Raw genomic sequence first — 57,671 nt, 5'->3', positions numbered from 1 at the left:
GTTCGATGCCTGAGCAGCGCCGCGTCGTCGCGCTGCAGTTCCACGCCAGCGCGAACGAATGGCGGGAGCATGCGCGCGCGCTGCTCGCCGACGACGTGCCGCCCGAAAACATCGACTGGGTCGGCCCGGACGACCGCGGCCTGTTCGACACCGCGCCCGCCGACGTTCCGACACACACCTCGACCGCGCATTCCCCGTCCCCGTCGCCCCGGCGAACGCCGGGGCCCAGCGACGTTGCTCGTGCATCCCGCACCACCCCGCGCGTCCCACGCGACTTCGTCGACGCCCTCCCGTGGTTCCTCTCCCACAGCGACCCGCAGCGTTTCGCCCTCGCCTACCGCATGCTGTGGCGCATCGTGCACGGCGAACCCCGCCTGCTCGAACGCATCACCGACCCCGACGTCTTCCGCCTGCGCGACATGCACTCCGCCGTGCGCCGTGACCACCACAAGATGAAAGCCTTCGTCCGCTTCCGCGAAATCGACGCCGGCGACGGCGCCCCCGCCTTCATCGCCTGGTTCGAACCGACGCACTACATCGTCGACCTCGCGTCGACCTTCTTCGCCAAACGCTTCACCTCGATGCGCTGGTCCATCCTCACGCCCTACCGCAGCGTGCACTGGGACGGCGACGCCCTGAACTTCACCCCCGGCGCCTCGAAATCCGACGCCCCCGACGACGACCGCCTCGAAGCCCTGTGGCGCACCTACTACGTCAACATCTTCAACCCCGCGCGCCTCAAGACCGATGCTATGCAGCGCGAGATGCCGGTGAAGTACTGGAAGAACCTGCCCGAAGCACAGCTGATCGCCCCGCTGGTCCGCGACGCCTCGCGCCGCATGGACGCGATGGTCGACGCCGCTCCGACACAACCGCGCAAACGTTTTCCCGCACCGGCGCCGCTGCCGCAACCGATCGCCGCCGACGACCTCGACGCGCTGCGCATCGCCGCGCGCGCCTGCCGCGCGTGCCCGCTCTGGGAACCCGCGACGCAGACCGTGTTCGGTGAAGGTCCGGAGGATGCGGAAACGGTGCTGATCGGCGAGCAACCCGGCGACCAGGAAGACCTGGCCGGCCGCCCGTTCGTCGGCCCTGCCGGACAGGTGCTCGACCGCGCGCTCGGCGAACTCGGCCTGCCGCGCGAAGCGATGTACCTCACCAACGCGGTGAAGCATTTCAAGTTCGAACCGCGCGGCAGGATGCGGTTGCACAAGCGCGCGTCGGTGGCGGAGCAGAACGCGTGCCGGCACTGGCTCGACGCCGAGATCCGGCGCGTGAAGCCCAGGCGCATCGTCTGCCTCGGTGCGACGGCGGCGCAGGCCGTGTTCGGACGCGACTTCGCCCTGCTGCGCGAGCGCGGCCGGTGGATCGAGCTGGACGCGCACACGCGTGCGTTCGCGACGGTGCACCCGTCGTATCTGCTGCGGTTGCCGGCGCACGAGCAGGACGCGGGCTACGCCGCCTTCGTGCGGGACCTGGCGCTGTTGCGGGACGCCGCCTGACGCGCACCGCCGGGGCGCCGCCCCCCGCACGGAGGGTGGCGCCGCGCGATGCGCTCTTGCTACGATCCTCGGCGAGGTCCGTGCCGGCCATGGGGCGCCGCGCACGGTTCAGACTGCCTCGTCACCAGGGGATCACGATGTCGAAGACCGACTCCGGGCGCGACGCCAGTGCGTCGAATCCGCGCGCGCGCGGGCGCGCCACGCTGGCCGCCGCCGCGGCGCTGACCGCCGCCGACGCGCTGCTGGCCCAGCATGCGTCCGCGGCCACCTTCGAGGTCAATTCGCTCGCCGACGGCCCGGCCGATGCCTGCGACGCCACCTGCACGCTGCGCGACGCGATCACGCTCGCCAATGCCGATGCGGCGGCCGACACGATCGAGTTCAGCGCCGGGCTCACCGGCACCATCGTGCTGGCCTCCGAGATCCCGGTGCAGCAGCCGCTGACCATTGCCGGTCCCGGCGCCGCACAACTCGCGCTCAGCGGTGGCGATGCCAACCGCATCCTCAACATCGACACCGACACCCCCGGCGATGCCATCGGCATCTCGGGCCTGACGCTGCAGGACGGCCTTGCCACCGGCGACAACGGCGGCGCTATCCTGTCGTCCGACGTAAGCCTGACCCTGACCGATCTCGTCTTGTCCGGCAGCCACGCCGATGGTGCCGGCGGCGCGCTGGCGATGAACGACGGCACCCTCGTGATGTCGCGCTGCCGGATCGAGAACAATTCGGCCGGCTACATCGGCGGCGGCATCGGCTTCGACGGCTTCTCCGGCGGCAGCAGCACCGGCATCACGATCAGCGACTCGATCATCAGCGGCAACACATCGGTCGCGTCCGGCGGCGGCATCGCGCTCTACGACGTCTACACCGGGCCGGTGCGCGTGGAACGCAGCACCATCAGCGGCAACACCACCACCGGCGGTGGCGGCGGCAAGGGCGGCGGCGTTGCCGACGGCGGCGGCCTCTGGATCGAGGACGCCTACGACGCCACCACCGTGCATCTCGTTGATTCCACATTCAGCGGCAACACGGCGGCCGGTGCCGGTGGCGGCATCTCGTTCGGCGAAAACTTCTATGCGCTGAACGAGGTGGTCAACAGCACCATCGTCGGCAATACCGCGGAGGCCGGCGGCGGCATCAATTTTGCCGACATCGACAGCAAGACCGGCGACACCTTCGTGCTGCGCAACTCCACCGTGACCGGCAACACCGCAACGGCGACCGCCGGCGGCGTGCTGCGTGGCTACAGCAATCCCTACAGCAACACGAACACGGAGCTTGCGATCGTCAGTTCGGTGATCGCCGACAACACCGCGCCGACGGCGCCGGACATCGGTACCAGCGGCGAGGTGACGGGCGAGCTCACCATCGGCCACAGCCTGGTGCGCGACCTCGTCGACGTGGTCTATACCGAAGCGCCGGCCGGCAGCGTGCTGACCGGCGTCGATCCGCTGCTCGGACCGCTGGCAGACAACGGCGGGCCGACGCTCACGCGCCTGCCGCAGCCGGGAAGCCCGCTGCTCGATGCCGGCCTCGCCGGCGACCTCGTCACCGACCAGCGCGGCGAGACCCGCACCATCGACGTCGCCGGCATCGACAACGCCGCCGGCTCCGACGGCACCGACATCGGCGCGGTCGAAGCCTTCGTCAACAGCGCGCCCGTGCTGTCGGACGTGGCCGCGAGCAGCCCGATCGACGAAGGCGGCAGCACCACGCTGACCGGCACCATCACCGATGCCGACAGCGGCGACGGCTTCACGCTGACGGTCGACTGGGGCGACGGCACGAGCGAGGACTTCACCTACCCCGCCGGCACCACGGCGTTCAGCGAAACCCACGCCTATCCGGACGACAACCCGACCGGCACGCCGAGCGATGTCTATGCCATCGCGCTGTCGATCGACGACGGCGCCGGCGGCACGGACACCGCCGACACCAGCACCACGGTGCAGAACGTCGCGCCGACGCTGACCGCGGTCACCGCGTCCGGGCCGCTGCAGGCCGGCGACACCACCACGCTGGCGGGCAACATCGGCGACGTCGGCATCGAGGACAGCTTCACGCTGTCGGTGGACTGGGGCGACGGCAACAACAGCGTCTTCAACTATCCCGCCGGCACCACGGCGTTTTCCGAAACCCACACCTACGCCACCGAAGCGCCGGGCGGCAGCTACGACATCGCGCTGACGCTGCAGGACGACGACGGCGGCAGCGTCCCCGGCGCCGCGTCGGTGGCCGTGAGCAACGCACCGCCTCTGCTGTCCTCGCTCGCGACGAGCGGCACCATCGACGAAGGCGGCGTCGCGACGCTCACCGGCGAGATCGCCGACACCGGCGGCGAGGCGCTGACGTTGACCGTCGACTGGGGCGACGGCAGCAGCGACACCTACGACTACCCGGCCGGCACCACGTCCTTCAGCGAAACCCACGCCTATGCCGACGACAATCCAAGCGGCACGCCGTCGGACGTCTACGCAATCGAGGTCACGCTCGAGGACGACGGTGGCGGTTCGGCCAGCGGAACGACCGCGGTCACTGTTGACAACGTGGCGCCGACGCTGTCCGACGTGGCGATCTCGCCCGCGCAGCCCGATGCCGGCGTGCCGGCGACGCTGTCGGGCACGATCGCGGACGTCGGCGCGCAGGATAGCTTCGAGCTGGTGATCGACTGGGGCGACGGCCAGACCTCGACCCTGCCGCTCGCCGCCGGCGCCACGGAATTCTCGACCGCGCACACCTACGCCGACGCCGGCGACGTGCTGGTCGCGCTCACGCTGGAAGACGACGACACCGGCACGGCCAGCGACAGCCTGACCTTCATCGTGGCCGGTGGCGCAACGACGCCGCCGCCGGCGGTCCCCAACGTGATCCCGACACTCGGCGCCGGCGGGCTCGTGACGCTGGTGCTGCTGCTGGTGGCGGTCTCGAAGGTCGCGCTGCGCCGTCGCTGACGGCGCCGTCGCACCCGCGGCGCGGGGCCGCCCGCGCCGCACGACGCGCATGGACGCACTGTCGAGCCAGTTCACGCCCACATTCCCGGCCCTGCTGCGGCAGGCCGGCATGGCGCTGGCCGTGTCCACCTACCAGGCCGGCAAACTCGTGCTGCTGCGCGCGCACGACGACGGCCTCAATACGCACTTCATCGGCATGCGGCGGCCGATGGGCATCGCGGTCGGCGGCAACGATCGCCTCGCGATCGGCGACGCGACCCGCGTGCAGTTCTTCCGCAACGTGCCGGCCGTGGGCCGCAACATCGACGACGGGCGCTGCGACGCCGCCTACCTGCATCGCGCCACCCACGTCACCGGCGACATCGACGGCCACGAGATGGTGTTCGACGACGCCGGTACGCTGTGGCTGGTCAACACGCGCATGTCGTGCCTGTGCACGCTGTCGCCGGAATTCAGCGTGGTGCCGCGCTGGACGCCGCCCTTCATCACCGGCTACGACCTGCTCGACCGTTGCCACCTCAACGGCCTGGGCCTGCGCGACGGCGCACCGCGCTATGTCACGCTGCTCGGCGCGAGCGACAGCCCCGGCGGCTGGCGCGCGCACAAGGCCGATGGCGGCCAGCTCCTCGACATCACCGACGACAGCGTGCTCGCGCGCGGCCTGTGCATGCCGCACTCGCCGCGCTGGCACCGCGGCCAGGTGTGGTTCCTCGATTCGGGCGAAGGCGCGCTCAAGCGCATCGAGGCCGACGGCAGCATCGCCACGGTGTGCGAACTGCCGGGGTTCACGCGCGGACTCGACTTCGTCGGACGCTACGCGCTGGTGGGCCTGTCGAAGGTGCGCGAGACCGCCTCGTTCGCCGGCCTGCCGCTGACGCGCCGCGTCGGCGAGCGGCGCTGCGGCGTCTACCTCGTCGACATCGACGCCGGCAGCATCGCCGGCTTCCTGCACTTCACCGGCGACGTGCAGGAAATCTTCGACGTGAAACTGCTGCCGCACCGCCATCCGGCCCTGGTCGAAGCGGACGCGGCGCTGCTCGCGACCTCGTTCGAACTGCCGCAGGCGGCGGTAGCGCGCGTGGTGCAGACCGAACCGCTGCTCGAACGCATGACGGCGGCGGCGCGGCTGTTCGCTGCCGGGCGGCACGACGACGCCATTGCCGCCTACCGCGCCATCGTCGACGAATCACCCGGCCACCTTCCGGCGCGCCTGCAGCTCGGCCTCGCGCTGGTGCACACCGCGCGCTGGGACGCCGCGCGCGAAGTGCTTGCGGCGCTGGTCGCGCGCGATCCCGACCATGCCGATGCACACAACAGCCTCGGGCTCTGCCTTGCCCGGCTCGGCGAGCACGAGCACGCCCTCGCCTGCCTCGACCGCGCACTGGCCATCGATCGCGAATTCGCGCTGGCGCACGTCAACCGCGCGCTGCTGTTGCTCGCCACCGGCCGCCACGCCGACGGCTGGCGCGACTACGCGTGGCGCACGCAACTGCCGTCGTTCGCACCGCTGCGCTGCGCGCAACCGCAATGGCAGGGCGAGCCGATCGCGGCGCAGCGCCTGCTGGTGCATGGTGAACAGGGCCTGCGCGAACAGATCTTCGGCTGGCGCTTCCTTGCCGCCGCACGTGCGCGCTGCCGCGAGCTGATCTACGTCGGTGCGCCGCCGCTCGCCGCACTTGCGGCGCAGGTCGCCGGCGTCGACGAGAGCCGCGCCGCGGACGCGATTCCGCGCGACCGCTTCGACGTGTTTTCGCCGCTGCTCGACCTGCCCCGCTGCCTCGGCCTCGCCGACGGCGATGTCGGCCTCGTGGCGACACAGGCGCGCTACGTGCAGCCGCCGGCCCATCTCCGGCCGCGCACGCTGCGCGGCGCACGCCGCGTCGGCATCGCGTGGCGCGACGGTGCGGGTGTCCCGCTGCCGCTCGAAGCACTGGCGGCGGCGCTCGCCGTCGACGGCATCACGGCCTTCAGCGTGCAGCCCGCGCCGTCCGCTACGGAGCTCGATGTGTTGCGCACGGCCGGCATCGAGAACCTGGAGCCCGAGTTGCACGACCTCGCGCACACCGCCGCGATGCTCGACCGGTTCGACCTCGTGATCGGCGCCGACACCGCCACGGTGCATCTGGCGTGTGCGCTCGGCATCGCGACGTGGATCGTGCTCGACGAGGATCCTGCCTGGATGTTCGGCACCGTCGGCGAGCGCACGCCGTGGTATCCGACCGCGCGCCTGTTCCGCCGCGCCCGCGGCAAGGGTTGGGACACCGTCATCGAACGCGTGCGCGACGCGTTGCAGGCCTGGCGGTCGGCGACGCCCGCCCCGGACTGAACTGCGCCGCACACCCTGTCACGGCAAGCGCTGGAATGGGCAGAGCCACTGCCAGGTCTGCGCGAGCTGCTGTGCGGTGTAGGTGTGACCGCCGGCAAATTCCACGTAGCGCAATGTCGCCGCCTCGTCCCAGCCGGCGGCGAGGAAGCGCACGCGATCGTCGCGCACGTACGGCAACAGGCCGTCACCGGTGCCGACCTGCAGCGACAGCGGAATCGGACGCGACGCGCCGCCCAGCAACGCGCCGCAGGCCGGCTCCGAGAGACCGGCGCAGGCAAGCGCATCAAGCGCCCCGGCGGCCACCGCGTAGCCGGCGAAGTCCTGTTCGGTCAGCGCAGGGAAATACGGACCGAGCATCAGATCGTGCAGCACGTGTCCGCCTGCGGAAAATCCCCAGGCATGCCGACGCGAACGATCGACGTTGTAGCGCGCCTCCACATCGGCGATCGCCGCGGCGATCACGTCGTAGTCCGACACGCCTGGCGGCGCGATCCAGCCACCCGACGCGCCGGAGGCCACCGGCGCCACCGTGATGAACCCCGCGTCGTCGCCGATCGCGCCCCACGCCGTGCGCAATTGCTGCGCGGCCGTGTCCGCCGCCGCGGGACTGCCGGCCGCACCATGCAGCACCACGAGCAGCGGCGCGGGCCGTGCCGGATCGAGTTGCGACGGCACGTGCAGATGGATGCTGCGGTTGCCGATGCCCGGCACCGCGATGACACGCGTGGTCGCCCCGACAGCGCCGCCGCTGCCGTTCGACGCGTCGCGCACGATGGCAGTGTCGCCTTCGAGCCCGTCGGCGAACAGCGCGAACGGCGACGTGCACACATGGGCAGGCAGTCGAAGCGTCGTCGCGGCGAATGCCGGCGCCGACGACATGGCCAGCGCGACGGCAACCACTCCTGCGGCAATCCTGGGCATCGCGGCGATCCTTTCCCTCGACACCGAAACCTCGGCACGTCGACCACATGATCGCCCTGCACGCAGCCTCAGGCAAAACCGCGTTGCCGGCGGGCGCTGCCGCCCGACCGCCACACGCATGGCATGCGCCGCCCCGCGGCCGCCCGAACCTTCCTCTATCCTCGTGCCACCTGCCCGGCAGCACAACCCCCGCCCCATGCCCCGCCTGCTCCTCGTCGAAGACGAACTCGCCATCGCCGACACCGTGCTCTACGCCATGGCCGCCGACGGCATCGCGGCCGACCACGTCACGCTCGGCGCCACCGCGCTGGCGAAGCTGCGCGCCGATGCCTTCGACGTGGCCGTGTTCGACGTCGGCCTGCCCGACATGACCGGCTTCGAACTGTGCCGCGAGGTGCGCCGCTTCGCTTCGCTGCCGATTCTGTTCCTTACTGCCCGCGGCGGCGAGATCGATCGCGTGGTGGGACTGGAGATCGGCGCCGACGACTACGTGGTCAAACCGTTTTCGCCGCGCGAACTCGTGGCGCGCGTGCGCGCGATCCTGCGCCGCGTCGCACCCGAGCCCGCGTCGCAGTCCGCGCACATCGGTCCCTTCCAGCACGACCGCGCCGGCCTCGCCGTCCGCTACGCCGGCACGCCGCTCGCGCTCACGCGCTACGAATACCTGCTGCTGGCCGCCCTGCTCGCCCGCCCCGGCGCCGTGCTCTCGCGCGAGCGGCTGATGGACGACGTGTGGCGCGACGCGCCCGACACCACCGACCGCACCGTCGACGCCCACATCAAGACCCTGCGCGCCAAACTGCGCGCCGTGCGCGACGACCTCGACCCGATCCGCACCCACCGCGGCCTCGGCTACTCGCTGACGCTCGACGCCTGACGCGGGCGCACGCATGAACATCGGCCTGCGCGTGCTGCTCGGCTACTTCCTCATCGTCGGCCTCGCCGCGCTGCTGGTGACGCGCGTGTTCGTGCAGGAGGTAAAGCCCGGCGTGCGGCAAGCGATGGAGGACACCCTGGTCGACACCGCGCACGTGCTGGCGCGGCTGGCCACCGCGGATTTTCTCGCCGGCCGCATCGCCGACGGCGACTTCGCGCGCGATCTGCGCGCGATCGGTGCCGGACGCGTCGACGCCGAGATCTGGCAGCAACGCAAGCGCAGCATCGACTACCGCGTCTACATCACCGACGCAAAAGGTATCGTCGTGTTCGACTCGAGCGGACGCGACGTCGGCGCAGACTACTCGCGCTGGAACGACGTGTTCCTCACGCTGCGCGGACGCTACGGCGCGCGCTCGAGCCGCAGCGATCCGGCCGACGAAGCCTCCACCGTGATGTACGTCGCCGCGCCGATCAAGGACGGCGAACGCATCGTCGGCGCGCTCACCGTCGCCAAGCCCAACGCCGCGATGCAGCCCTTCATCGCGCGCAGCGAGGCGACGGTGCGGCGCTGGGGCCTGGTGCTGATGGGCGGCGCGTTCGTGATCGGACTCGCCATCACCGGCTGGCTGTCGCGCGCGCTCGCGCGGCTCACGGCGTATGCGCGTGCAGTCGCGGACGGACAGCGCGTGGCGGCACCGGGCGGCGCCGGCGAGATCGGCGAACTCTCGCGCGCGCTCGAACGCATGCGCGCGCAGCTCGACGGCCGCGACTACGCCGAACGCTACGTGCACACGCTCACGCACGAAATGAAAAGCCCGCTGGCGGCCATCCGCGGCGCGGCGGAATTGCTCGACGACCTCGGCATGCCGCCGGACGCACGCGCGCGCTTCACCGGCAACATCCGCACCCAGGCGGCACGGCTGACGGCCCTGATCGACCAGCTGCTGGCGCTCGCGGAGCTGGAACAGCGCCCGGCGCTGGCGCGTGTCGAGGACATCGACGCGCTGGCGCTGGTGCCCGACGTGATCGCGACGTTCGAGCCGCGTCTTGCGCACGAGGGAAAACGCATCGAGCTCGTCCCGCTGCCACGCGACGGCTCCGCAGCAACGCGCCCGCCGCTGCGCGGCGACGCCTTCCTGCTGCGGCAGGCGCTGACCAACCTGCTAGACAACGCGCTGGATTTCAGTCCCGCCGGCGCGCTGGTGACGCTTGAGCTGGAGCAGGCCGAGGTGTCGACGATATTCCGGGTGGTCGACACCGGCCACGGTATTCCCGAGTACGCGCGCGAGCGCGTGTTCGAGCGCTTCTACTCGCTGCCGCGACGCACGGACGGGCCGCGCAGCAGCGGGCTTGGTCTGTGCTTCGTGCGGGAGATTGCGGAACTGCATCATGGCGGCGTAACGCTCGACAACCGCGCCGACGGTGTCAGTGGCGCCGTTGCCACGCTAAGGGTCCCGCTGCGGTCGTAGTGCGCCTGCCTGGCGCCCAACCCCACCCCCCGTCGTCCCGGCGAAAGCCGGGACCCAGTGACGTTTTTCAAGCTTCGGAACCAATCGGAAAACAAGGAGCAGCGCCGCTGGGTCCCGGCGTTCGCCGGGACGACGGAGGTGGTCGCGCTCCCGGGCGGCATCGCGCAGTCGAGGAAGAAACACGCCCACACCGGTGCCACCACACGCTGCGCCAAAGCGAGCCCGCCGCACGCCACACCGTTGCACGCGCACGACCACGTGCAAGCCGCGGGCTGCATCGTCCGCCCACAGCACATAGAATCGGGAATTCATTCGCCCCGCGTTCAGGATTCCCATGCCGCAAGCCAAACCCGCCGCCGAGCGCATGCCGCGCCAGATCGGTTTCATCATCGGCAACGAGGCCTGCGAGCGTTTCAGCTTCTACGGCATGCGCAACATCCTGGTGCAGTTCCTCATCACGTCCACGCTGCTCTCGTACATCCTCGACGGCACCGAACGCGAGCTCGCCGCCAAGGACCTGATGCACAGCTTCATGATCGGCGTGTATTTCTTTCCCCTCATCGGCGGCTACGTCGCGGATCGGTTCTTCGGCAAGTACAACACCATCCTCTGGTTCAGCCTCGTCTACTGCGCCGGGCACGCCTGCCTTGCGATGTTCGAGGACAACCGCGCAGGCTTCTTCACGGGCCTCGGCCTCATCGCCTTCGGCGCCGGCGGCATCAAGCCGCTGGTCGCGTCGTTCATGGGCGATCAGTTCACGCAGGCGAACAAGCATCTGGCGAAGATCGTGTTCGACGCGTTCTACTGGATCATCAACTTCGGCTCGCTGTTTGCGTCGCTGCTGATGCCGCTGTTCCTCAAGAACTACGGCCCGTCGGTGGCGTTCGGCATTCCGGGCATCCTGATGTTCATCGCCACGCTGGTGTTCTGGCTCGGACGCAGGAACTATGTGCTGGTGCCCCCGGCCACCGTGGCGGACCCGAATTCGTTTTCCGCCGTGGTGCGCACCGCGCTGCTTGCGCAGCGCCCGGGCGAGGGTCGCATGGGCCTGTGGATCGCGATCGCGGGCATCGTGCTGGCGGTGGCGTCGTTTGCACTGATCCCGTCGATGGGTTTCGTCATCAGCGCGTGCATCGCGCTGGTGATGGTGCTGCTCGGCGTCGGCGGCGGTGCCTACCTGCAGCTCGATCGCGCGCGCGGCGTGCATCCGGACACCGCGGTGGAAGGCGCGCGCAGCGTGTTGCGCATCCTCGTGATCTTCGCGCTCACCACGCCGTTCTGGTCGCTGTTCGACCAGAAAGCGTCCACGTGGGTGATCCAGGGCACGCAAATGACCAAGCCGGACTGGTTCGTCGCCTCGCAGATGCAGGCGCTGAACCCGGCGCTCGTCATGATCCTGATCCCGTTCAACAACCTCGTGCTGTATCCGATGCTGCGCCGCATGGGGTACGAACCGACGGCATTGCGCCGCATGACCGTCGGCATCGTCTTCAGCGCACTCGCGTGGATCGTCGTCGGCGGCATCCAGGTGGCGATGGATACGGGCAACGCGATGTCGATCGTCTGGCAGGTGCTGCCGTACGCGCTGCTGACGTTCGGCGAAGTGCTGGTCTCGGCCACCGGCCTCGAATTCGCCTACAGCCAGGCGCCGCAGGCGATGAAGGGCGTGATCATGAGCTTCTGGAACCTCACCACTACCATCGGCAACCTGTGGGTGCTGCTGGCGAACGCCGCGGTGCGCAACGATGCGGTGACCGGATCGATCGCGACCACCGGTCTCAGTACCGCGGCCTTCCAGATGTTCTTCTTCGCGGCGTTCGCGCTGGTGGCGGCGCTGGCGTTCGGCTTGTATGCGAGACGCTATCGCGAGGTAGACAACTACCGAGCGGTGGAGATGTAGCGGTTTCGTGACTGCACGGCGTGCGCGCCATCACTGCGATGGCGCGCCACCGCACATGCACTGCACGCACCACCAGCAGCTGTCCCCGGAAACGTGGACCCCGTTTGCGGCCTCGCTGCGCAACATCAGTCCGACGCGGGTTTCGCCGGCTTCCGGTCGTGGTCCCTGGCGATGTCCGCCTCGCTCAAGCGCAGGAACCGCGCCGCGTTGTTGTAGAGGATGTCGCGCTTGTCTGCGGCAGACAGGAAGGTCGCGGTGTCGATCGCCTCGATGCTCTCGCCGATGAAATCCGGCCAGTACATCTGATCCGATCCGAACAGGATCCGCTTGACCAGGCCGGCGTCGACCATGCGTCGCAGTGCGGCGTGGAACTGCGCCCGCGGAAAGCTGCCGGCGTTGCACGCCACGTCCACGTACAGGTTGGGATGCGTGAACATCATCGCGATCATCTCGTCGACCATTGGCGAGCCGTAGTGCATCACGTAGATGCGCAGGCGCGGATGCTTGCGCAGCACGTCTTCGAGCAGGAACGGCGAGCCCAGGCTGGCGCGGTAGGTCTCGTAGCCCGGGATGCGCGCGGCCGCGGGCGGGCCTTCGCCCAGATGCACCGCCACCGGAATGTCGAGCTCCTCGGCCAGGGCAAAATAGGGTTCGTAGCGCGAGTCGTCGGGACGGTGGCCGCGGTACTGCATGTAACCCTCGCCGAGCACCGCCAGCTTGCCTTCCGCATGCAGCTTGCGAAGTTCGGCGATGCTCCTGTCCTGTCGGGTTCCGAACTCGACGCCCGGGATCAGTCGGTGTCCGCCCTCGGCCTTTCGCCAGTCGTCGACCCGTTCGACCGGACCCGAGGTCACCGCGCGCCGCACGTTGTGCTTGCGCAGCGCGGCCAGCGAACGGTCGCGCAGATCGGCGTCGTCCTTTGCGGCGAAGATCGGCCGCTTGCAGGTGGCGAAACTGCCGAAGTCGACCTCGGCGCGAGGATCGATCGTCGGAACCAGCACGTGCTGGTCGCCCGGACAGGCGGGCACGCCCGGCGGAAACTCGTCCATCGCATAGGCGTGGAGGTGCATGTCGATGACCGGGAGCCGCTCGCGCGCAACAACCGGCGCTGCAAGGAGCGCCATCAACAGCGCGAGGTGGATGGACTTCATGGAGTCACCTTCGAGCCGGGGGAGGTTTCTCGGCGTTGTGCGTTCAAGCTCAAAATCATTGGAGTCTACCGGTTGGCTTCGTGGGCTTTTTGCGACATTGCCCGGATGCCGGCATTTAACTGACGCTGATCCGTGCACGACACGTTGGCAGCCCGGGGTCAGTGGCAACCTGAGTCAGAGCGCAGTTCCGAGCCGGTGCCGTAAAAACTTGCGCTGGCCCCAGTTCCCGAATTGATGCCAAAATGGCTCGCCGGGCAATTCAAATACCTGTAAGTCACTCTGAGACCGTTTTTCTAATCTCGCGCCGACGACAACACCAGGGAGAGCGGTCAGCAGGGAACGGGCTAACTCGCCGACGAGCGCCGACAGGCAAGTTGTTGCCTATTGAATCCGACGGCGAAATTGTAGCCTTGGTCTTGGACTCGTTTCCTCCCGTTTTCCTTACCCGCGCCGTCGCGCGTATTCGCGGAGCCGCAGGTAATGGGCATTCTGCGCAAGTTGTGGCGCGGCATGCACAATTTCGTCGAGGCATTGAGCCAACTCCTGCGGTGCCCACTGTCCGTCGTCAATCACGGCATTTAGCAGCAGTAATGCCTCAGCAGGGAAACGTCTGCACAAACCCGACTCGCACAACAGATGCACGACATAGTGCGGATGATCGATCGGCTGCAGCCAGTCCTGCACCGCAACCAAGGCCGTCGGAAATTCGCCTCGGGCAGCGATAACTAGCCGAGCCAAGGACTCGGCGATACGCGGGGTGGCCAGCTCGCGGGACTTCGGCCAGATTCTTTGCCAAAACGGTTGAACACGGTTCTTCCAATAGTCCTCACACTGATCGGCCGCACCTTCAAGCGCCTGCGAAAGAGTTTGCGCGGACTCCTCTAGGCCCTCTTGCGGAAGCGCGCCAATCGCAGATCGGAATTCCTCTACGGTGTATCCCTCGGTCGGGCCCAACGCTGCGTAGGTAAGGAAAGTGGCAAATTGCTGGCGATGCTCGCCAAGATCGGCATAGTGATTCGCACTATCCAGGAACTGCGACTTGAAGGCTGTCAGCAATGGCTGGTACAGGCGCGGCGACCAGAGAAAGCCTTCCCACACCGCTTTCGCTTCGAGGGAATTGCTCCAATCGAACAAGGGCAAAAGGTGCTGTTTGGTCCAAAGGCGATCTACGCGGAAAAATGCGATCAGTCGCGAACCCAGCAACACTCGGCTGTGGCGGAAGCGCTCTATCTGCACATCGCACAGTGCGGTAAAGATCGACTTGAGGTCTGCTGGAAGCAGGTCGTTGTCGTTCGGATCCTGCTTGAACCACAGGTTGATCAGTGCCTGCGTGACATGCCCGATGGGATGGTTGATCGCCGAGCCGACAGGGTCATAGGTCTCGACTCCGTGTCGGACACGGCGGAAACCTGAGCCGGCTGCCATCGGCAGCGCCAGCACACGGCGGCACAGGTTCACGAGGATGCCCTCGTGCCGGCTAATGGACTTCGAGGCTGTCTCCATCCACCACGTGACAGCGTGGTCGATCTGCTGAATTACGGCATCGGGCAGTGTCTGCACAAGTGGTGCGGCGTATCGCCATGAGCGCAGCACCATGCCTTCTTCAGCCCAGGCCTGCAGAGCTTCGCGCCATCGACCGACGGGCCACACGTTATTCTGCGCGAGATCGCAGAGGGCAAAAAAACTGTGAAAAAAGCGCGAATGACAAACCTCACGCCAAGTGTCTTCGTGGAAGGGCCGCCGTTCTGGCATCGGCTTTTTGAGCCATTGCACCAGTTCCCTTCGCTTGCGGGGCGCAATGTCGACATCTCGGCTGTCCTCGAAGCCCGGGTCACCGGTGCCGCTCATCCAGTGCGAGAACTCGTCACGCTCATTGCTCGCCAACTGCCATTGTGGATAGGCAGTGGATATTTCCGCCAAGCGTGCCGCCGCAGGCGCACCCAAAACGAGGCCAGATTTATTGAGTTTGGCCAGATGCAGCCAGACAGCACGGTCCACCAGTCCTTGCCAGCGATCTACCTCCAAATCGTCCCGGTACATCTCGCGCGGAGGTCCCGCCAAGATGGCTGCTTCCAGATGCTCCTGTGCAGCCCCTCCCAGATGGTGCCCCTGCAGAACGAGGAGCCTGAACACCTCCCGTCTGGTATCGGTAGACCACAGCCACCTCGCACCGTCCGCTAGCAACCAATCCACCCACTGTTCGGGCGGGATGCAATCGTCGTGGCTCGCGGCAAACAGGGCCAAGCGTTTGAAGGAAGGGTATGGCAATTCGAACCAACCCTGGGCGACGCGTGTGGCTTGTGCGCTGCCATTCGCGCGAACAGCCAACCAGGCGTCGCGCACCAATTCGATCAGGCTCACCCAGTCGCGGAAACCTCGGTTCTGCCAGTGCGGCGTAATGGATGGCAGATCCCAATGCGAGCGGTCGCTACGTTCGTCGGCCTCGCCTAACTCGCGCAGCAGGTCCAGTGCGTCGCGCAGCAGTTGCTGGAAATCTTCCAGCAGGTGCGGCAAAGCAGACTTCCATGGATCATCAGTAAGATCACGCAGGGTCGAATGCACGTGATCGGCGTCCAGCACCAGCTCCCAGTCCACCAATTGCTTGATCCGCTGGGGCTCGTCCGTGCTCGCTTCATCGTCGCCCCAGCGAAACGGTTTCTTCAAAGCCACCTTGGGCGCGAGCAACTCGCGCAACTCCAGGCGAAGTATTGTGGTCAAGCCCTCACGTTTAAGACGACCGTGCCAGCGATACAGATCCGGATCGCGCCACGGGGATTTCACCCGTCCGCTGAGCAGTAGCCGCCACAAGACGCGCATCAGCGGGCTTGGAATGGCCTTGGGAGCCTGCGAGCGGATTTCATTCAGCTCGGCAGCCTTGCCGTCTCGCTCCAGTGAAGCCAGGCGATCCAGTTCGTGCTCGATCAGCCACGGCCAACGATCGTGCAACAAGCCGCCGTGCTGCGCGATCCAGATGACCAGCCTCGGATCGTCCAGGTGGCGCGCCAGCCAGCGGGCCAGATGGAACATCACGTCATCCCACTGGCTGCCGGTGATGCCCCCAGAAACCAGCAGCATCGGCGGCGCGCGGTCATAGGGCGCGGGGCGGCTAATCAGGCTGAAGCGCAGCTTGGCGTCTTCTTCTTCGTGAGGGGGAACGCGAAAGCGCGGCAGATCACAGTACTGAAAACGCTCCTCCGAGAATGCGTCCAGCAGCCAGTCCAGCGGTGGGACTGGATTGGCATCTGCAAAGCGTTTTGCTGGCAACCCCGATTTATCCGACAAGGCCCACAGCATCCGGCCGACGAAGTCGTCCTGCTGCGTGCTGTCTTGTGGTCGGGTCAGGGCATGTTTGACCACGATGGCTTCTTTTCCCTGCACGCCATCGCGGTAGGTGTCGGCCCAGGCGTGCAGAGTCTGGTGCAGCGCCGAGTGGTCGTGGCTGCCAGCCGCTACGCTGTAGAGGATGGGAACGACACCCTTGGCCTCCCACTCGATGGTTTTCCGGCGCTCTTGCCCCGGCTCGCAATCACCCAATGCCCACGCCTGCGGCGTAACTTCACCCAGCATCCGGTCAGCGGCCAGCGCGTCCATCATGTAACGCAATACCGGGTCGTTGATGCTGTAGCCCACAAAACAGACCACATAGTGACGGAACAACTCGCTCACGAAGCGCGCCGCCCATCGCTCAGTCAGGTAGGCCAAGCCGAAATCCCCGCTGGTGACCACCAGCCGGTTCAGGGCCGCGTCGTCTGTTTTCTCGGGCAGCAGGCCATGCAGATAGACCAGCCCGTCCCAGCGGCTGCTCTTTGGAATCGGCAACATCGGGGCCGCATAGACTTGAAACGCTTGGCCGGTTCGTTTGGCAGCTACGTGAAAGACGCGGTCGAAGTTGGTGGTGATCAGGCGCAGCGCACCCGCCCGGCAGCGCGCCAGGCGCAACAGAGCCGCATGTGTATCGGTGGCACCCTTACGACGCAGCTTTGGCTTTAGCGCCTCTGCAAACTTGCGACGAACAGCCAAGCGTTGCCCTGGGAAACGCCTTTCGAGCAGATCAAGTGTGGCGTCGAACTGCCCGCGCTCAAACGCCTCTCGCTCGATATCAGAAAATCCTGTGCCGTTCAGCTGATAAATTTGCTCCACTAGCCCCTTGAAATCTGGCAGGCCTGCGGGATATGAAACACCCGCGCCACAGAAAAAAACCACACGGCCCTCCTCGTGCGCTTGCAAGAGCGCATCCGGAATATCAGGGCCGTGCGTGATGAACTGCATTTCGGGGTCACTCCTAGTCCGAACGTTTGTGTATGCGAAACCCTCACATCTCGACGGGTCAAACACCTAATTGAGGAAAAGGGTCAGATCCAGTTAACCCGCAAGTGGATTTGATCGGACTTGACCTCGTTCCGCCGTTATCGGCGGGCGGGTTGCCGCTTATTGCAGCAGGCGGCGAAATGGTGAACCTTTCAATTCTGTCACAGCTGTTTTGGCTTAGGGTCTGGCTTGACATCACCGAAGTCGCTTATCCCAGTACCCAGCCCACGAAGCTTGGCGGACAATTCAGCGTCATCAACACTCCAAATTGTTCCATCAGCGAGGCGCGCGTGACGAACATAAGCAATTGATGTAAAAACCTCCTCATCACCATATGACAACGTACCATCCTTACCGATCTCCCCAACGGCAAGCGGACGCCAGTTTGCGCTGTCAACGCCGGTAACCGTCCATTTTGTGCCGATCTGCCGCCGATTGAATGGGTCGTACTTCAAAATTACGATCTCGAACGCAACTATCGGTTGTTCGCCAACATTCTTCCAAGAGAGATTCTGCAAAAAACGTGTCGATCGATCCGAATAGCGATTCGCGAACGAAAATTCGGACAGCTCGACAAAAGGGCACGTATTCAAGACAAGGGCTTTGCGATCTGGAAAATTACTATCTGCGAACGAGATGTTACACGCCGAAAGCAATACCACGAAGATGATTGAGCGAAACAGAAAGCTCTTCATATCGACTCCTTGAGATGAAAATTTAGCGACTACTGGACGCCGCCGCGACCGTCCGCATCACTGGCACGTAGCTCTATCGCCTAGACAAGAGAAGACGGCACAGAGGTCAGACTCATTCGCTGAGTCTGGAGCAGCGAATCAGCCGCCTCCTTCGATCGAAACCTACCCCAAGCCCGGCTCCCAATCGTTTGAATAAAAACTTGACGAGATCCCAGTTTCTATCAGACCTCAGCTTCTGGGTCTACAAAGCATGAGAATACAAGGAAGTCCTTCCGAGCGGCCCGGTTAAGCATCTAGTTAGATTGCTTCGCCGCAGCAACAACAGATCGCGATGCGAGCTCGATTACGGACCGCGGCGAAGAACCCTCTCCATCGCTCCCTTGCTGAGTGTATCCAGTTGGCTGGGGAGAGAAGATGCAGCTCGCTGCATGAACCATCACTGCGTCGCGCGCTCCGCTGTCAGCCGCACCCTCGACGAGTGCGCGATGGGTCACTAGCGCGTTCTGCCGGTGCTTGTTCACGACTGAATTGTGCTTGTGACTCATGAAGTTACGCGCCGACAGGATCAGCATGTACGTAATGACAAAGAAGACAAGAATCTTGCTAATCGCAAGCTGGATCGTGTCGTAGATTGTATCCGGGCGCAGGATTGGGATGCGATGGATAAACAACGACGCCACGGCGAATACGCCGAGAAGCCAAGCGATACGCACCGTGCGCTTCCTCCACTCTTCCGCGTTGTTTTCATGGGTCTCACTTTCCGCACGGAAGTGAGCCGCCTGCTGGGTGACTCCTTCTTCAGCCGCCACCTTGCGGATCTCGTCGAGGACACGACGGGCTTCCGCCTCGTGCTTCTCCATCGCTTCTGAAAAGGCCGTAGACCGGTCCTCAACTGACTGAAGCGTTGCTCGAGCCGCTGCATCAAGACGTTGAAAATCGGCCGCCCGATGGAGCGAATACGCGATGTAGGGATGAAGACCTTGGAATGTGCCCGGATATGCGCCTATCAGCTGGCTGACAATCTGTTGCCGTTGCTGCTTAGGGTTGCCACTCTCGGGGCTGAAGTCAACAATTTGTTGGAAGAGGTTGAAGACGTTGTTCGCGTGGTTCTTAATGTCGCTGAGAACTACGTCGGGGAAATCCTGAAGTGCTTCAACCGAAAGTCGACGAAACAGATCCACAAGTCTCTGCGCAGGGTCGATCGCTTCCCCGAAATGTAACTGCGCGCCTAGGTCATCAGTTCGCCTCAGCGTCTCGGTTTGAAACGACTGAACGCGAGCGAGAGAATCTTTTGCTTCTTGGTAAGTCTCATCGGTTCCAACAATCATGCAATAAACCCTCAAAGCAATCTAACGCGTGCACAGTCCGCGCATGACGCAGCCGCAAGGCCGAGGAAAAACATTCTCATCCGACATCTGCCATCGGAACAGCCCCCACAAATTGGTGTAGCGCCAGTGTATTCCCCAGCACGGCCTCCAATTGAATCGTTGCATTCGTTCGGGCGCGGCGCAAGCAGCGCCGCGCCCGTGTGACACCTTTCAACAAATCGGCTGCGGAATCAGCGCCACCTCGCTTCACACGCGGCGCACAATGCCTTCGTTGTGCCTTCGCCTTAGCGGCTGACACTCCCCCCACCGCACCCACGCGGCCAAGGAGTGCCATGAACCGTTCCCTGTTGTTGAAGATGCTCGCGATCGCCGGTCTGACGGTGGTGTTGCTGGTGCCGTTGATGTTGATCAACGGGGTGATTTCGGAGCGGACGTATTACCGCAACGAGGCGGTGACGCGGATCGCGGAGAGTTCGGCGGGGGAGCAGACGCTGTCCGGGGCGGTGGTGGTGGTGCCGTACGTGGATATCGTCGAGACCGTGGTGGAGGGCAAGAACGATGCGCCGGCGAAGGTGCGGCGCGAGCGCAGCGAGCACCAGTGGATCTTTTTCCCGGACAGTTATGCGGTGGACGGGCGGGTGAATCCGGCCACGCGCAAGCTCGGGTTGCACGAGGTGCGGGTGTACGAGCTGGAGGCGACGCTGCAGGCCGCGTTCACGCTGGCGATTCCGGCGACGCCGGCGAGCGTGACGGAGCGGCAGGTGGGCGTGCCGCGGTTGAGTTTCGGGATCAGTGATGTGCGCGGGTTGGTCGGTACGCCGCGGTTGCGCGTGGATGGCGCGGAGACGGTGTTGGAGCAGGGCAGCGGCATGGCCGACGGGCGCGGCGTGCATGCGGACCTGTCGGCCGTGGGCGCGGGCGTGACGCGCAAGGTGGCGGTGACGGCGGATCTGGTGGTGGCGGGCACGGAGCGGTTGAGCCTGGCGCCGATCGGGACGAGCAACCGGATTTCGCTGGCGTCGCCGTGGCCGCATCCGTTGTTTGCGGGGCGGTTTTTGCCGCGCAGTCGCGAGGTGCGGAGCAACGGGTTCGATGCGGCGTGGGAGGTGTCGGCGCTGGCGGCGGCGACGCAGCGGCAGTTCCTGGAAGGGGCGTCGCTGGAGTCGCTGGATGGGTTGTCGTTGACGTTGGTGGAGCCGGTGAATGTGTATTCGCAGGCGGATCGGGCGAGCAAGTACGGGGTGTTGTTCGTGTTGTTGACGTTTACGGCGTTTTTTCTGTTCGAGTTGATCAAGCAGTTGCGGATTCATCCGGTGCAGTATTTGTTGGTGGGGTTGGCGTTGGCGATTTTCTTTCTGTTGTTGTTGAGCCTGTCGGAGCACATTGCGTTTGTATGGGCGTATCTCGTGGCGGCGGGGGCGTGTATCGGGTTGTTGGGGTTCTATCTGTCGTTTGTGTTGCGGAGCAAGGCGCGTGGGATCGGGTTTGCTGCGGGGCTGACGCTGCTTTATGGCGCGCTGTATGGGTTGTTGGTGTCTGAGGACAATGCGTTGGTGATGGGGTCGTTGTTGTTGTTTGCGGTGCTGGCGTCGGTGATGGTGGTGACGCGGAGGATCGATTGGTATCAGGGGATGCCGGTGCGGGGTGTGGAGGGTGTGGGGCGGGATGGTTGAGTGGATGGCTTGACTGGTGTGCGGCTTGAAGCCCCTCTCCCGTCGGGAGAGGGGTTGGGGTGAGGGTTCGGGGGAGTGTCGAGGTTGGAAGCTTGCCTCGAATTTTGCAGGCGTACTGCGTGTTGTTGTGTACAGACAGGCAGTACGTTGATGGCTGCATCGAAGCGTTGAACGATTCGCTTCGGCCGGACCCTCATCCGGCGCTGCCGCGCCACCTTCTCCCGGAGGGAGAAGGGCTGCAGGCGCTGCCGCGGGTTGCAGTGCTTGGTGTGGTCGCGCGGCGTAATTGTTTTGCACGTACGTGAAGCCCCTCTCCCCGTGGGAGAGGGGTTGGGGAGAGGGTTCGGGGGAGTATCGAGACTGGAGGCTTGCCTCGATTTTTCCGAGCGTATTAGGTGCTGGTGAGTTGGGATGACGTAATACGTGTGTGGCTGGTGCGGAGCGTTGAACGCTTCGCTTCGGCCGAACACTCTTCCGGCGCTGCCGGTTCGGCCGGCGGTAGCCGCCTCACCCTTCTCCCACGGGGAGAAGGGCAGCAGGCGGTGTCGCGGATTGATGTGCGCGGTGCGATCGGGTTCGGCTTGAGCCTTGCACCCGATCGCGCAGCATCACGTCACGCGTGACGGTCTTCTGCGCGATGCTCCGACCTCACGTCGCGCGAACGCCTCACGCCTTCGGACACGGCGCTCCCGCATCCAGCCACTTCTCCACCGCCGCCGCGGTTTCATCCTGCGTCAGCGGCGGCACGGAGCGGTTGCCGCCCGGGGCCCAGCCCCATGCGACGAGCGGGTCCTCGGCGAAGTGGTGCAGCAGTTCCTTCGGCGATTTGCCGCCGTTGGTCTTCGGATCACGCAGGCGCAGGCAGATGTCGCGCGGGGTGACATCGACCCACACCATTTCCTTCGGCGCGAGGTGCCAGTTCGGGGCGCCGGGCGGTGCATTGGGGCCAGCGGCTTCGTGGGCGTTGGTGGTCTGGTGGCAGGTGCTGCATTGCAGGCCGGGGACGCCGAAGCCCTTGTCGCCGCCGTGCACGTTCTGCGCGTGCGGGCGGCTGTCGTCGTACTGGCGCGGGACGCCGTCGGCGACGTGGCAGTTCATGCAGCGCGGGTGCTGCACCACGGTGCGAATCGGTTCGAAGAGGTTGGCGTCGTCGGCCGCGGCGGTGGTCGGCAGCGGTGCGGCGCGCACGGTGCCGGACAGCAGCAGGAACAGGCCGGCGAGCAGCAACCATGCGACGGCGACGCGCGCCTGCCGTTGGTGCGCGCGCTGAAGTGCTTGCGGTCGACGTGCGTTCTGCATCTGTGTGGCAACACTCGCACTCGGCACAACCTGCGACGCACGCGCACGGTTCGATCGGATGGCATCGGTCATGGCGATCTCCTCAGGCGCGCAGGCTGGCGGGGTCGAGCGGCAGTTGCCGCACGCGGGTGCCGGTGGCATTGGCGATCGCGTTGACGAACGCGGGCGCGATCACCGCGGTGCCGGGTTCGCCGACGCCGGTGGGTTTTTCCTCCGACGGCACGATGAACACGTCGATTTTCGGCATCTCGTGGATGCGCAGCTGTTTGTAGTCGTGGAAGTTGCTCTGCTGCACGAGGCCGTCCTTGAACGTGATGGCGCCGTGCAGCGCGGCGGAGAGGCCGTAGCCGATGCCGCCTTCCATCTGGGCGCGGATCACGTCGGGATTGATCGCGATGCCGCAGTCCACCGCGCACACCACGCGGTCCACCTTCACGCTGCCGTCCTTGTGCACCGTCACTTCGGCCACCTGCGCGACATAGCTGCCGAAGGATTTGTGCACGGCGATGCCGCGGCCACGCCGTTCGCCGTCCTTGCCTTTCGCGAGCGGTTTGTCCCAGCCGGCCTTCTGCGCGACGAGGTCGAGCACGCCGCGTTCGCGCGGGTGTTTGTCCAGGCGCTCGCGACGGAATACGTACGGGTCCTTGCCGGCGGCGGCGGCGAGTTCGTCGACGAAGGCTTCCGCGGCGAAGCCCGTGTGCGTATGGCCGACGGAGCGCCACCACTGCGTGGTGACGGGGTTGTCGGCGATGTGCAGGTCGACGTGCAGCGCGGCCGCGTCGTACGGCAGGTCGCTGATGCCTTCGATCAGGCTTTCGTCGACGCCGTCCTTGATCATCATCGCTTCGAACGGCGAGCCCTTGGCGATGGACTGGCCGACGATGCGGTGCGTCCAGCCGACGATGTTGCCCTGCGCGTCGAGGCCGGCGCGGGCGACGTGCAGCGCGAGCGGGCGGTAGTAGCCGCCGGCGGTGTCGTCCTCGCGCGACCAGACGGTTTTCACCGGGACGTTGTGGCCGGCCTTGGCGGCGAGTTGCGCCACCTGCACGGCCTGCAGGATGTACTCGGATTTTGGATTCGCGCGACGGCCGAAGCTGCCGCCGGCGTAGAGCTGGTGGATCAGCACCTTGTCCGGCGTGGCGCCGAGTTGCGCGGCGACGGCGCCCTGGTCGGGTGTATGGAACTGTTCGCCGTTCCAGATTTCGCAGCCGCCGTTGGCCGTGAGCTGCACCACGCAGTTCAGCGGTTCCATCGAGGCGTGCGCGAGGTAGGGCACGCTGTATTCGGCGTCGACCGTTTTCGCCGCGCCCTCGATCGCCGCAGCCGCGTTGCCGCGCGAGACGGCGACGGCGCCGGGCGTGGCGGCGAGCTTGCGGTAGTCGGCGAGCAGGCTGTCGCTGCTGCCGCGCCAGGCACGGCTTTCGTCCCACTCGATCTTCAGCGCCTTGCGCGCCTTGAGCGCGGTCCACGTATCCTTCGCGAGCACGGCGACGCCGTCCTCGTAGGTCTTGTCCTTGCCCGGCACGGCGAACGCGGCGACGACGCCGGGGATCGCCCTGGCGGCGCTGTCGTCGAAGGACGCGACCTTGGCGCCGTAACGCGGCGCGCGCGCGATGACGGCGACGAGCATGCCGGGCAGGTGCACGTCCTGCGTGAACTGCGCGCTGCCATTGACCTTGGCGGCGCTGTCGCGGCGGCGGACGCTGTCCTTGCCGATCAGCACATACTGGTCCGGCGTCTTGAGCGTGGGGTTTTCGGGCACGGGCAGCTTCGCAGCCGCCTCGGCGAATTCGCCGAAGTGCGCGCTGCGGTTGCTGGCCTTGTGCGCGATCGTGCCGCTGGACACGGTGATGTCCTTCGCCGGCACCTGCCACTGCTCGGCCGCAGCAGCAACGAGCATGGCCCGTGCGGCCGCGCCGGCCATGCGCATCTGTTGCCACGCGCCGGCCATCGCGGTGCTGCCACCGGTGCCCTGCACGGCGCCTCCGAAGGCGAGGTTGCCGTACTTCGAGACATCCGCCGGTGCGCCTTCGACGCTGACGCGGCTCCAGTCCGCATCGAGTTCTTCGGCGATGAGCGTGGCAAGGCCGGTGAACGTGCCCTGCCCCATTTCGAGGTGCTTGGAGATCACGGTGACGCCGCCGTCGGCCGCGATGCGCAGGAAGGCGCTCGGCGGCACCTTGGGCATCGGCGGCGCGGCGGGGGCCTGCGCGAGCACATCGGCGGCGTCGCCCAGCAGCGGCGAGAGATAGATGCCGAGCGCGAGGCCGGCGCCGGCCTTCATGAAGCCGCGGCGGCTTTCGTTGACGAGCTGCACGGTGTGCAGCGGCAGGGTCTTGCGGTGCTTGGTCATGGCGGCGGCCTCAGGCGAGCGACGCGGCGGCGTCGTGGATCGCGGCGCGGATGCGCACGTAGGTGGCGCAGCGGCAGACGTTGCCGGCCATGGCGCGGTCGATGTCCTCGTCGGTGGGTTGCTTCACCACTTTCAGCAGGCCGACGGCGGACATGATCTGGCCAGACTGGCAGTAGCCGCACTGCACGACATCGAGCTTGCGCCACGCCTCTTGGACTGCCTTGCCGACGGCGTCGCCGTCGACGGCTTCGATGGTGGTGATTTGCTTGCCCGCGACGGCGGAAACAGGCAACACGCACGATCGCACCGCCTGGCCGTCGACGTGCACGGTGCAGGCGCCGCACGCCGCGATGCCGCAGCCGTACTTGGTGCCGGTGAGGTGTGCGGCGTCGCGCAACGCCCAGAGCAGCGGGGTGTCGTCGGGAACGTCGAGGGTGAGGGTCTTGCCGTTGACGTGCAGGGTGGTCATGCGCGGGCTCCCGTCTGCCGATGGGTCGTGGGTGCGTGCTGGTGTGTGCGGCCGTCCGGGCCGGTGCAGCGCTCCCCGCGCCTCGGTGGCTTGCGCGGGCGGTCCACTATAAACCTGCGGATTGTCCCGTTGTGCGTGTGTTGCACGATTCGTCGCCGATGAAGCGCGTGTCGACGCGCGGGCGTTCCGGCGGTGGGTGGGCGATGATGGGCACGCGGTTTGCTACGCCGTTCCGGATCGGTCACGCGCACCGCGCGTCGACCGTCCTTCCTGCCACACAGACCGGACGCCAACCATGCCGACCTCCCGCCGCAAGACTTCCGAAACCCATGCCTCCGTGCAGAAGTTCGCCGTGCGCATGGGCGAACGCCCGACGCTGGCCGATCGCCTGCTCGACCTCGTCGCGCGCATTCCCACGCCGCGCGAAAAAAAGGCCGACGATCCGGCGGTACGCGCCTCGCACATCGCACGTACCGCCGCCGCGAAATCCGCCGCCGCCGCGGGTGCGCTCGCGCTGCCGCCCGGTGCGCTCGGCTGGATCACGATCACGCCCGAGCTCTACGCCGTGTGGCGCCTGCAGGCGCAGATGGTGGCCGACATCGCCGGCGCCTACGGCAAGACGCACCTGCTCGGGCGCGAGCAGATGCTGTACTGCCTGTTCGGCCACACCGCGGCCGGCGCGTTCGAGGATCTGGTCGTGCGCGTCGGCGAACGCTGGCTGATCCGCCGCACACCGCTGTCGAGCCTGTACGCGGTGGGCAACAAGGTGGCGATGCTGATCGCGCAGCGCAGCGCCGGCCGCATGGTGACGCGCTGGGTGCCGGTGGTGGGCGCGCTGGGCGTGGCGGGGTTCGTCTACGTCGACACGGGCAAGGTCGCGGACACGGCGATGGAGCTGTTCGAGCACGACGTGGACGTGGAGGAGATCCTCGAAGCGGTGCCGGTGAAGACCACGCCGCGCACGCGAGTCCCGCAGAAAGCGGCGAAGGTGGCGCGCAAGGCGGCGCCGCGCGGCACCGCGGCGAACAAGAAGACGACGACGAAGGTCTCGAGCGGGCCGTCGAGCGGCACGGCGACGCCTGCCGCCAGGAAGGCCGCGAAGAAGCCCGCGGCGCGTGCGCCGCGCAAGGCCGTCTCGGCGGCGAAGTCGGCGCCGACCGCGTCCTGACCGACGGCCGTCGCGGACGGACCGCCGCTGCGCTAGGCTGGCCGCCACCGTCCCGCCGGAGCGTACGCCATGCCTGTCCGTGCCTCGTGGATCGCTGTTGCCGGGCTGCTGCTCGGCAGTGTCGCGTCATCGCCCGGTGCCGCGCAGGCGCAGGACTACGATCAGCCGTCGCAGCCGGTGAACCCCGATCCGCCCGCGGCCGCCGGCGACGCACCTGCCGTCGGCAAGATCTGGACAAGCACCGCCGAACCCGCCAGCGAAGACAATGCCGCGCGGCTGCGCGACGAACTCGCGGCGATGGGCGGCACCGCACCGGCGGTGATGCTCGGCGGCGTGCTGGTCAACCGCGAGGGCCGCACGCTGTACGTGTTCGACGCCGACAAGCGCGGCGCGAGCACCTGCTACCGCATGTGCGAAACCCTGTGGCCGCCGTTCCTCGCCGGCATCGACGACGAACCGCGCGACGGTTTCACCATCACCGAACGCATCGACGGCGGCAGGCAATGGGTGCACCGGAACCGTCCGCTTTACCTGTGGACACACGACAGCAAACCGGGCGACGTGACCGGCGACAAGGTCAACGGCGTGTGGCACGCGGTGCGGGAGTGATGCGGGGGTGCGTGGTTCGATGTTGCGGCTTGGGACGGGAAGGGTGTCGGTCGGTGTCAGCGATGATCGTCGGCGACGTCGCTTGATCGCGGCTGTGCGCATGTGCGTCGTGCCGATCGTTGCGCTGGCGCTGGTGCAGACGGCGGGTTCGGCCGAGCCTCGGGCCGACGGTGCGCATGGGGTCGTCGCTGCGTCGACAACGACGCAGGCCGCGGATCCGGCGCCTGCGCATCCGGAGCTGCGTGCGGTGTTCGAGGCGTTCGGCGGCAAGCCCGGCCTCGATGCGCTGATGGAGGATTTCATGGTGCTGCTGCTTGCGGACGAGCAGCTGAATCCGTTTTTCGCCTACGTCGACCAGGCGGCGGTGAAGAAACACCTCGCCGACCAGTTCTGCGTGATCCTCGGCGGCGACTGCACCTACACCGGCCGCGACATGCGCGAGGCGCATGCCTTGTTCGAGATCCGCGAGGCGGAGTTCAACCGGCTGGTGGAGCTGCTGCAGGCGGCGATGGAGCGGCGCGGGGTTCCGTTTGCGGCGCAGAATCGGTTGCTGGCGGTGCTGGCGCCGATGCAGCGGGATGTGGTGAACAAGTAGGCGGGCTGGTTGGTGCGATGGCGACTTGCCGGGGCTGTGCGAGCGTCGTGCGTCGAGTCACTCCCGGACCCTCTCCCCAACCCCTCTCCCACGGGGAGAGGGACTTGTCGCGGTTGGCGGTGCGTCTTCGCTCCTCGCCCTTCGCTTCTAGCCTTTCTCCCTTGAGGGGAGAAGGGTTGGGATGAGGGTGGCTCTTGCTCTGCTTGCCGCTTTCAATCGAAGGGCAGACGCAACTTGCCGGAATCGGGAAAACAGGACCGCCTTCGGTTCCCGCACCCTCACCCCAACCCCTCTCCCGGCGGGAGAGGGGCTTTGGGCGGAACCGGGCGCCGAGTCAGTCGCGCGTCGCGGCAACCATGGCCACCGGTTCCGCCACCTCGTTCGTCTCGCCCCAGCCGCCCAGCGCCTTGTACACGGCGACGACGCCGACGTTGACGCCGGCTTCGGCGAGTGCGAGCGCATCGTCCGCCGCAAGCTGCGTGCGCTGGGCGTCGAGCAGGGTCAGGAAATCCGACGTGCCTTCGCGGTAGCGGATCTCCGCAAGTTCCGTCGCGCGGCGTGCCGCGGCGACCTGTTCCTGCACGAGGCGCCACTGTGCCTGGCGGTTCGCGTAGGCAACGAGCGAATTCTCGGTGTCTTCCAGCGCGGCGAGCACGGTTCTCTCGTAGTTCGCCGCCACGCCGTCGGCATCCGCTTCCGCCGCACGCAGCCGCGCGCGCACGCTGCCGAGGTCGAACGCGGCCCACGAGACCGACGGCGTGACCGACCACGCCTTGCTTTCGCTGCGCACGAGGTCGCTCGCATCGCCGGCGAGAAAACCGATGAAGCCCTGCAGGCTGATGCGCGGGAACAGGTCGGCCGTCGCCACGCCGACGCGCGCCGTCGCCGCGGCGAGGCGACGCTCTGCTTGGCGTACGTCCGGGCGGCGCCGCAGCAGCTCGGTGCCGTCGCCGATCGGCAGCGCGCGCGCGAAGGTCGCGACGTCCGTCGGCGCGAGGTCCGCATCGAGCACACCCGGTCGCTCGCCCAGCAGCACCGCGAGGCGATGCCGCAGCACGGCGGCCTGGGTTTCGAGCGCCGGCACATTGGCTTCTACCGCCTTCACGCGCGCGAGGCTCGATTGCGTTTCGAGTTCCGTGCCGGCGCCGTACTCCCACAGTTGCTCGGTCAGCGTCTGTGTCTTGCGCAGGCTGTCGAGCGTGCTGCGCGCGACGTCGATGCGGCGCTGCACGCCGCGCAGTTCGAAGTAGTTGCGCGCCACTTCCGCGGCGAGGCTGACCTGCACGTCGGCGAGCGCGGCGCGTTCGGCATCGAGGTCGGCGCGCGCGGCTTCGGCGCCGCGCCGCAGGCGGCCGAACAGGTCGATTTCCCACGCGGCGTCGAAGCCGAGGCTGAGGCTTTCGGATTCGATGCGCTGCTCGCTCACGCCGGGCTGCGGCGCGATGCTGCGCGTGCCGCTGGCGCCCGCGGTGACGTGCGGCAGCGCATCGAGGCGGCGTTCGCCGAACACCGCACGCGCCGCGGCCACGCGCGAGGCGGCGATGCGCAGGTCCGGGCTCGCGTCGAGCGCGCGCGTGACGAGGCCGTCGAGCACGGGGTCGTCGAACTGCCGCCACCACGCCGCCACCGGCGACGCGCTGCTGAACGCAGCCACGTTGGCGGGCGTGCTGGCCTGCGACAGCGTCACCGGCGCGTCGATCGGCGCGCGGTAGTCGGGGCCGACCGCACAGGCCGCGAGCGCGGCCACGAGCGGCAACAGGATCAGGTTACGCATGGACGATGCCTCCATGGGATTCGGGCGTCTTCGGGGAATCGACCGCGGGCGTCGCGTCCGGCGATTGCCCGCGCGTCGCGAGCTTGCGCAGGGCGACGTAGAACACCGGCGTCAGCAGCAGGCCGAACAGCGTCACGCCGAGCATGCCGGCGAACACCGTGATGCCCATCGCGTGGCGCACTTCGGCGCCGGCGCCGCTCGCCAGCACCAGCGGGACGACACCCGCGATGAAGGCGATCGAGGTCATCACGATCGGGCGCAGGCGCAGGCGGCAGGCTTCGAGCGCGGCGTCGACGATGCTGCGGCCCTGCATCTCGAGCTCGCGCGCGAACTCCACGATCAGGATCGCGTTCTTGCACGCCAGGCCCATCAGCACCACGAGGCCGATCTGCACGAAGATGTTGTTGTCGCCGCCGGTGAGCCACACGCCGAACAGCGCCGAGAGCAGCGTCATCGGCACGATCAGGATCACCGCGATCGGCAGCGTCCAGCTCTCGTACAGCGCCGCCAGCACGAGGAAGGCGAGCAGCACCGCGAGCGGGAACACCACCAGCGCGGCCTTGCCCTGCGTCACCTGCTGGTACGAGAGATCGGTCCACTCGATCTGCATGCCCGGCGGCAGCACGGTCGGCGCGAGCGCACCGATGCCGGCCAGCGCTTCGGCCGACGACACGAGGCGCGGATCGGACTCGCCGATGATGTCGGCCGCGGGATAACCGTTGTAGCGGATCACGGGATCCGGTCCGTAGGTTTCGCGGATGTCGACCATGCTGCCGATCGGCACCATCTCGCCGCGGTCGTTGCGCGTGCGCAGGTTGGCGATGTCCTCGGCCTGGTCGCGGAACGAGGCTTCGCCCTGCGCGATCACGCGGAAGGTGCGGCCGAAGCGGGTGAAGTCGTTGACGTACGTGGACCCGAGGTAGGTCTGCAGCGTGCCGAACAGGTCGGTGAGCGCCACGCCCTGCGCCTTGGCCTTGGTGCGGTCGACCACGGCGTCGAGCTGCGGCACGTTGGCCTGGTACGAGCTGATCGGGAAGCCCATGCCCGGCGTCTGCGAGATCGCGCCCGAGATCGCCTGGCTCGCGCTCTGCAGCGCGCCGTAGCCCAAGCCCGCGCGGTCCTGCACGTAGAACGAGTAGCCCGAGCCCGCGCCGATGCCCATGATCGCCGGCGGCATGATCGCGAACGCCATGCCTTCCTCCAGCGCCGAGAACTTCATGTTGAGTTCGTTGGCGATCTCGGTGGCGCTGCGGGTGCGCTTGTCGAAGGGATCGAGGGTGAAGAACACCACGCCGCTGTTCGGGGTGTTGGTGAGCTGCAGCGCGTTGAGGCCGGGGAAGCCGACCGCGCCTTCGACGCCCTCGGTGGCGAGCGCGATCTCGGTGGCCTTGCGCGCGAGCGCTTCGGTGCGGTCGAGCGAGGCGCCTTCCGGCAGTTTCATCGCGCCGATCAGGTAGAGCTTGTCCTGCGTCGGGATGAAGCCGCCCGGTACGCCCTGGAACAGCAGCGCCGCGCCGCCGAGCAGCACGAGGTAGACCGCGAACACCGCGCCGCGGCGGCGCAGGCTGCGGCCGACAAAGCCCTGGTAGCCGTCCGAGCTCTTGTTGAAGAAGCGGTTGAACGGACGGAACAGCCAGCCGAAGCCGCGATCGATCAGGCGCGTCGGCAGGTCCTTCTTCGCGTCGTGCGATTTCAGCAGCACGGCGGCGAGCGCGGGCGACAGCGTCAGCGAGTTGATCGCGGAAATGACCGTCGAGATCGCGATGGTGACCGCGAACTGCTTGTAGAACTGGCCGGTGACGCCGGACAGGAACGCCATCGGCACGAACACCGCGCACAGCACCAGCGCGATCGCGATGATCGGGCCGGAGACTTCGCGCATCGCCTGGTGCGCGGCCGCGAGCGGGGCGAGGCCTTCCGAAATATTCCGCTCGACGTTCTCCACCACGACGATCGCGTCGTCCACCACGATGCCGATCGCGAGCACGAGGCCGAACAGCGTCAGGGTGTTGATCGAGAACCCCATCAGCAGCAGCACGGCGAAGGTGCCGACGATCGACACCGGCACCGCGAGCAGCGGGATGATCGACGCACGCCAGGTCTGCAGGAACAGGATCACCACCAGCACCACGAGCGCGACGGCTTCGAGCAGGGTGGTGATGACCGAGCTGATCGAGTCGCGCACGAAGATGGTCGGGTCGTAGACCACCGAGTATTCGACGCCGTCGGGGAAGCGCGTCGCGAGTTCGTCCATCTTGGCGCGGATCGCGTTCGACAGTTCGATGGCATTGGCGCCGGGCGATTCGAAGATCGGGATCGCGACGGCCTGGTCGTTGTCGAGCAGCGCGCGCAGCGAGTAGTCCGAGGCGCCGAGCTCGACGCGCGCGACGTCGCGCAGGTAGGTCACCTGGCCGCCGTCGCCGACCTTCAGCACGATGTCGCCGAACTGTTCCTCGGTGGTGAGGCGGCCCTGCGCGTTGATCGAGAGCAGGAAATCGCTCGGATCCGGCGTCGGCGGCGCGCCGAGCTGGCCGGCGGAGACCTGCACGTTCTGCTCGCGCACGGCGTTGACCACGTCGCTCGCGGTGAGGCCGCGCGCGGCCACCTTGTCGGGATCGAGCCACAGCCGCATCGCGTAGTCGCCGGCGCCGAACAGCAGCGCGTCGCCGACGCCCGGGATGCGCGCGAGTTCGTCGCGCACGTGCAGCACGGCGTAGTTGCGCAGGTAGAGCGCGTCGTACTGGCCGCTGGGCGAGCGCAGGTGCACCACGAGCGTGATCGAGGGCGACTGCTTGGTCGTGACGACACCCTGCCGGCGCACTTCCTCGGGCAGGCGTGCCTGCGCCTGCGCGACGCGGTTCTGCACCTTCACCTGCGCATCGTCCGGGTCGGTGCCGGGGCGGAAGGTGACGGTGAGCTGCAGCACGCCGTCGGAGCCCGCGACGGACTTCATGTACATCATGTTCTCGACGCCGGTGATGGCTTCCTCGAGCGGCGTCGCCACGGTGTCGGCGATTTCGCGCGGGTTGGCGCCGGGATAGACGGCGCGCACCTGCACGCTGGGCGGGACGACGTCGGGGTATTCGCTGACCGGCAGCAGCGGGATCGAGATCAGGCCGGCGACGAAGATGACGATGGAGAGGACGGCCGCGAAGATGGGGCGGTCGACGAAAAATCGTGAGAAGTCCATGGGTGTGACCTTCTTGTTCTGGTGTCGCGGGAATGTCGTTCGGGGCGTAGCGCGCTTCTTTGGAGCGAACGTCGCTGGGCCCCGGCTTGCGCCGGGGCGACGGTGTAGGAGGTTGTGGCTCCGTGCAGATGCGGCGGCGCGTGCCTGGCGGCGGCTAGGTCGTGTGCGTGTGCATGGCGTGCGCCGTCACTTCTGCTGCGGCGACAGCGCGGCGAGGTCGACCGACGGCGACGGCACGCCGTCGGTGGCCATCGCCACCGGCTGCGCGTCCACCGGCATGCCGGGGAAGAACACCTTCTGCACGCCGTTGACGATGACGCGATCGCCGGCGTTGAGTCCCTGCTCGACGATGCGCAGACCGTCGGCCACACGCCCGGGCACGATGTCGCGGCGCTGCGCGGTGTTGTTCTCGTCGAGCACGTAGACGTACTTGCGGTCCTGGTCGGTGAGCACGGCCTTGTCGTCGATCAGCACGGCGCGGAACTGGCCGCTGCCGAGCAGGCGCACGCGCGCGAACAGGCCGGGCGTGAACACGCGGTCGGTGTTGTCGAGCACGGCGCGGGCGCGGATGGTGCCGGTGTTGCGATCGACCTGGTTGTCGAGGAAGTCGACTTCACCCTTGTGCGGAAAGCCGTCCTCACCGACGAGGCCCACCTGCACCGGCAGGCGCGCGTCGCGCTCGCTCGGACGCTCGCCGTGGCGTGCCATCTCGGCGTAGCGCAGGAAGCTGCGTTCGTCGGTATCGAAGTGCACGTGCACCTTGTCGAGCGACACCAGCGTGGTGAGCACGTCCTCGCCGGTGACGAGATTGCCGGTGGTGATCAGCGCGCGGCCGGCGCGGCCGGCGATCGGCGCACGCACTTCGGTGAAGTCGAGATCGAGTTTTGCGGCATCCAGTGCGGCCTTCGCGGCCTGCACGTTGGCTTCGGCCTGCGCGGCGGCGGACTTGCGCTGGTCGAGCTGTTCGACCGAGATCGCCTGCAGTCCCGCGAGGCGTTCGGCACGCGCCGCTTCGCTCCGGCCGAGCGCGGCCTGGGTGCGGGCGCGCGCCAGTTCGGCCTGCGCCTGTGCGACGGCCGCCTTGTAGGTGCGCGGGTCGATGGTGAAGAGCACGTCGCCGGCCTTCACTTCCTGGCCTTCGGTGAAGTTCACCGATTCGATGTAGCCCGAGACGCGCGGACGCAACTCGACGTTCTGGATGGCCTCGATGCGGCCGCTGAAATCGTCCCACTGCGAGACGTCGCGCACCACGACCTCGGCCACGCTGACCTGCGGCGGCGGCGGCATCTGCGCGGCTTCGGGCGTGCAGCCGGCAAGGAAGGCGAGCGACATCGCGAGCACGGTCGCGGCAAGCAGCGGCGTGCGCGCAATGTTGCGACGACCGGCTTGCGCCATCTGCGCACCCTCGCCGTCGTCCCGGCGGACGCCGGGACCCAGCGACGCTGCTCGGGTCTGATTGGGCGCAGCGTCGATACCGGGCAACGCCACTGGGCCCCGGCCTGCGCCGGGGCGACGGTGGGAGGAGTTCGAAACGGTCGGAGCATTCATGACGAAAGCCTTTGCGGGTAGGAAGAAGAGGAGAAATCGCTGTAGAGGGTGGTGACCGGCGGTGGCGCGTGGTTCGCGCCGAAGTGCACCACCGGCCGCAGCGGCAGGCCGCCGCGCGCGAGCAGATCCACCGCCGTGCGGCCGACGGCGAGGGCCGTCGGCCATTCGGCGCAGGCGTGGCCCTCGTTCGCCGGGGTGCGCACCGGGTGGTCGACCGCGAGCATCTGAAGCCGCACGCCGACGCCGCGCGCTTCCGCGTGCAGCGCCTGCGCGAGCATCCGCTGCGCGGCGGCGGCGACGGACTCGTGCCCGTATCCGGCCCACGGCCGCTCCGAACACGGCGGCCCGATCAGCAGGTACTGCGCCGCCGGCTCGCGCCCCGCCAGCAGCGGCAACAGGTGCCGCGCCGCCGTCAGATGCGGCAGCAGGTTGTGTTCGAGCGTGCGGGCCAGCACGTCGGCCGGGCGATCGAGCAGGCGGCCGCGTTCCACCGGCCCGGCCAGGCTCGCGATCACCGCGCGCAGCGGCCGCTGCCGGCCGCGCAGCGTGGCGGCGAGCCACTGCGCTTCGTCCTCGCTGGCGACGGAGCCGGCCAGCACGTCGAGGCCCGGCTCGTCGGAAAAGTGCCCGGCGAGCTTCACCAGCTTGGCCGGATCGCGCCCGACGGCCAGCACCGGGCTGCCCGCCTCGAGCAGCGCACCGACGATGCCGGCGCCCACCTGCCCGGTGGCACCGAGCACCAGCACCTCCGGACGGACTGTCCCGTTCACGGGTTTATTTCTCCCGCGGACGGGACAATTGTCCCGCCGGTGGTCGTCGTGGGCGCCGCGGCGGGGGCGTCGGACGCGCCGCCGCCGCCTAGGCCGAATGTCTCGCGGAACGCGCGCACCACGGCGTCCGCCAGCGGATTTCCACGCGGCAGGTCGGGCGCGGACACGGTGTTTTCGACGCGTGGACGGGTGTTGCGACGGATGGGGAAAAGATCGGACGCCATGGGGAAGTTCGCGCTGTGGACCTGAGGTGCTGCAAGTTACGCCCCGAATCGGGACTTGATTAGTCGGCAAATGAGGGAATAATCATCCCGTCGGCGGGCCAATTGACCTGCCGAGCCTCCCGATGTCCCGACTTCCGCGGCGCAAGTTGTTGCACCGCATCATCTTTTTCGGACGACACGCCATGACCCACGATCTCAACGAGACCCTGATCTTCGTGAAGGTGGTCGAGCTCGGCAGCTTCATCGCCGCCGCCAATGCCCTCGGTCTGCCCAAGACCACCGTCAGCCGCAAGGTGCAGGAACTCGAACAGCGCCTCGGCGCGCAGCTGCTGCATCGAACGACGCGCCGCCTCGGCCTCACCGAAGCCGGCGCGGTCTACCACGAGCATTGCCAGCGCATCGCGCATGAGCTCGAGGAAGCCGAAAGCGCCGTCAGCCAGCTGCAGGGCGGCCCGCGCGGCTGGCTGCGCTTTACCGTGCCGTATTCGGTCGGCATCGCCTGGATTACGCCGCTGCTCGGCGACTTCCACGAACTGCACCCGGAAATCCGCATCGACATGGTGCTGACCGGCAGCGACAAGGTCGACCTCATCGGCGACGGCGCCGATCTCGCCCTGCATCTGGGCTCGCTGCCCGATTCCTCGCTCAGCGCGCGCAAGCTCGCCACCTTCCGCACCCAGGTGTTCGCGAGCCCGGAATACATCGCCGAACACGGCGAACCGCTGCATCCGACCGATCTGCAGCACCACAAGGTGCTGTCGGTGAGCACCCAACGCCACAACGGCCGCATGACCTGGGGCCTGTGCAACGGCACCGAATGCGGCGACTACCCGGTGGACCCGGTGTTCGTCGCCAACGACCCCTCGGTGCTGATGGGCGCGCTGGCCTGCGGCGGCGGCCTGATGCTCGCCAGCGACGTGACGATGAAGGCCCTGGTGCAGGGCGGCGCGGTGCGGCGCGTGCTGGCCGGCTGGGTCGGCGCGGACCTCGAACTCAACGCCGTCTTCCTCGGCGGCCGCATGCTGTCGCCGAAGGTCCGCGCCTTCGTCGACTTCCTCGTCGAGCGCCTGAACTTCGACCTCGACTTCATGATGGCCAAGTGCCCGGCGATGCTGGCCGAGCAGGCGCGCAAGAAGCTCGACGAAGTCGCCGCGCAGCAGCTGGGGCAGAAGATCCTGGAGGACGCGGTGTCTTAGTACGCACCGACGCTGCCGCCACCGGGTCATGCAGGCCGTGATCCCCGGCAACAGAATTCCGAGTACGCCTTGGGAACGCGGAGAGCGTTCCTAACGGCACACGGAATTCCACATGAATGCAACAGTTCGCCTCACCCTTTTGCTTGCCGCACTGATGGCCTCGCATCAGGCGCGCCCCGACGACACGCTACCCGATCCACTCTTCGGTGACGGCGGAACCGTCGCCATCGAGCCTTCGGGCAACGATGTCCCGCAGCTGCAGCCCATCGTGCTGCTGCAGGGGACGAACACGTACGTGATCAACCATGTCTTGCGCGACGATGTCTATTTGTCGCGGGTGAGTCGGCTTGACGCGTTCGGCAACCTCGATCCGAACTACGGAACCGGTGGCCACACCGAACTGACCGGCTTGGACGGCTTTTACGACAGCTACAGCTGGAGCAACGGCGTCGTCGACGCGCAGGGACGCCTGTACACGGTCGGGCAGGCCAGGATCGGCGCCAATGCCGACATGCTCGTCTGCCGCCTGCGCGCCGACGGACAGTTCGACGGCAACTGGGGTGGAAACACGACCGGATGCACGACCGTCGCATTCGACGCAATACCGGCGGGCCTCGACAGCGGCACGGTGCTCGCACTGCAGGCGAACGGACGCCTTCTTGTCGGCGGTCTGGTGAAGGTCGCGGGCGGCTACAGCATGGGGGTGGCGCGGCTCAACGCGGCAGGAGGGCTCGACCCGAGCTTCAACGGCAGCGGCAAGACCATCGTCGCTCATCCGAACTGGAAAACGCTGACCGCCGGTGGCATTGCCGAAGACAGCGAGCAACGTGTCGTCTTGGCGGGCACGGTAAACAACCCTATCGCCATCAACAACACGTGCGACGAGCAGTATTTCGTCTCGCGACTGCTGCCGGACGGAACGCAGGACGACGCGTTTCCGCCGACGGACCTGGGGTGGGACCTCCCCCCTCCCGTCCCCGACGACTGCCTCAAGATCAAGGACTTCATGGTCCTTGGTGGCCTTGCGGTGGATGCGGATGACTCCATCACGCTCATCGGCAATGCGCAGCTCGAAAACAATCTTTACGCGATCGCCGTTGCGAAGATAACGAAGGACCTAATGCTGGATCCGTCGTTCGGGGGCGGCGATGGCAAGATCAGCCGGTTGGCGTGCGACACCTGTGGGTCGAGCCGAGTGATCTCGGCGAGCGTGGCAGCCGACGGCAGGATCGTCGCCGTCGGACGCACCCATCTCGGTGGCGCGGAGGGGGACGATGTGTTCGTGACGCGGTTGCTGCCGGACGGCAACGACGACCCGGCATTCGCAGGCAGCGGTGCGCTGACGTTCGACTACGGTGCAGGTACGCCGAACGTCAACGACCTTGTCGGCGTTATCGCTGCCGGCGCCGGGCGGATCGTCTTTCCCGTCATCTCGGAAGACTCCGCCGTCGCGTCGGATGAACGGCTGCTGGTCACGGCGCTCGGTGATATCGAGGACGTTCCCGTCCTCGAGATAGCGGTGTTCGCCGACGGCTTCGAATAGCGATCTCCCGCGAGGCGCCTGCCGCCGCGCTCCCGGCCCATTGCATCGGCCGGGAGCGTTACGGGCTTGATCCGTCACCGCGCCGCGTTGGCACTCATCGTGGCGTTGCGGCCGCTGTCGTTGTACTGCGCCGGATCACGCATCCCCGCCGTGTGGCACTGGCCGGTGACGTGGCCGCGGTTGACGGCGCCGGGGAGCTGGCCGTTGACCTGTTCGGTGGTGCCGTCCTCGGGATCGCTGAGGACGAGGTCGGAGGCGATGTTGCAGTAGTCGTTGGTGTACCAGTTGGTGCTGCGGAAGGACGTGGTGTAGTAGTTCACCTTCGCGCGCGCCGAGGTCGGGATGCCGGCCAGCCATGACGAGGCGCCGCTGTAGGTCATGTTGCTGTTGGAGCCGCACGCCACGCCGAACCAGTTGCCGATGGTGGCGAGGATGCCGGACAGGTTGGTGCCCTTGTACGGCGTGCCGACGGACTGGATCAGGCGGCTGCCGGTGGCGTTGTCCAGGCCGCTCCAGTAGTACGTGTACAGATGCAGCGACGCCGCGCCGCCCTGGCTGTGCGCGACGGTGCCGAACGAATTCCACGTGGCGCCGAAATCGCGGATGCGGATCGCGAACTGGTCGTGGCTGCGGTTCTGGTTCACGTCGAGGAAGGTCGAGGACGTGGCGAACTGGCTTTGCGGCCAGACGCCGCCCGAGCAATAGCCGTGCACGAGAATCAGGCGCTTGCCGACGCCCTTGGCACTCTTCTCCGCAGTCGGGCGCGGGCCCATCGTCATCACCTCGTCGATGGCGATGTCCGCGGGCGCCGCCTTGGTGCGCAGCGCCGGCAGCTCGAGCGCGAGTTTTTCGGCCGACGCGACGGTGACGAAGTGATCGGCATCCTCGATGCGCAGGTTGCGCAGTTCGAACGGCGCGCGCGCGGCGGCCTTCGCGACCCAGCGTTCGTCGAAGCCGAGTTCGAGCGCGCCGTCGGCCGGCGTCACCATGCCGCCGAGCCACGCCACCGGAATTGCCTCGCCCTTCGCGTTCGTGCCCCACACCTCGCCGATCGCGCGGTAGTGCTGGCCGGCCTGTTTCGCCGTCACCGGCACGCGGATCGCCAGGCGCGTGTCGTCGGTGGCCGTGGCGGCGGCTTTGGACGCATCCAGCACGAGCGTGGTCTCGATCACCGGCAGCAGGTGTTCGGCGGTACGCACGAAACCCTGGCCGCGCAGATTGGTGCCACGGATCTCGACCTGCGCCAGGTGGCTGCCGGCGGCCTTGGCCGGGAAATCGCCGCCGAACAGGCCGTCGCTCGCGTCGCCGTCGCCGTGCCGACCGTCGTCGAACATCGGGTACGTGGTCTGGGCGCCATCGGGGGCGGTGACGCGCAGCACGGCGCTGTCGATGCGGCCGGCGGCCTTGCCCAGCAGCACGCTGTCGTCTTCGCGCGTGGCGGTGAGCAGCGCGGTGAGACCGATGCGTTCGCCGACGCGCTGGCGCTTGTGCGTCTGATACGAGGCAAGCTCGGTGGCGTCGTCGCCTTCGATCAGCACGAAGCCGTCGCGCGCACCGGCATTGCCGCGCAGCTTCAGCGTCCAGCTGCCGTTCTGCAGGCCGGCGAACTCGTATTGCGACGCCGGCACGCGGGCGTCATCGAGGCCGAAGTCGGTGCGAAGGGCGCGTTTGGCCAGGGACGCGGCCGGCATCACGCGGCCCGACGGCGCCACCAGGTCCACCTGCCAGCCGGCGTCGGCGCCCGAAAACGTGAGGAAACGCAGCGCGCCGTTCTCGACCGGCAGCGCGCCGCTCCAGCTGCGTTCGCCGGATTTGGACGTGGCGAAACGCACCGGCAGCAGCGCGCTCTTGGAATGGATGGTCGCCTCGACCGGATCGACGGCGCGCATCGCCGCGATTTCCGACGGCGGGCCGGACAACTGCTTGGCGACCGGCGCACCGGACTCCTTCGCGGACAACGGCGCAGCAAGCAGCGCCGACAACACACAGAGCGTGAGACGAGTACGGGTCACAGCATTCCCTCCCAGGAAAGGCCTTGGACAGGCAGATGGTGCAGCAGGCAAGCGGAGCCGGTGCCGGCGTCGCACTCCGCACCTGCGTCCCCCGACGCGACGGTGCGAAGCCCCTTGCGACCATACGGGACCGAATGGGAGTGTCCGCGCGCTTTCGCAGCGGATCAAGCTGCAGTGCGGCATTCCGGTTTGCGCCGATCCCCTCCGGCGGACCCGAGCCTTCGCCTCGGCCGGCTTGAGCTCTTGCCCCCCATCAAGCGGGAGAGCAACCCTGCGCTCAACGCGCGCGCGGCAGGCGCACGCGCGGTTCGATCTCGACGGTGTCGTCGCCGTGGATCCACTGCATGCGCCCATCCTGGATCAGGCACTGCAACGTGAGCCCGCGCCCGTTCCAGGCCGCAAGCGCGTCGATCGCCGCGGGCGCAAGGTCGAGCACCGCGAGATTCTTCGAGCGCGCCAGCACCGTTTCGGCCTTCTCCCACCAGATGTCGGCGCTGCGGCCGCCATAGGTCACCAGCAGCACCTCGCGCGCCCGCCCGCAGGCACGGCGCACGCGCGCTTCGTCGGGCTGGCCGAGGTCGATCCACAGGTCGATCGCGCCGGTGAGATCCTTGCGCCACAGGTCCGGCTCGTCGTCCGAACTCACGCCGCGCCCGAATTCCAGTCGCTCGTGCGCATTGAGCGCAAACGCCACCACACGCGCCATCAGGCGCGCGTCGGTTTCGGACGGATGCTGCGCGAGCGTCAGCGGATAGGTCGCGTAGTGGTGACGATCCATGTCGCTGAGCTGCAGCTCGATCCTGCGCACCGTCGCCTTGAGAGCCATGCCTGCATCCGGACCAAAGGCAGGCAGTGTAGCGGCAGCCGACGGGTGTTCAGTCCAGCCGCGCGAACGAGAACAGCGCGCGCAGCGGATGCGACTTGCCCTGCACCTGCGCGGCGAGGATCTCCGCGCCGATGGCGCTGTAGGTGATGCCGTTGCCGCCGTACGCCATCGCGAACAGCACGCGCGGCCCGTGTTCGCGGTGCGGGCCGAAGAACGGCAGGCCGTCGTCGGTTTCGGCGAAGGTGCCGGCCCATGAAAAGGCTGGCGTCCAGTCGAACTGCGGATACATCGCCTCGACGCGATGCTTGAGCGTGCGCACCTTGCCGGCGAGCTTCGCATCGCGTTTGGCGGGGATGTCGACGGTGTCGTCCTCGCCGCCGACCAGCAGGCGGCGATCCGCGGTGCGGCGCAGGTAGAGATACGGGCGTGCGGATTCCCACACCATCGTGTGCTCCAGCGATTCCAGAGGCACGGTCTGGGGGTCGGTGACGAAGGCATAGCTGCTGCGGTTGCTCGCCACGCGCTGGCACAGCTGGCGCTGGTTCTCGTAGCCGCCGGCGAACACCAGATGCCGGCACCGCACGACCCGCCCGGCCACGCGCGCCAGCACCCCGCCGCGTCGTGCCCCGAAGCCGAACAGCTCGGCACGGTCGAACACCTGCAGGCCCTGGCGTGCACCCGCGCGCAGCAGGGCATGGGTGAGCTGGTAGGGATCGACCGCCGCGGCGCGTTCGCTCAGCAGCGCCAGCGGCGCGTCGATGCCGAACTGCGCGCGCAGCGCGTCGCGGTCCACCTCGCGCACCCGGATGCCGTGCTTGCGGCGCAGCGCGTGTTCCTCGCGCAAACGCCGCACGTGACTGCGCTTGCTCGCGTAGTAGAGGCTGTGCAGCGGAAAACACTCCACATCGCCGAAGCCGCCGGCGATCCTGCGCAGGGTGCCGATGGCGTCCTCGCAGGCGGTGTAGGCGAGCGCGGCGTTGCGCTCGCCGAAACGCTCGGCGAGCTCGGTCATTTCGGTGTCGATCTCGTACTGCAGCAGCGCGGTGCTCGCGGCCGTGCTGCCCCAGCCGATCTCGCGCCGGTCGATCACCACGGTGCGCTGCCCCGCGCCGAGCATCGCGCGGGCGATGAGCGCGCCGGTCACGCCGCCACCGACGATCAGCACGTCGCAGTCGATGTCGTCGGTCAGCGTCGGGTACGTGTGCATGAAGCCGTTCCTGACCGCCCAGAACGGCATGCCGCTTTTGAGATCCATCGTGGCAGGGCATCCGCCGTCGCAACCGGCGACGGGTCTGGCGCCACAGCACGATCCGTGCCGCACGCCGCGCAGTCGGAAGGCGTAGGCCTGGCGGCTTCTGCGTCGACAGGATCGATGCATTCCGCAACACCGCCCGGAAACGCACCGCAGATTGCATCGAAACTGCGCACTGGATCCCGATTGTTGCTTTGCAGCACCAAATAAGGTCGGTCCGGTGCATCTGCGCGGCCTACCAAGGGCCAATACTGTAAACGGGCGGCACAGGGGCCGACCGCTGGCAGACCGTGGGGACGGCAACGCCTACCGCGGCATCATCCGATCCATCCTCAACCGGAGTCCGCCCATGACCATCCAACGTACGGCACTGTTCCTCTCACTGCTTGCCACCGGCATCGGCGCTGCCTGTGCCGCCGACCACCGCGATTCGCCGCTCACCACCGCCGATCCGGCGGCCGACATCAACGACGTCTACGCCTTTGTCAACCCGAACGACGCCAACGAGGTGATCCTCGTGGCGACCGTGCTGCCGGTCGCGAACGCGAACTCGCGCTTCTCCGATGCGGTGTCGTACCGCTTCAACATCTCCAACGGCGGCGACGGCGGCGACACCACGATCACCTGCACCTTCCCGGACGAAGCGACGCGCGTGTTGTGTCGCAACGAAGGCGACACGCTGTATGCCGAGGGCAATCTCGGCGAAATCGTCGACGCGGACGAGCTGCGCGTCTTCGCCGGGCTGCGCGACGATCCGTTCTTCTTCGACCTGGACGCGTTCAACGAAACCCGCGACACGCTGGTGCCGGCCTTCACCGATCCGGGCGTCAATTTCTTCGCCGGGCTCAATACGCTGTCGATCGTGCTTGGCGTGTCGCGCGACCGCCTCACCGACAGCGGTGCCAACTCCACCCTCAAGGTGTACGCCTCCACCGAACGCACCGGAGACGCCGGCGTCGGCCCGGGCTTCACCGGCATGTGGTGGGATCCGGCCAACCCGGGCCACGGCCTGATCGTGCAGGTGATCGAGTCGGTCACCGCGAACGATCCGCCGGCGAAGTCCGCGGCCAAGAACCACCTTCCGTACCGGCTCGTCACGTACTGGAACGTGTTCGACAACGAGGGCGAGCAGCTCGCGCTGTACGGCATCGGTGACATCGCCGCGAACGGCAACACCGCGTCGGTACCCGTGGTCAGCGGCTCGGGCCCGTCGTTCCCGCCGGCGTTCGATCCGGACGATCTGGTCGAAACGCCGTTCGGCACGCTCGATTTCACCTTCAGCGACTGCGACACGGCCGAGCTCGACGTCACGCCGACGCGCGACGGCTTCGCCCCGGTGACGATTCCGCTGACGCGCGCAAGCTCGGTGGTGGGCCTGGACTGCAGCCTCAACCAGCTTGGCCAGATCGACCGCATGGGCCGTCCGGGCATCAACACCGCGCTGATCGACCTGCTGGCGAGCACCGGCAAGAAGGATGCGTACAACACCGCGGTCGATCCCGCGGGCTGGGCGGCAGCGTTCCAGGACGAGATTCAGGCCAACCTTGCGGCGCTCGACACGCTCGACGGCACCACCGGCAACACGGTGCTGCCGCCGGCGGACCTCGCGCCGGTGCTGGTGGACGATCGTCTCGTCATCGATGCCTCGATCCCGGATTGCGACGCGTACCTCGCAGTGGAACTGGGCGTCGCCGGCCAGTGCGGTGGCCGCACGCTCGAACGTGATGTGATCGACGACACCCTCGGCGCGGTGGTCGGCCCGGGCGTCAGCGACAACGTCGACAACGACAGCACGTTCCTGGCCGACTTCCCGTTCCTGGGCGCGGCGAACTGATCGACCCCGGGGAGTCCTTCACGCCGGCCGGGTTTGGCCCGGTCGGCGTGAAGGGCAGAAAGCACGCACGTTATCGTTGGCCTGTTCCGCCGGCCGAGCATCGTCCCTGGTGTCGATCGATTTCCTTCTGCACGGAGCCGCACATGCGCATGATCCTCGCCGTGGCCGCGCTCGCCACACTCTTCGGCTGTGCGCACGACCGCGCCACCGTGGCCGGCGACGCGACTGCCGTTGCCGATGACGCATCCGCGTCCCCCATCGCGAACGACGCTCGCGCCGATCCGACCTGGCCGCTGCAGCCCGACGCCTACCGCACCACCAGCGGCGCGATCTACGTCGGCAACCTGGACGCACGCATCGACGAATACCGCCGCATCATCGCCGCGCGTGACATGGCGGTGCATCGGGTAGCGCTCGCGGGCGATCTCTACCATCGCTTCCGCGTCACCGGTCGTCTGTCCGACGCGGAAGAGGCGATGGTGCTGCTCGACACGGCCATCGCCGCCGATCCGGCCGCGGCGCGGGCCTACCAGCTGCGCGGCGTGGTGCGGTCTGGCTTCCACCGGTTTCGCGAGGCGCTCGACGATCTCGACGCAGCGCAGGAACACGGCGCCAGTGCGGCCGATCTTGCGTCGACGCGACGCGAGATCGCACTCGCGCTCGGCGACTATGCCGCGCTGCGCGGCGAATTCGACAAGGCCACCGACGTCACCCCGGACTTCTACGAACTGGCACACCGCGCCGACCTGCGCGTAATGCACGGCGATCTCGCGGGCGCCACCTTCCTCTACCGTGCGGCGCAGACGCAGTACCGCGACACTAATCCGGTGCCGCTGGCGTGGCTGCACGTGCAGCAGGGCATCGCGCTGCTGCGTTTCGGCCAGGTGCGGCAGGCGCGCGATTTCTTCGCCGCGGCGCACGCGCGGCTGCCGCAGTACTACCTCGCGACCGAACACCTGGCCGAATGCGAGGCCGCGCTCGGCAACACCGAACGTGCGCGGGAGCTGTATCGCGAAGTGATCGCACAGACCGGCAATGCCGAATTCCTCGCTGCGCTCTCGGGCGTCGAGCGCGCCGCGGGCAACGAGACCGACGCCGAGCGCCTCGCACGCGAAGCCGAGGCCGGCTACGAAGCGCTGCTCGAGACGTATCCCGGCGCGTATGCACACCACGCCGCCGAATTCTTCATCGAGATCGGCAAACCCGAACGCGCCTATGCGCTCGCGCAGCAGAACCTTACCGTGCGGCGCGATATCGGCAGCTGGATCCTGCTGGCCACCACTGCGGTCGCCGCGGGCGACATACCGGCAGCCTGCGAGGCACGCGCGCGGGTGCGGGCGACCGGACTGACGCCCCCGGAACTCGACGAACTCGCGCCGCTGGCCGAACGCTGCGGCTGAGTCCGTCAGCCGAACGCGGCACGGACTGTCCGGGCACGGACCGTCACGGACGCCAGCGGTAGCCGGCGCCGTGCACCGTGTCGATTTCGTCGAACGCCGCGTCCAGCGCGACGAACTTCTTGCGCATGCGCTTGATGTGCGAGGTGACGGTGGCGTCGTCGACGACGATCTGCGCCTCGCGCATCAGCTGCTCGCGCGATTTCACGTGCCCCGGCCGATGCGCGAGCGCATGCACCATCCAGAACTCGGTCACGGTCAGCGGCACGTCTTCGCCGTTCCACGTCACGCGCATGCGTTCGAGCTCCAGCCGCAGGCCGCGCAGCGCGATCACCGTGTCCTTCGACTGCGGCGAGCGCAGCGCGTCGGTGCGGCGGAACAGCGCCTGCACGCGCGCGGTGAGCTGCGCGAGCGAGATGTCCTTGGTGAGGTAGTCGTCGGCGCCCAGGCGCAGGCCGGAGATCACGTCCAGGTCCGAATCGCGCGCGGTGAGGAACAGGATCGGCAGCGTGGCCGAGCGTCCGCGCAGTTCGCGGCACAGATCGAAGCCGCCTTCGGGTTCGTCGCCCAGGCCCACGTCGATGATGACCAGGTCCGGCAGCTTCAGGGCGAATGCCTGCTGCGCCTCCGGGCGCGATGCAAACGCCGCGACCTGATGGCCGAAACGCGTCAGCGCGTCGACGTAGTTGGAGCGGATGGCGGGTTCGTCTTCGACGATGGCGATGAGGCGGGACATGCGATGGCCTGACGTGGGTGCGGGGCAAGGATAACGTGGCCGCCGTCATGGCGGCGTGCGGCGCGGCGATGGGCTGCGCGCGCCGCGGCCAGCGCCCGCGATTTGCCACGAACGGTCGGACGATCCGCCCCGGTGTGCCGCGCCATCGGCCTCGCGAGGGTTCGGAATGCTCCCATCCGCGAACGGTTCGCGGCGAGGACAGCCCAATGCAGCCCGCGCGTCTTACCCGCAAGCCCCGCCTCTTCACGAGCCCGCGTCTGCAGCGCCAGCGGCGGCTGGGATTCGGATTTCTTCTGCTCGCGCTCGCCGCGCGTGCCGGCGCGCAGGCGCCCGATCCGGAAGGCCTGCAGTTCGCCACCGCCGATGGCGGCTGGCGTGACAGCGCCGCGCTCGAAACCGATGTCACGTTCAATGTGACCGGCCTGCTGGCCGAGGTGACGGTGGAGCAGCGCTATATCAACGACGGCAGCCAGTGGCTCGAAGGCCGCTACCTGTTGCCGCTACCCGCGGGCGCGGCGGTCGGTGAACTCAGGCTCGCCATCGGCGAGCGCGAGGTGGTCGGCGAGATCCACGAGAAGGCGCAGGCACAGGCGATCTACCAGGCCGCCGCGGCGCAGGGCCAGCGTGCGGGCATGGTCGAACAGAATCGTCCGAACCTCTTCCGCACGTCGGTCGCCAACATCGGACCCGGCGAAACGGTGACGGTGCGGATCGCGTACTGGCAGGCGGTGGACTTCCGCGACGGGCAGTTCTCGATCGACCTGCCGCTCGGTCTCACGCCGCGCTACACGCCGTCGACGGCGCTCGCACTGCCTGACTCGGCTCCGCGCGACGGCGATCCGCACGCGCTGGCACCCGCCGCCGTGGCCGCGTCGGCCGACACGGCGCCGCCGCCGGTCGTCTCGCTGCAGATCAACCTGACCCCCGGCGTGGCGCTGGACGCCATCGAGAGCCCCACGCACGCGATCGAGACCACCCGGCACGCGGAGCGGTTCGTCGTGCGGCTCAAGGACTTCGCCACCCTGCCCGAGCGCGATTTCGAGCTGCGCTGGATCCCGACGGCCGTGGCCGATCCGCAAAGCGCGCTGTTCGTCGAACAGCGCGACGATGCAACGTACGCCTACGCGATGCTGCTGCCGCCGACGCAGGAGATCGCGCCGTTGCCGCGCGAGCTGATCCTGGTCATCGACACCTCCGGCTCGATGTCCGGCAGCGCCATCGTGCAGGCGCGCGATGCGCTCGCCGAGGCGCTGGCGCGGCTGCGGCCCGGCGATCGCTTCAACCTCGTCCAGTTCAACTCGACGACCGAGCAATTGTTCATGCAGCCGGTGCCGGCCGATGCCGAGCACATCCGCATCGCGTCCGACTGGATCGCCGCGCTGCAGGCGGACGGCGGCACCGAGATGGCTCCCGCGCTGCGCGCGGCGCTGCAGGGCGAGGCCGCGCCCGGTTTCGTGCGCCAGGTGGTGTTCGCCACCGATGCCGGCGTCGGCAACGAGTCCGCGCTGCTGGCGCAGATCGAACGCGATCTCGGCGAGGCCCGGCTGTTTCCGGTCGGCATCGGCAACGCGCCCAACGGCTGGTTCCTGCAGAAGGCGGCGCAGATCGGCCGCGGCAGTGCACTGGTGATCCGCTCCACCGGCGAGGTGGCGCAACGCATGCAGACATTGTTCGCCAAGCTCGACCGGCCCGCGCTGCGCGGCGTGGACCTGGCGTGGCCGCCGGGCACCGAGGCCTATCCGGAGACGCTGCCCGATCTCTACCACGGCGAGCCGTTGCTGGCGGTCGCGAAACTCGGTGGCGACGGCAGCGGCACGCTCGTCGCGAGCGGCTGGAGCGCGCAGGGCGAATGGAGCGACACGCTGGCGCTCGGACGCGGCACACGGGTCGACGGCGTCGCGCGGCTGTGGGGCAGGCACAAGATCGAATCGCTCGAAGACGCACTGCGCCAGGGCGCGGACGAAGCCACCATCCGCAGCGCCATCGTCGCGCTCGGCATCGAGCATCACCTCGTCAGCCGCTACACCAGCCTGGTCGCGGTGGAGCGGCAGGTGGCGCGCCCGTCCGACGCGGCGCTCGCCTCGACCCGATTCGAGAACGGCGGCGAGGACGCCCTGGCCCTCGCGCAGGGCGCCACCGGCGCGCGCAGCCTCGCGGCGTGGGCGGCGGCACTGTTGTTGCTTGCACTGGCGCTGACGCACCCCCGCCCCACCCGCACGCTCGCCGAATCCGCGTAGCACTTGCCTGCAGGAGACCCCCCATGGATCTTTGCCTTCCCCGCGACTTCTTCCACCCCGCCAACCGCCGTCCCTTGCTGCGCGACGATCAGGAGACGAGCCTGGGCGCCGATGCCCACGTGCATCTGGATCCGGCGTTCGTCACGGGCCTGCGCGACTGGCGCAGCCATCCGGAACGCGGCGCGTCCCTTGCGGCGGACGGCGAATGGCAACCGATCTGAGCCTTGCGGAGCGTGCTGCGGCGCTACCGCCACCGGCACGACGCGATGCGGCGAGGCCGCGCAAACGCGTGATCGCGCTGGCGCTTTGCGTGGCGGCGCTGACGCTCGCTGTGCAGGCGGGCTGGATCCACGCCAAGGCCGGCCTCGCGCAGTGGCTCTTGCACGATGCATGGACGCACACGCTCGCGACCGGCAAGCCGCATGCGCCGTGGCCGTGGGCCGACACGGCGCCCGTCGCCCGTCTGCGCGCGCCCGGACAGGGCGTGGATCAGATCGTGCTGGCCGGCGACAGCGGACGCACGCTGGCGTTCGGCCCCGGCTGGGCCGAGTCGAGCGCCGCGCCCGGCACGCACGGCACGGTGGTCGTCAGCGGCCACCGCGACACGCATTTCGCGTTCCTGCGTGACCTCGCCGTCGGCGACGAGGTGTTGTTGCAGGGCCCTGCGGGCGAAACCCGCTACCGCGTCGCCGACACCCGCATCGCCGATGCGCGCAGCGAGCGCCTGGCGCTGGATGCCGACACCGACACGCTCTGGCTCGTCACATGCTGGCCGTTCGACGCGCTGACGGCCGGCGGACCGATGCGCTTCGCGGTGCGGGCGGTGCGCACGGACGCGGTGGCGTCCGTACCGTAACGCGTCGCGCCCGCGGGCTCAGTGGTGAACGATCGGCTTCTGCCCCGACGGCACCTGCATCAGTCGATCCGTCCACGCGATGCCGATCGCCGAAAGAATGAACACGCAGTGGATGATCGTCTGCCAGAGCACGCCGGTTTCGGTGACGCACTTGCCGGCGCTGTTCAGCGCCTCGATCACGGCCGGGTTGGACAGCAGCGAGGCCATCTGCGGATCGGTCGACTTCAGATCGATCAGGCACGGCAGACGCGACACCTCCGATCCCAGCGCGCCAGCCTCGATGAAGGTCTTGAGCAGGTGGATCGACGAGATGCCGATGATCGCCATCGCGAGCTTCACCTTCAGCACCGACGCGTTCACGTGGCTCAGCCATTCGGGCTGGTCCGGGTGGCCCTGCAGGTTCAGGCGCGAGACGAAGGTTTCGTAGCCGCCGACGATCACCATCACCAGCAGGTTGGAGATCATCACCACGTCGATCAGGCCCAGAACGAGCAGCATCATCTGCATCTCGTCGAGCTGGTTCGCATCGGTGATGAGGTGCAGCAATTCCTTGCCGAACAGGAAAACGTAGACGCACTGCGCCGCGATCAGGCCCAGGTACAGCGGCAACTGCAGCCAGCGCGAGCTGAAGATCAGCCAGGAAAGCGGGCCCATGCGGGCGGCGGACGAAGCGGGAGCGCTGGACATGACGGTTCCGGGAAAGGGGGCGGATCAGCCGGTCAAGGGTACGGAGTGCCGATGACGCTGCCAAGTCCGCTGCCGCGGGTACCTCATTCGCGCGACACCCCGGGCAGGCCCAGCACGTAGTCCGGGCCCATCAGCAGCGACGGGGTGTAATAGCCGCCCGGCACCGTCGTCTTCATCAGGTGCTGGACGATGCCGAGCGAGGCGGTCACGGTGATGTCGTAGCCGTTCGGCGTGCGCAGCGTGCCCTTGTGCACCGTGCCGTTGGCGTCGCGCGCCTCGCCCCAGACGAAGGTGTCGGTGCTCGCGCGTTTGGCGTCGGACGGGCCGCGGACGGTCTTCTCCACGCGCCGCTTCAGGAAGCGCTGCACCGCGCCGAGCCCCAGCAGCATCGAGATGCGCCGCAGACGCCGCATGCGGGTCACGGTGGACGGCGGCACCGACAGATACACCTCGATGTTCGGGATGCCGGTCGACACGAAGGCGGTGTACACATCGCCCCACGGAATGGTCATCGCGGTGCGCGTCTTTCCGTCGCGCACGAACTCGCGCGTCTTCCACGCCAGCGGCACGCGCTGCAGCCGGCCGTCGATGCGCGCACGGCCGCCCTTGGCGAGGCCCTCGACGCTGCTCTTGGCCGTGCCGGGGCTCAGCCCGCCGCCGGCGTCGAACGCAAGGGTGAGGTGCGTGGCGCCGGGCAGATCGCGCTTGAGCTGTGCGGCAAGGCAGTCCGTTGGCACCACGTCGAAGCCCGCGCCGGGCAGCACCACGACGCCGGCGGTTCTGGCGCGGTCGTGCTGCGCGTGGCAGTGGGCGAAAACGTCGATTTCGCCGGTGATGTCGAGGTAGTGCGTCTTGCGTTCGAGGCAGGCCTCGAGCATGGGCGCGCAGGTGGCCGAGAACGGACCTGCGCAATGCAGCACCAGGTCAACGCCTTCCAGGCCGGTTCGCAGCGCGTCCGGGCTCAGGTCGAACACGCGCTGGGCGAAGCCGGTCTGGTTGCCGATGTCGGCCAGTGTCTGCGCGTTGCGCGCGGCCAGGATGGGCGCGAGGCCGCGACGCTTGGCTTCGAGTGCGATGAGACGCCCGGTGTAACCGTTGGCGCCGTAGATCATCCATTGCATGGGGTTGGCCTTGATGGATTGGGTTGATCGTGGATGTCGCATCGTTGAGCGGGATGTGTCGAGTGCGAGGCCCATCCCTCATCCGCCTGCCGGCACCTTCTCCCGACGGGAGAAGGATCGTGGCCCGGACGTTCCGGCGAGCCCTGCACGTCGCCAACTCCACACGTTCCACCCGCGACAGCGCCGCGATTCGAGTTCCTTCTCCCGCCGGGAGAAGGTGCCGGCAGGCGGATGAGGGCGCCACCCTCACCCCGCCGCACCGCGCAACCGCCCGCGCAACCTCACCCCGCCCGCCGCGCGACCCGCTTGCGCTTCTCGATCATCGCCAGCAGCTGCCGGAAATACACCCCGGGCAACCAGCGCTTCATCCGCCACCGCATCGGCTCGTCGCGCGTGGGCAGGATCAGGAATTCGCCGCGACCGATCGCCTTCACGATGGCATCGGCCACGCTGTCCACCGTGTCCGCGCTGTGTTGCATCAGCCGTCCGGCCGCGGCGCGCATCTGGTCGCTGCCGCGCCAGTTCTGCAGCAGGTTGGTCTGGAAAAACGCCGGGCAGGCCACGCTCACGGCCACGCCGCTGCCGTGCAGCTCGGCGCGCAGTTGCTCGGAGAGGATCACCACGCCGCCCTTGGCCACACCGTAACTCATGATCCCCGGCGCGCCGGCGAGCCCCGCGAACGAGGCCACGTTCACCACATGCCCGCGCCCGGTATCGAGCATTGCCGGCAGGAAGGTCTTGCAGCCGCGCACCACGCTGAGCAGGTTCACTTCCAGCAACTCGCGCCATTCGCCCATGGTGCTGTCGAGCAGGGTGCCGCCGGCCGCGATGCCGGCGTTGTTGACGAGCAGGTCCGGCGTGCCCCACGCGCGTGCCGCCTCGGCAAACGCGGCAAAGCTGGCGTCGTCACCCACATCCACTTGCCACGCGACGTGCCCGCTGCCGGGCAGCGCCGCCACCGTCTCCTGCGCGCGATCCAGATGCAGATCGGCACATCCCACCGCTGCGCCCGCGGCCGCGTAGCGCTGCGCAAGCGCGCGGCCCAGGCCACTGCCGGCGCCGGTGATCAGAACCCGCTGGAACATCGTCCACTCCCTTCGCCGCGGCGTGCCGCAGACGCCCACTGCCCCATGCCGCGCCCGCGCCGGATGTCCCGCGCGACGATTGGCGACCATGCTACCCTTTCAAGCATACCTCACCGTATGGACAACGCGCATGGCCTCCGACCTCTTCGATCTGCGCGGCAGGACCGCCCTCGTCAGCGGTGCCTCGCGCGGTATCGGCGCGTCCATTGCGCATCTGCTCGCCGTGCACGGCGCACACGTGATCTGCACCAGCCGCAAGCGCGAGTCGTGCGAAGCGGTGGCGGATGCCATCGTGACGGCCGGCGGCAGCGCGGAGGCGCGCGCCATGCACGTGGGCGACAGCGCGCAGATCGAGGCCTTGTTCGAAGGCCTCGACGCGGACGGGCGCGTCGCCGACATCCTCGTCAACAATGCCGCCGCCAATCCCTACTTCGGCCCGGCGCTGGACATGGACCTCGCCGCGTTCGACAAGACCTGCGAGGTGAACCTGCGCGGCTACTTCTGGAGCACGGTGCAGGCCGCCAGACGCATGCGTGCGAACGGCGGCGGCGCGATCGTCAACATCGCCTCGGTCAACGCAAGGCGTGCCGCGCCCGGCCAGCTGGTGTACTCGATGACCAAGGCCGGCATCGTCAACATGACCGAAGGCTTCGCCAAGGAACTCGCCGGCCACGGCATCCGCGTCAACGCGATCCTGCCGGGCCTGACCGAAACGAAATTCGCGTCCGCGCTGACCGGCGATCCGAAGATCCTCGGCATGATGCTCAAGCTGATCCCGATGGCGCGCGTGGCGCAGCCGGACGAGATTGCGCCGATGGCGCTGTTCCTGGCCTCGAAGGCCGCGTCGTACGTGACCGGCGGGGTATTCGCGGTGGACGGCGGCTACACCGCCTGAGACGCGCCGGCGCGAGACCGGGCCGGATCGGCTCAGCCGCCCGCGCCCATCTCGGCGGCCAGCAGCATCTTCGCCGCCTGCCAGTCGCGTTTGATCGTGCGCTCGTTGAGACCTTCGAGTTCGGCGATCGCGGGAAAGGCGAGACCACCGAAGAAATGCAGCTGCACCACGCGGGCCGCGCGCGGGTCGACGGCTTCGAGCGTGGACAGCGCGCGGTCGAGCGCGAGCACTTCGAGGGCTTCGTTGACCGCGTCCGGCACGCGCTCGTCGAGCGTCACCAGCAGCGCGTCGCCGCCGCGTTTCCCGGCGCCGGCACGGCGCGCGTTGTCGACCAGCACCTGACGCATCGCGCGTGCGGCCAGTGCCATGAAATGGCGGCGGTCCTGCACGTCGAGGGTGCGCGCACTGATGAGCTTGAGGTAGGTCTCGTGCACCAGCGCGGTGGTGGAGAGCGTGCGCGAGGACAGGCTGCGCAGCTGGCGATGCGCGCACTGGCGCAATTCGTCGTAGAGCAGGGCGAAGAGGCGATCGTTGGCGGCCGCGTCGCCGCTGCCGGCGGCCGCCAGCAGGGCCGCGACGAGCTCGTCCCGGCCTGCGGCCGGCGCATCGCTGCCCGTGTCGTCCATCGTCTCCCCCGTTTGTGCCGAGCATCGCCGTTGCGGGCGGGCAGCGTCAATCGCGTGCGATGTCGGCGGCCAGTTCCGGGTCCGGCGCAGCCATCGTCGCCAGCAACCGACGCGCCGCCTCGCGCTCGCGCTGCGCCCTCGCCGGCTGCTGCCGGGCCAGGGCGAGGCGCGCCATCAGCGCGTGCGCGCCGATGCGGTTGGCGATGTCGTTCGCCGGGCGTTCGCGCAGCACGCGTTCGGCCAGCGGTGCGGCCGCGTCGACGCGGTCCAGGTCGATCAGCGCATCGGCCTGCAGCGCGATCGCGTAGAGCATGCGCGGTTCGCTGCCGGCGCCGATGGCCGTCAGCGTGCCGATCGCGCCCTCGATCTCGGCCAGCGCCTCGTCCGCGCGGCCGGCACGCAGCAACGCGTTGGCGAGGGTCAGATGCACGGTGGCGGTTTCGCGTCCCGGGCGGAAGAGCGCGTCGCCGACCGCCGCCGACGCGCGCGCGTGCGCGATCGCTTCGTCGATCCTGCCTTCGCGCAGGCTCAGCTGCGACAGCGCGTTGTAGTCGCTGAAGATGGCCGGATGGCGGTCGCCGAGCAGTTGCCGGTGCAGCGCCAGAGCGTCCTCGAGCAGCGGGCGGGCGTCGGCGATCTTGCCCTGACGCATCATCGCCACGGCGAGATTGGTGGTGATGGTCGCGGTATTGACCGTGCGGTCGCTGCCGATGGCGCGGTAGATCGCGAGCGATTCGCGCGTGTAGGTTTCCGCGAGAGCGTACTGCTGGCGCGTGGATGCCACGATGCCGAGCGAATTGAGCGTGCCCGCCACCTGCACGTGTTCGTTGCCGTAGACCTTGCGCTGGATCGCGAGCGCTTCCTCGAGCACCTGCTGCGCCTCGTCGAGGCGGCCGAGTTGGCGCAGCGGACCGCCGAGCACCTGCAGTGTTTCGGCCACGGCCGGATGGTCGTCGCCGAGACGGCGGCGGCGCGCGTCCAGTGCCTTGCGCGCATGCGCCTCGGCCGGCTCCGGCCGCGACGCGCTCGACATCAGCACCGCGTAATCGTTGTGCATCTGCGCGACGCGGGTGTCGTCGGGTCCGAGACGCACCGACGCGTCGGCGAGGGTGGCGTCGAACACCCGCTGGCTCTCGTCGAAGCGGCCGAGCCGGGCCAGCATCAGGGCTTCGATGTGGCGATCGCGGACGATGTCGAGCCCGGCGTCGTCGTCGCGCGCACTGTCGATGGCGAGCGCGGCGCGGGCGTCGGCGAGCCCGGCGTCGAACGCGCCGCGTTCGTCGTGCAGCAGCGCACGCTCGACCAGCACGTGCGAGCGGGCATCCGCAGGCGCATCGGTCGCGAGCACGCTGTCGAACAGCGCCAGCGCGTCGTCGAGCCGGCCGCGCCTGCGCTCGACCGCGGCGAGCTTGGCCAGCAGCCGCAGGCGCGCGGCCGCGTCGTCTGCGGAACCGTCCGGCCAGCCGCTACGCGCACGTTCGAGCAGCGCTTGCGCCTGGTCGTACTGGCCGAGCTGGGTGTACAGCGTGCCGAGCGTGACCTGCATGTCGGCGCGCAGGCGCGGCTGGTCGGCGAGATCGCGTTCGATGCGCTCGGCGCCGCGATCGAGCAGTTCGCGCGCGGTGACGCGTGCGCCGGCTTCGCTGTCGGGCGAGGCGGCGTCGAACACGCTGGTGAGGAAGGCCTGCGCGGAACGTGCGAGCTGCGCTTCGCGTTCGGCGCGCTGCGCCTGCCACAGCGCCAGCGCGCTGCCGCCGAGCAGGCCGACGATCGCGATGACGCCGAGCGCCGCCGCCACGCGATGCCGCGCGACGAAGCGCCGCAGGCGATACAGCCCGCTGTCGGGTCGCGCGAGGATCGGGCGCCCGTCGCGCCAGCGGCGCACGTCGTCGGCCAACGCTTCGACCGTGGCGTAACGCCGCGCGGCATCCGCATCGGTGGCGCGCGCGACGATGATGCCGGCATCGCCGCGCAGTTGCCGCGGCGTGATCGCGGTCGGGCCGTCGTCGCCGACAAGCTCGCGCGCCGCCGCGAGGCGTTGCGACGGATGCCCGCCGGTGTTGCCGGCGATGGCGCTGAAGCGTGCGCCGGTCAGCAGCTCGAACAGCAGCAGGCCGAGCTGGTAGATGTCGGCCGCGGTGGTGACGAAGCCGCCGTCGCGCTGCTCCGGCGCGGCGTAGGCGGGCGAGAGGAAATGGCCGGAGGTGGCGGTGCGCGTCGCATCCTCGCCGTCGCCGAGCAGCTTGGCGATGCCGAAATCCAGCAGTTTGGGCACGCCGCGTGCGTCCACTAGCACGTTGCCGGGCTTGATGTCGCGATGCACGACGAGCTGGCGGTGCGCATGCGCCACCGCGTCGCAGACCTGCAGGAACAGCGCGACGCGCGTGTCGAGCCCGGCGGCGGTGCGCGCGGCCCAGTCCGACAGCGGCTCGCCTTCGACGTACTCCATGACGAGGAACGGCCGCCCGTCCTCGGCCACGCCGCCATCGAGCAGGCGCGCGATGTTGGGCTGGGTGAGGCGCGAGAGGATGCTGCGTTCATTGCGGAAGCGCGCAACCACCGCGGCCGAATCCATGCCGCGCTTGATCAGTTTCAGCGCGCCGCGCTGCACGTAGCCGTCGCCGGCGCGTTCGGCGAGGTAGACCATACCCATGCCGCCCTGCCCCAGCGGCTGCAGCAGGCGCCAGGCGCCGAGTTGCGTGCCGGCGGGCAGCACGGCCTCGGCGTCGTCGCCGTCATTGCCGCCGACGAGACGCGCGGCCACGCCGGCCGCGGTGCGATCGAGCACGCCGCCGGTGTCGGTGGCGAGCAGGTCGCGCACTTCGGTGAGCAGTGCGGTGTCATCGCCGCAGCGTTCGACGGCGCACGCGTCGCGTTCGCCCGTCGGCGTGTCGAGCAGATCGCGCAGCACGAGATAGGCGCGGCGCTTGAGGTCGAGTGACATGGCTGGCGTGGACTCCCCGGACACCGCATAGCGTGGCACGGCGCCGGCCCGGCACGCCATGTCCCGATCGGCGCAGGGCCTGCGTATTCCCCTGCACTCCGATCGAGCAAGGCCCCTGCCGTGAACGCATTTGCCCGCGCCGTCTTTCCGCTGCTGTCGTGCCTGCTGCCCGCCGTCGTGCTGGCCGACGCCACCGAGCCCGTCGACGACATCCCCGCCGCGCGCGACCTGCCGTGGCTCGAGCGCTTCGACGGCAGCGTCGTCGTTTCGTTCTCGCAATCGGCGTATGACGAATACCTGTTCCCCGGCGGCCCGCTGAAGCTCGTCGAAGGCGACAACCCGCGCGACGAGAACAACAACCGCCTGTGGCAATTCGCGCCGCACCAGACCTTCGAAGGCGCACGCACGCGCATCGTCTACGTGCTGCCCGCCGGCCGCTCGCCGCTGGAAGCGCTGCGCGGCTACCAGCAGGTGGTGGAAGCCATGGGCGGCGCGAAGACGTACGAATGCAAGGCCGGCGAATGCGGTGGCGATGCCGGCCGCAACACCGATGGCGGCGGCGGCGACCAGTCCGTGGCGATGAAGCTGTGGCCGCATTCGCGCGTGGGCGATGCCGCCTTCAGCAACGGCGCGTGTGCGCAGACGATGGGCGTCAGCGACCAGCGCCTGGGCAGCTTCGCGATTCCCGACAAGGCCTACGTGGTGGTGCACGCCTTCACCGGCACCGACACGCTGTACTGCAAGGCCATCAACGGCCGCACGATCGCCGTGGTCGACGTGCTGGAACTGAAGCCGCGCGAAGAGAAGATGGTGACGGTGAGCGCCGCCGACATGGGCAGCGCGATCGCCAGCACCGGCCGCGTGGCGCTGTACGGCATCCTGTTCGACACCAACAGCAGCACGATCAAGCCCGAATCGACGCCGGCGCTGGAACAGATCGCCGCGCTGATGACGCAGCAGCCGGCGCTGAAGCTGCACGTGGTCGGCCACACCGACAGCCAGGGCGGGCTCGAGAGCAATTTCGCGCTGAGCAAGGCGCGTGCGCAGGCGGTGAGTGCGGCGCTGACGGCGCAGTACGGCATCGCGGCGGCGCGGCTGAGCGCGAACGGCGTCAGCTATCTCGCGCCGGTGGCGAGCAATGCCGACGACGCCGGGCGCGCGAAGAATCGCCGCGTCGAACTCGTGCCGTTCTGAGGTCCGCGCTCGACGGCGCGTTCCGCATCCGCAACGCCCATTCCCGATCCCTCCATCACGCCCCGGGCACGACGTCGCCCGACAGGAGCCACACCATGCCCTTCCGTTCGTTCGTGTTCTGCACG

42 protein-coding genes (2 of these 42 only partly in view) are annotated in these 57,671 nt (G+C 68.2%); 21 read left to right on the top strand and 21 right to left on the bottom strand.

The genetic code is table 11. From position 1 onward, the window contains the following. The 4 genes from HNQ52_RS08270 to HNQ52_RS08255 form a co-directional block, all read left to right on the top strand. Window positions 1-13, top strand: partial view of a putative DNA modification/repair radical SAM protein gene (locus HNQ52_RS08270; RefSeq protein WP_183960626.1) — the final stretch only. 1,208 nt of this gene lie to the left of the window's left edge; only the last 13 of its 1,221 coding nucleotides appear in the window; its start codon lies off the left edge, out of view; the stop codon is at window positions 11-13. Then, window positions 6-1,502, top strand: a complete 1,497-nt coding sequence (locus tag HNQ52_RS08265) for a UdgX family uracil-DNA binding protein (protein ID WP_183960625.1) — start codon at window positions 6-8, stop codon at window positions 1,500-1,502. Before HNQ52_RS08270 ends, HNQ52_RS08265 begins: the two co-directional genes overlap by 8 nt. A gap of 137 nt (window positions 1,503-1,639) precedes the next feature. Continuing rightward, complete coding sequence (locus HNQ52_RS08260; protein ID WP_183960624.1) at window positions 1,640-4,456, top strand: choice-of-anchor Q domain-containing protein; 2,817 nt, start codon at window positions 1,640-1,642, stop codon at window positions 4,454-4,456. Between the two features lie 49 nt (window positions 4,457-4,505). After that, window positions 4,506-6,782 (top strand): TIGR03032 family protein, encoded by a 2,277-nt coding sequence (locus tag HNQ52_RS08255; protein WP_183960623.1) that lies wholly within the window; start codon window positions 4,506-4,508, stop codon window positions 6,780-6,782. Window positions 6,783-6,800: 18 nt separating this feature from the next. Here HNQ52_RS08255 and HNQ52_RS08250 read toward each other — a convergent pair whose 3' ends face one another. After that, window positions 6,801-7,703 (bottom strand): CE1 family esterase, encoded by a 903-nt coding sequence (locus HNQ52_RS08250; protein WP_183960622.1) that lies wholly within the window; start codon window positions 7,701-7,703, stop codon window positions 6,801-6,803. 196 nt (window positions 7,704-7,899) lie between these two features. Here HNQ52_RS08250 and creB point away from each other — a divergent pair, with 196 nt between their 5' ends. The 3 genes from creB (at window position 7,900) to HNQ52_RS08235 (ending at window position 11,951) form a co-directional block, all read left to right on the top strand. Beyond that, a complete protein-coding gene (creB, locus tag HNQ52_RS08245; protein WP_183960621.1) occupies window positions 7,900-8,580 on the top strand; it encodes a two-component system response regulator CreB in 681 nt (226 codons plus the stop codon). Window positions 8,581-8,593: 13 nt separating this feature from the next. Then, complete coding sequence (creC, locus tag HNQ52_RS08240) at window positions 8,594-10,051, top strand: two-component system sensor histidine kinase CreC (RefSeq protein ID WP_183960620.1); 1,458 nt, start codon at window positions 8,594-8,596, stop codon at window positions 10,049-10,051. A 334-nt stretch (window positions 10,052-10,385) separates the two neighbouring features. Further along, window positions 10,386-11,951, top strand: a complete 1,566-nt coding sequence (locus HNQ52_RS08235; RefSeq protein WP_183960619.1) for a POT-type proton-dependent oligopeptide transporter — start codon at window positions 10,386-10,388, stop codon at window positions 11,949-11,951. 125 nt (window positions 11,952-12,076) lie between these two features. On the opposite strand, the gene HNQ52_RS08230 is transcribed toward HNQ52_RS08235, so the two are convergent. The 4 genes from HNQ52_RS08230 to HNQ52_RS08215 form a co-directional block, all read right to left on the bottom strand. Continuing rightward, a complete protein-coding gene (locus HNQ52_RS08230; RefSeq protein WP_221281977.1) occupies window positions 12,077-13,270 on the bottom strand; it encodes an amidohydrolase family protein in 1,194 nt (397 codons plus the stop codon). Window positions 13,271-13,543: 273 nt separating this feature from the next. Beyond that, window positions 13,544-17,371: an anti-phage defense-associated sirtuin Dsr1 gene (gene dsr1, locus HNQ52_RS08225; protein ID WP_183960618.1), complete on the bottom strand. Its 3,828-nt coding sequence runs from the start codon at window positions 17,369-17,371 to the stop codon at window positions 13,544-13,546. A 200-nt stretch (window positions 17,372-17,571) separates the two neighbouring features. Beyond that, window positions 17,572-18,105 (bottom strand): hypothetical protein, encoded by a 534-nt coding sequence (locus HNQ52_RS08220; protein WP_183960617.1) that lies wholly within the window; start codon window positions 18,103-18,105, stop codon window positions 17,572-17,574. 293 nt (window positions 18,106-18,398) lie between these two features. Continuing rightward, window positions 18,399-19,433: a hypothetical protein gene (locus tag HNQ52_RS08215; protein WP_183960616.1), complete on the bottom strand. Its 1,035-nt coding sequence runs from the start codon at window positions 19,431-19,433 to the stop codon at window positions 18,399-18,401. A 332-nt stretch (window positions 19,434-19,765) separates the two neighbouring features. Here HNQ52_RS08215 and creD point away from each other — a divergent pair, with 332 nt between their 5' ends. Continuing rightward, window positions 19,766-21,106 carry a cell envelope integrity protein CreD gene (gene creD, locus HNQ52_RS08210; protein ID WP_183960615.1) on the top strand — a complete coding sequence of 447 codons (1,341 nt, stop codon included), beginning with the start codon at window positions 19,766-19,768 and terminating at the stop codon, window positions 21,104-21,106. Window positions 21,107-21,772: 666 nt separating this feature from the next. Here creD and HNQ52_RS08205 read toward each other — a convergent pair. The 3 genes from HNQ52_RS08205 to HNQ52_RS08195 are packed head-to-tail and all read right to left on the bottom strand — an operon-like array spanning window position 21,773 to window position 25,227. Next, window positions 21,773-22,477: a hypothetical protein gene (locus tag HNQ52_RS08205; RefSeq protein WP_183960614.1), complete on the bottom strand. Its 705-nt coding sequence runs from the start codon at window positions 22,475-22,477 to the stop codon at window positions 21,773-21,775. A gap of 10 nt (window positions 22,478-22,487) precedes the next feature. Beyond that, window positions 22,488-24,758: a xanthine dehydrogenase family protein molybdopterin-binding subunit gene (locus HNQ52_RS08200; RefSeq protein ID WP_183960613.1), complete on the bottom strand. Its 2,271-nt coding sequence runs from the start codon at window positions 24,756-24,758 to the stop codon at window positions 22,488-22,490. A 10-nt stretch (window positions 24,759-24,768) separates the two neighbouring features. Then, window positions 24,769-25,227: a (2Fe-2S)-binding protein gene (locus HNQ52_RS08195; RefSeq protein ID WP_183960612.1), complete on the bottom strand. Its 459-nt coding sequence runs from the start codon at window positions 25,225-25,227 to the stop codon at window positions 24,769-24,771. A gap of 295 nt (window positions 25,228-25,522) precedes the next feature. Here HNQ52_RS08195 and HNQ52_RS08190 point away from each other — a divergent pair, with 295 nt between their 5' ends. The 3 genes from HNQ52_RS08190 (at window position 25,523) to HNQ52_RS08180 (ending at window position 27,599) form a co-directional block, all read left to right on the top strand. Then, window positions 25,523-26,395: a hypothetical protein gene (locus tag HNQ52_RS08190; protein ID WP_183960611.1), complete on the top strand. Its 873-nt coding sequence runs from the start codon at window positions 25,523-25,525 to the stop codon at window positions 26,393-26,395. Window positions 26,396-26,464: 69 nt separating this feature from the next. Next, window positions 26,465-27,004, top strand: a complete 540-nt coding sequence (locus HNQ52_RS08185; RefSeq protein WP_183960610.1) for a COG4315 family predicted lipoprotein — start codon at window positions 26,465-26,467, stop codon at window positions 27,002-27,004. 100 nt (window positions 27,005-27,104) lie between these two features. Continuing rightward, complete coding sequence (locus tag HNQ52_RS08180; protein ID WP_183960609.1) at window positions 27,105-27,599, top strand: group I truncated hemoglobin; 495 nt, start codon at window positions 27,105-27,107, stop codon at window positions 27,597-27,599. Window positions 27,600-27,933: 334 nt separating this feature from the next. Here HNQ52_RS08180 and HNQ52_RS08175 read toward each other — a convergent pair whose 3' ends face one another. The 4 genes from HNQ52_RS08175 to HNQ52_RS08160 form a co-directional block, all read right to left on the bottom strand. After that, window positions 27,934-29,373, bottom strand: coding sequence for an efflux transporter outer membrane subunit (locus HNQ52_RS08175; RefSeq protein WP_183960608.1), 1,440 nt, complete (start codon window positions 29,371-29,373; stop codon window positions 27,934-27,936). Then, entirely contained in the window at window positions 29,366-32,563 is a 3,198-nt protein-coding gene (locus HNQ52_RS08170; RefSeq protein ID WP_183960607.1) for an efflux RND transporter permease subunit, read from the bottom strand. The genes HNQ52_RS08175 and HNQ52_RS08170 overlap by 8 nt, the downstream gene beginning before the upstream one ends. A 186-nt stretch (window positions 32,564-32,749) precedes the next feature. Further along, window positions 32,750-33,958 carry an efflux RND transporter periplasmic adaptor subunit gene (locus HNQ52_RS08165; protein ID WP_183960606.1) on the bottom strand — a complete coding sequence of 403 codons (1,209 nt, stop codon included), beginning with the start codon at window positions 33,956-33,958 and terminating at the stop codon, window positions 32,750-32,752. A gap of 149 nt (window positions 33,959-34,107) precedes the next feature. Beyond that, window positions 34,108-34,881 carry an SDR family NAD(P)-dependent oxidoreductase gene (locus tag HNQ52_RS08160; RefSeq protein ID WP_183960605.1) on the bottom strand — a complete coding sequence of 258 codons (774 nt, stop codon included), beginning with the start codon at window positions 34,879-34,881 and terminating at the stop codon, window positions 34,108-34,110. A gap of 406 nt (window positions 34,882-35,287) precedes the next feature. Between HNQ52_RS08160 and HNQ52_RS08155 the strand changes: the two genes are divergently transcribed. Further along, window positions 35,288-36,301, top strand: coding sequence for a LysR family transcriptional regulator (locus HNQ52_RS08155; protein ID WP_183960604.1), 1,014 nt, complete (start codon window positions 35,288-35,290; stop codon window positions 36,299-36,301). A gap of 112 nt (window positions 36,302-36,413) precedes the next feature. Continuing rightward, the gene (locus HNQ52_RS08150) at window positions 36,414-37,844 is read left to right on the top strand and encodes a delta-60 repeat domain-containing protein (protein WP_183960603.1); all 1,431 of its coding nucleotides are present in this window, start codon (window positions 36,414-36,416) and stop codon (window positions 37,842-37,844) included. Window positions 37,845-37,918: 74 nt separating this feature from the next. Here the strand turns inward: HNQ52_RS08150 and HNQ52_RS08145 are convergent, their stop codons facing one another. From HNQ52_RS08145 to HNQ52_RS08135, 3 genes are all read right to left on the bottom strand, one after another. Beyond that, window positions 37,919-39,856 carry a choice-of-anchor X domain-containing protein gene (locus tag HNQ52_RS08145; protein WP_183960602.1) on the bottom strand — a complete coding sequence of 646 codons (1,938 nt, stop codon included), beginning with the start codon at window positions 39,854-39,856 and terminating at the stop codon, window positions 37,919-37,921. Window positions 39,857-40,133: 277 nt separating this feature from the next. Continuing rightward, window positions 40,134-40,682 carry a YaeQ family protein gene (locus HNQ52_RS08140; RefSeq protein ID WP_183960601.1) on the bottom strand — a complete coding sequence of 183 codons (549 nt, stop codon included), beginning with the start codon at window positions 40,680-40,682 and terminating at the stop codon, window positions 40,134-40,136. A 49-nt stretch (window positions 40,683-40,731) separates the two neighbouring features. Continuing rightward, a complete protein-coding gene (locus HNQ52_RS08135; RefSeq protein ID WP_183960600.1) occupies window positions 40,732-41,937 on the bottom strand; it encodes an NAD(P)/FAD-dependent oxidoreductase in 1,206 nt (401 codons plus the stop codon). A 346-nt stretch (window positions 41,938-42,283) separates the two neighbouring features. Here HNQ52_RS08135 and HNQ52_RS08130 point away from each other — a divergent pair, with 346 nt between their 5' ends. Together HNQ52_RS08130 and HNQ52_RS08125 are read left to right on the top strand one after the other, a co-directional pair. Continuing rightward, a complete protein-coding gene (locus HNQ52_RS08130) occupies window positions 42,284-43,768 on the top strand; it encodes a DUF4331 family protein (RefSeq protein ID WP_183960599.1) in 1,485 nt (494 codons plus the stop codon). Between the two features lie 143 nt (window positions 43,769-43,911). Continuing rightward, on the top strand, window positions 43,912-45,168 hold the full coding sequence (locus tag HNQ52_RS08125) for a tetratricopeptide repeat protein (protein ID WP_183960598.1): 1,257 nt from the start codon (window positions 43,912-43,914) through the stop codon (window positions 45,166-45,168). Between the two features lie 43 nt (window positions 45,169-45,211). On the opposite strand, the gene pdsR is transcribed toward HNQ52_RS08125, so the two are convergent. Beyond that, complete coding sequence (gene pdsR / locus HNQ52_RS08120; protein WP_183960597.1) at window positions 45,212-45,901, bottom strand: proteobacterial dedicated sortase system response regulator; 690 nt, start codon at window positions 45,899-45,901, stop codon at window positions 45,212-45,214. Window positions 45,902-46,107: 206 nt separating this feature from the next. Between pdsR and HNQ52_RS08115 the strand changes: the two genes are divergently transcribed. Genes HNQ52_RS08115 through HNQ52_RS08105 form a run of 3 tightly spaced genes read left to right on the top strand, consistent with a single transcriptional unit; the run spans window position 46,108 to window position 48,994 of the window. Beyond that, entirely contained in the window at window positions 46,108-48,138 is a 2,031-nt protein-coding gene (locus HNQ52_RS08115) for a marine proteobacterial sortase target protein (RefSeq protein ID WP_183960596.1), read from the top strand. 23 nt (window positions 48,139-48,161) lie between these two features. Continuing rightward, window positions 48,162-48,359, top strand: coding sequence for a hypothetical protein (locus HNQ52_RS08110; RefSeq protein ID WP_183960595.1), 198 nt, complete (start codon window positions 48,162-48,164; stop codon window positions 48,357-48,359). After that, window positions 48,344-48,994: a class GN sortase gene (locus HNQ52_RS08105; protein WP_183960594.1), complete on the top strand. Its 651-nt coding sequence runs from the start codon at window positions 48,344-48,346 to the stop codon at window positions 48,992-48,994. Before HNQ52_RS08110 ends, HNQ52_RS08105 begins: the two co-directional genes overlap by 16 nt. Before the next feature lie 18 nt (window positions 48,995-49,012). Here the strand turns inward: HNQ52_RS08105 and HNQ52_RS08100 are convergent, their stop codons facing one another. The 3 genes from HNQ52_RS08100 to HNQ52_RS08090 form a co-directional block, all read right to left on the bottom strand. Next, window positions 49,013-49,648 carry a TIGR00645 family protein gene (locus tag HNQ52_RS08100; protein ID WP_425486482.1) on the bottom strand — a complete coding sequence of 212 codons (636 nt, stop codon included), beginning with the start codon at window positions 49,646-49,648 and terminating at the stop codon, window positions 49,013-49,015. A 116-nt stretch (window positions 49,649-49,764) separates the two neighbouring features. After that, a complete protein-coding gene (locus HNQ52_RS08095; RefSeq protein ID WP_183960592.1) occupies window positions 49,765-50,802 on the bottom strand; it encodes a saccharopine dehydrogenase family protein in 1,038 nt (345 codons plus the stop codon). Between the two features lie 281 nt (window positions 50,803-51,083). Next, a complete protein-coding gene (locus HNQ52_RS08090; RefSeq protein ID WP_183960591.1) occupies window positions 51,084-51,887 on the bottom strand; it encodes an SDR family NAD(P)-dependent oxidoreductase in 804 nt (267 codons plus the stop codon). Window positions 51,888-52,017: 130 nt separating this feature from the next. On the opposite strand from HNQ52_RS08090, the gene HNQ52_RS08085 reads away from it, so the two are divergent. After that, entirely contained in the window at window positions 52,018-52,782 is a 765-nt protein-coding gene (locus HNQ52_RS08085) for a glucose 1-dehydrogenase (RefSeq protein ID WP_183960590.1), read from the top strand. A 32-nt stretch (window positions 52,783-52,814) separates the two neighbouring features. Here the strand turns inward: HNQ52_RS08085 and HNQ52_RS08080 are convergent, their stop codons facing one another. Beyond that, window positions 52,815-53,408, bottom strand: coding sequence for an ECF-type sigma factor (locus HNQ52_RS08080; RefSeq protein WP_183960589.1), 594 nt, complete (start codon window positions 53,406-53,408; stop codon window positions 52,815-52,817). 46 nt (window positions 53,409-53,454) lie between these two features. Then, on the bottom strand, window positions 53,455-56,352 hold the full coding sequence (locus tag HNQ52_RS08075) for a serine/threonine-protein kinase (protein ID WP_183960588.1): 2,898 nt from the start codon (window positions 56,350-56,352) through the stop codon (window positions 53,455-53,457). 120 nt (window positions 56,353-56,472) lie between these two features. Between HNQ52_RS08075 and HNQ52_RS17555 the strand changes: the two genes are divergently transcribed. Both HNQ52_RS17555 and HNQ52_RS08065 read left to right on the top strand, forming a co-directional pair. Next, complete coding sequence (locus HNQ52_RS17555; protein WP_183960587.1) at window positions 56,473-57,546, top strand: OmpA family protein; 1,074 nt, start codon at window positions 56,473-56,475, stop codon at window positions 57,544-57,546. Window positions 57,547-57,641: 95 nt separating this feature from the next. Continuing rightward, window positions 57,642-57,671 carry the start of an NHL repeat-containing protein gene (locus HNQ52_RS08065; RefSeq protein WP_183960586.1) on the top strand. The gene runs 1,404 nt beyond the window's last position, so the window shows 30 of its 1,434 coding nt (coding positions 1-30); its start codon is at window positions 57,642-57,644; the stop codon falls past the right edge of the window.

It is taken from the genome of Chiayiivirga flava (assembly GCF_014202825.1).
Classification (GTDB): Bacteria; Pseudomonadota; Gammaproteobacteria; order Xanthomonadales; family Xanthomonadaceae; genus Chiayiivirga; species Chiayiivirga flava.
This window is presented reverse-complemented; position numbering and strand designations above follow the sequence as displayed.

What these genes read in the sequence shown, in the direction of transcription:
- HNQ52_RS08265 (WP_183960625.1), top strand. Translation starts at nt 6, where the DNA reads ATGCCTGAGCAGCGCCGCGTCGTCGCGCTGCAGTTCCACGCCAGCGCG.
- HNQ52_RS08260 (WP_183960624.1), top strand. Translation starts at nt 1,640, where the DNA reads ATGTCGAAGACCGACTCCGGGCGCGACGCCAGTGCGTCGAATCCGCGC.
- HNQ52_RS08255 (WP_183960623.1), top strand. Translation starts at nt 4,506, where the DNA reads ATGGACGCACTGTCGAGCCAGTTCACGCCCACATTCCCGGCCCTGCTG.
- HNQ52_RS08250 (WP_183960622.1), bottom strand. Translation starts at nt 7,703, where the DNA reads ATGCCCAGGATTGCCGCAGGAGTGGTTGCCGTCGCGCTGGCCATGTCG.
- creB (WP_183960621.1), top strand. Translation starts at nt 7,900, where the DNA reads ATGCCCCGCCTGCTCCTCGTCGAAGACGAACTCGCCATCGCCGACACC.
- creC (WP_183960620.1), top strand. Translation starts at nt 8,594, where the DNA reads ATGAACATCGGCCTGCGCGTGCTGCTCGGCTACTTCCTCATCGTCGGC.
- HNQ52_RS08235 (WP_183960619.1), top strand. Translation starts at nt 10,386, where the DNA reads ATGCCGCAAGCCAAACCCGCCGCCGAGCGCATGCCGCGCCAGATCGGT.
- dsr1 (WP_183960618.1), bottom strand. Translation starts at nt 17,371, where the DNA reads ATGCAGTTCATCACGCACGGCCCTGATATTCCGGATGCGCTCTTGCAA.
- HNQ52_RS08220 (WP_183960617.1), bottom strand. Translation starts at nt 18,105, where the DNA reads ATGAAGAGCTTTCTGTTTCGCTCAATCATCTTCGTGGTATTGCTTTCG.
- HNQ52_RS08215 (WP_183960616.1), bottom strand. Translation starts at nt 19,433, where the DNA reads ATGATTGTTGGAACCGATGAGACTTACCAAGAAGCAAAAGATTCTCTC.
- creD (WP_183960615.1), top strand. Translation starts at nt 19,766, where the DNA reads ATGAACCGTTCCCTGTTGTTGAAGATGCTCGCGATCGCCGGTCTGACG.
- HNQ52_RS08205 (WP_183960614.1), bottom strand. Translation starts at nt 22,477, where the DNA reads ATGACCGATGCCATCCGATCGAACCGTGCGCGTGCGTCGCAGGTTGTG.
- HNQ52_RS08200 (WP_183960613.1), bottom strand. Translation starts at nt 24,758, where the DNA reads ATGACCAAGCACCGCAAGACCCTGCCGCTGCACACCGTGCAGCTCGTC.
- HNQ52_RS08195 (WP_183960612.1), bottom strand. Translation starts at nt 25,227, where the DNA reads ATGACCACCCTGCACGTCAACGGCAAGACCCTCACCCTCGACGTTCCC.
- HNQ52_RS08190 (WP_183960611.1), top strand. Translation starts at nt 25,523, where the DNA reads ATGCCGACCTCCCGCCGCAAGACTTCCGAAACCCATGCCTCCGTGCAG.
- HNQ52_RS08185 (WP_183960610.1), top strand. Translation starts at nt 26,465, where the DNA reads ATGCCTGTCCGTGCCTCGTGGATCGCTGTTGCCGGGCTGCTGCTCGGC.
- HNQ52_RS08180 (WP_183960609.1), top strand. Translation starts at nt 27,105, where the DNA reads ATGTGCGTCGTGCCGATCGTTGCGCTGGCGCTGGTGCAGACGGCGGGT.
- HNQ52_RS08175 (WP_183960608.1), bottom strand. Translation starts at nt 29,373, where the DNA reads ATGCGTAACCTGATCCTGTTGCCGCTCGTGGCCGCGCTCGCGGCCTGT.
- HNQ52_RS08170 (WP_183960607.1), bottom strand. Translation starts at nt 32,563, where the DNA reads ATGGACTTCTCACGATTTTTCGTCGACCGCCCCATCTTCGCGGCCGTC.
- HNQ52_RS08165 (WP_183960606.1), bottom strand. Translation starts at nt 33,958, where the DNA reads ATGGCGCAAGCCGGTCGTCGCAACATTGCGCGCACGCCGCTGCTTGCC.
- HNQ52_RS08155 (WP_183960604.1), top strand. Translation starts at nt 35,288, where the DNA reads ATGACCCACGATCTCAACGAGACCCTGATCTTCGTGAAGGTGGTCGAG.
- HNQ52_RS08150 (WP_183960603.1), top strand. Translation starts at nt 36,414, where the DNA reads ATGAATGCAACAGTTCGCCTCACCCTTTTGCTTGCCGCACTGATGGCC.
- HNQ52_RS08140 (WP_183960601.1), bottom strand. Translation starts at nt 40,682, where the DNA reads ATGGCTCTCAAGGCGACGGTGCGCAGGATCGAGCTGCAGCTCAGCGAC.
- HNQ52_RS08135 (WP_183960600.1), bottom strand. Translation starts at nt 41,937, where the DNA reads ATGGATCTCAAAAGCGGCATGCCGTTCTGGGCGGTCAGGAACGGCTTC.
- HNQ52_RS08130 (WP_183960599.1), top strand. Translation starts at nt 42,284, where the DNA reads ATGACCATCCAACGTACGGCACTGTTCCTCTCACTGCTTGCCACCGGC.
- HNQ52_RS08125 (WP_183960598.1), top strand. Translation starts at nt 43,912, where the DNA reads ATGCGCATGATCCTCGCCGTGGCCGCGCTCGCCACACTCTTCGGCTGT.
- pdsR (WP_183960597.1), bottom strand. Translation starts at nt 45,901, where the DNA reads ATGTCCCGCCTCATCGCCATCGTCGAAGACGAACCCGCCATCCGCTCC.
- HNQ52_RS08115 (WP_183960596.1), top strand. Translation starts at nt 46,108, where the DNA reads ATGCAGCCCGCGCGTCTTACCCGCAAGCCCCGCCTCTTCACGAGCCCG.
- HNQ52_RS08110 (WP_183960595.1), top strand. Translation starts at nt 48,162, where the DNA reads ATGGATCTTTGCCTTCCCCGCGACTTCTTCCACCCCGCCAACCGCCGT.
- HNQ52_RS08105 (WP_183960594.1), top strand. Translation starts at nt 48,344, where the DNA reads ATGGCAACCGATCTGAGCCTTGCGGAGCGTGCTGCGGCGCTACCGCCA.
- HNQ52_RS08100 (WP_425486482.1), bottom strand. Translation starts at nt 49,648, where the DNA reads ATGGGCCCGCTTTCCTGGCTGATCTTCAGCTCGCGCTGGCTGCAGTTG.
- HNQ52_RS08095 (WP_183960592.1), bottom strand. Translation starts at nt 50,802, where the DNA reads ATGCAATGGATGATCTACGGCGCCAACGGTTACACCGGGCGTCTCATC.
- HNQ52_RS08090 (WP_183960591.1), bottom strand. Translation starts at nt 51,887, where the DNA reads ATGTTCCAGCGGGTTCTGATCACCGGCGCCGGCAGTGGCCTGGGCCGC.
- HNQ52_RS08085 (WP_183960590.1), top strand. Translation starts at nt 52,018, where the DNA reads ATGGCCTCCGACCTCTTCGATCTGCGCGGCAGGACCGCCCTCGTCAGC.
- HNQ52_RS08080 (WP_183960589.1), bottom strand. Translation starts at nt 53,408, where the DNA reads ATGGACGACACGGGCAGCGATGCGCCGGCCGCAGGCCGGGACGAGCTC.
- HNQ52_RS08075 (WP_183960588.1), bottom strand. Translation starts at nt 56,352, where the DNA reads ATGTCACTCGACCTCAAGCGCCGCGCCTATCTCGTGCTGCGCGATCTG.